This window comes from Arthrobacter sp. V1I7 (genome assembly GCF_030817015.1).
In the GTDB taxonomy this organism is placed as follows: Bacteria; Actinomycetota; Actinomycetes; order Actinomycetales; family Micrococcaceae; genus Arthrobacter.
Genome location: NZ_JAUSYS010000001.1, coordinates 1 through 57,671 on the forward strand (window position 1 = coordinate 1; position 57,671 = coordinate 57,671).

30 protein-coding genes, 1 tRNA gene, 3 rRNA genes and 8 pseudogenes (1 of these 42 running past the window's edge) are annotated in these 57,671 nt (G+C 64.4%); 21 read left to right on the top strand and 21 right to left on the bottom strand.

Annotated features, from left to right (window positions below):
- Nucleotides 1–189 precede the first annotated feature (189 nt).
- From QFZ69_RS00005 to QFZ69_RS00030, 6 genes are all read left to right on the top strand, one after another.
- Nucleotides 190–1,715: ribosomal RNA gene (locus QFZ69_RS00005) — 16S ribosomal RNA — on the top strand.
- A 533-nt stretch (nt 1,716–2,248) separates the two neighbouring features.
- Nucleotides 2,249–5,396, top strand: a 23S ribosomal RNA gene (locus QFZ69_RS00010).
- Between the two features lie 244 nt (nt 5,397–5,640).
- Nucleotides 5,641–5,757: ribosomal RNA gene (rrf, locus tag QFZ69_RS00015) — 5S ribosomal RNA — on the top strand.
- Together the 16S, 23S and 5S rRNA genes form the textbook arrangement of a ribosomal RNA operon.
- Before the next feature lie 367 nt (nt 5,758–6,124).
- Complete coding sequence (locus tag QFZ69_RS00020; RefSeq protein ID WP_306914667.1) at nt 6,125–6,412, top strand: HU family DNA-binding protein; 288 nt, start codon at nt 6,125–6,127, stop codon at nt 6,410–6,412.
- A 160-nt stretch (nt 6,413–6,572) separates the two neighbouring features.
- Nucleotides 6,573–8,738: a cytochrome c oxidase assembly protein gene (locus QFZ69_RS00025; protein WP_306914668.1), complete on the top strand. Its 2,166-nt coding sequence runs from the start codon at nt 6,573–6,575 to the stop codon at nt 8,736–8,738.
- Nucleotides 8,738–10,720 (top strand): NHL domain-containing thioredoxin family protein, encoded by a 1,983-nt coding sequence (locus QFZ69_RS00030; RefSeq protein WP_306914670.1) that lies wholly within the window; start codon nt 8,738–8,740, stop codon nt 10,718–10,720. Before QFZ69_RS00025 ends, QFZ69_RS00030 begins: the two co-directional genes overlap by 1 nt.
- A 140-nt stretch (nt 10,721–10,860) precedes the next feature.
- Here the strand turns inward: QFZ69_RS00030 and QFZ69_RS00035 are convergent, their stop codons facing one another.
- The 3 genes and pseudogenes from QFZ69_RS00035 to QFZ69_RS00045 form a co-directional block, all read right to left on the bottom strand.
- Nucleotides 10,861–11,853, bottom strand: a complete 993-nt coding sequence (locus QFZ69_RS00035) for a hypothetical protein (RefSeq protein ID WP_306914672.1) — start codon at nt 11,851–11,853, stop codon at nt 10,861–10,863.
- Nucleotides 11,854–11,992: 139 nt separating this feature from the next.
- Nucleotides 11,993–13,742 (bottom strand): annotated as a pseudogene (locus tag QFZ69_RS00040) (helicase HerA-like domain-containing protein).
- Between the two features lie 93 nt (nt 13,743–13,835).
- Nucleotides 13,836–14,536: pseudogene (locus QFZ69_RS00045) on the bottom strand (type 1 glutamine amidotransferase domain-containing protein).
- A gap of 465 nt (nt 14,537–15,001) precedes the next feature.
- Here QFZ69_RS00045 and QFZ69_RS00050 point away from each other — a divergent pair.
- The 3 genes from QFZ69_RS00050 to QFZ69_RS00060 all read left to right on the top strand — a co-directional run bounded on the left by QFZ69_RS00050 (nt 15,002) and on the right by QFZ69_RS00060 (nt 20,357).
- Nucleotides 15,002–15,991, top strand: a complete 990-nt coding sequence (locus QFZ69_RS00050) for an LLM class flavin-dependent oxidoreductase (protein ID WP_306914675.1) — start codon at nt 15,002–15,004, stop codon at nt 15,989–15,991.
- Nucleotides 15,992–16,212: 221 nt separating this feature from the next.
- Nucleotides 16,213–17,595 (top strand): hypothetical protein, encoded by a 1,383-nt coding sequence (locus QFZ69_RS00055; protein WP_306914677.1) that lies wholly within the window; start codon nt 16,213–16,215, stop codon nt 17,593–17,595.
- 134 nt (nt 17,596–17,729) lie between these two features.
- Nucleotides 17,730–20,357: a trehalase-like domain-containing protein gene (locus tag QFZ69_RS00060; protein WP_306999830.1), complete on the top strand. Its 2,628-nt coding sequence runs from the start codon at nt 17,730–17,732 to the stop codon at nt 20,355–20,357.
- Between the two features lie 25 nt (nt 20,358–20,382).
- Here the strand turns inward: QFZ69_RS00060 and QFZ69_RS00065 are convergent, their stop codons facing one another.
- The 5 genes from QFZ69_RS00065 to QFZ69_RS00085 all read right to left on the bottom strand — a co-directional run bounded on the left by QFZ69_RS00065 (nt 20,383) and on the right by QFZ69_RS00085 (nt 25,269).
- A complete protein-coding gene (locus tag QFZ69_RS00065; RefSeq protein WP_306914679.1) occupies nt 20,383–21,498 on the bottom strand; it encodes a DUF1524 domain-containing protein in 1,116 nt (371 codons plus the stop codon).
- A 114-nt stretch (nt 21,499–21,612) separates the two neighbouring features.
- A complete protein-coding gene (locus QFZ69_RS00070) occupies nt 21,613–22,743 on the bottom strand; it encodes an FAD-dependent oxidoreductase (protein WP_306914681.1) in 1,131 nt (376 codons plus the stop codon).
- 66 nt (nt 22,744–22,809) lie between these two features.
- Nucleotides 22,810–23,736 carry an AEC family transporter gene (locus tag QFZ69_RS00075; protein ID WP_306914683.1) on the bottom strand — a complete coding sequence of 309 codons (927 nt, stop codon included), beginning with the start codon at nt 23,734–23,736 and terminating at the stop codon, nt 22,810–22,812.
- A 119-nt stretch (nt 23,737–23,855) separates the two neighbouring features.
- Entirely contained in the window at nt 23,856–24,287 is a 432-nt protein-coding gene (gene panD / locus QFZ69_RS00080) for an aspartate 1-decarboxylase (RefSeq protein ID WP_306914684.1), read from the bottom strand.
- Nucleotides 24,288–24,345: 58 nt separating this feature from the next.
- Nucleotides 24,346–25,269, bottom strand: coding sequence for a LysR substrate-binding domain-containing protein (locus QFZ69_RS00085; protein ID WP_306914686.1), 924 nt, complete (start codon nt 25,267–25,269; stop codon nt 24,346–24,348).
- Between the two features lie 140 nt (nt 25,270–25,409).
- Between QFZ69_RS00085 and QFZ69_RS00090 the strand changes: the two genes are divergently transcribed.
- Both QFZ69_RS00090 and QFZ69_RS00095 read left to right on the top strand, forming a co-directional pair.
- Nucleotides 25,410–26,873: an amino acid permease gene (locus tag QFZ69_RS00090; protein ID WP_306914688.1), complete on the top strand. Its 1,464-nt coding sequence runs from the start codon at nt 25,410–25,412 to the stop codon at nt 26,871–26,873.
- A 357-nt stretch (nt 26,874–27,230) separates the two neighbouring features.
- Nucleotides 27,231–30,761: a bifunctional proline dehydrogenase/L-glutamate gamma-semialdehyde dehydrogenase gene (locus QFZ69_RS00095; protein ID WP_306999832.1), complete on the top strand. Its 3,531-nt coding sequence runs from the start codon at nt 27,231–27,233 to the stop codon at nt 30,759–30,761.
- Between the two features lie 102 nt (nt 30,762–30,863).
- Here QFZ69_RS00095 and QFZ69_RS00100 read toward each other — a convergent pair whose 3' ends face one another.
- Nucleotides 30,864–31,220 (bottom strand): hypothetical protein, encoded by a 357-nt coding sequence (locus QFZ69_RS00100; protein WP_306914690.1) that lies wholly within the window; start codon nt 31,218–31,220, stop codon nt 30,864–30,866.
- A gap of 227 nt (nt 31,221–31,447) precedes the next feature.
- Nucleotides 31,448–32,302 carry a LysR substrate-binding domain-containing protein gene (locus tag QFZ69_RS00105; RefSeq protein WP_306914692.1) on the bottom strand — a complete coding sequence of 285 codons (855 nt, stop codon included), beginning with the start codon at nt 32,300–32,302 and terminating at the stop codon, nt 31,448–31,450.
- A gap of 151 nt (nt 32,303–32,453) precedes the next feature.
- Here QFZ69_RS00105 and QFZ69_RS00110 point away from each other — a divergent pair, with 151 nt between their 5' ends.
- Complete coding sequence (locus QFZ69_RS00110; protein ID WP_306914694.1) at nt 32,454–33,908, top strand: MFS transporter; 1,455 nt, start codon at nt 32,454–32,456, stop codon at nt 33,906–33,908.
- 58 nt (nt 33,909–33,966) lie between these two features.
- Here QFZ69_RS00110 and QFZ69_RS00115 read toward each other — a convergent pair.
- Nucleotides 33,967–34,040, bottom strand: a tRNA-Gly gene (locus QFZ69_RS00115).
- Nucleotides 34,041–34,741: 701 nt separating this feature from the next.
- On the opposite strand from QFZ69_RS00115, the pseudogene QFZ69_RS00120 reads away from it, so the two are divergent.
- Nucleotides 34,742–35,920 (top strand): annotated as a pseudogene (locus QFZ69_RS00120) (IS3 family transposase).
- A 112-nt stretch (nt 35,921–36,032) separates the two neighbouring features.
- On the opposite strand, the pseudogene QFZ69_RS00125 reads toward QFZ69_RS00120, so the two are convergent.
- From QFZ69_RS00125 to QFZ69_RS00140, 4 genes and pseudogenes are all read right to left on the bottom strand, one after another.
- A pseudogene (locus QFZ69_RS00125) lies at nt 36,033–37,198 on the bottom strand (IS1380 family transposase); the annotation flags it as partial.
- Between the two features lie 476 nt (nt 37,199–37,674).
- Entirely contained in the window at nt 37,675–38,169 is a 495-nt protein-coding gene (locus QFZ69_RS00130) for a hypothetical protein (RefSeq protein WP_306999834.1), read from the bottom strand.
- A gap of 239 nt (nt 38,170–38,408) precedes the next feature.
- Nucleotides 38,409–38,972 carry a hypothetical protein gene (locus QFZ69_RS00135; protein ID WP_306914698.1) on the bottom strand — a complete coding sequence of 188 codons (564 nt, stop codon included), beginning with the start codon at nt 38,970–38,972 and terminating at the stop codon, nt 38,409–38,411.
- A 252-nt stretch (nt 38,973–39,224) separates the two neighbouring features.
- Nucleotides 39,225–40,298, bottom strand: coding sequence for a hypothetical protein (locus tag QFZ69_RS00140; RefSeq protein ID WP_306999836.1), 1,074 nt, complete (start codon nt 40,296–40,298; stop codon nt 39,225–39,227).
- 1,124 nt (nt 40,299–41,422) lie between these two features.
- Here QFZ69_RS00140 and QFZ69_RS00145 point away from each other — a divergent pair.
- Nucleotides 41,423–42,682, top strand: coding sequence for an IS256 family transposase (locus tag QFZ69_RS00145; protein WP_306919544.1), 1,260 nt, complete (start codon nt 41,423–41,425; stop codon nt 42,680–42,682).
- Between the two features lie 284 nt (nt 42,683–42,966).
- Nucleotides 42,967–44,190 (top strand): IS110 family transposase, encoded by a 1,224-nt coding sequence (locus tag QFZ69_RS00150; RefSeq protein WP_306912914.1) that lies wholly within the window; start codon nt 42,967–42,969, stop codon nt 44,188–44,190.
- Between the two features lie 15 nt (nt 44,191–44,205).
- Here QFZ69_RS00150 and QFZ69_RS00155 read toward each other — a convergent pair whose 3' ends face one another.
- Nucleotides 44,206–44,535, bottom strand: coding sequence for a hypothetical protein (locus QFZ69_RS00155; RefSeq protein ID WP_306999838.1), 330 nt, complete (start codon nt 44,533–44,535; stop codon nt 44,206–44,208).
- Nucleotides 44,536–45,207: 672 nt separating this feature from the next.
- On the opposite strand from QFZ69_RS00155, the pseudogene QFZ69_RS00160 reads away from it, so the two are divergent.
- From QFZ69_RS00160 to QFZ69_RS00170, 3 genes and pseudogenes are all read left to right on the top strand, one after another.
- Nucleotides 45,208–46,601 (top strand): annotated as a pseudogene (locus QFZ69_RS00160) (IS1380 family transposase).
- Nucleotides 46,602–46,727: 126 nt separating this feature from the next.
- Nucleotides 46,728–47,011: pseudogene (locus QFZ69_RS00165) on the top strand (hypothetical protein); the annotation flags it as partial.
- 198 nt (nt 47,012–47,209) lie between these two features.
- Nucleotides 47,210–47,356, top strand: coding sequence for a hypothetical protein (locus QFZ69_RS00170; protein ID WP_306914708.1), 147 nt, complete (start codon nt 47,210–47,212; stop codon nt 47,354–47,356).
- Nucleotides 47,357–47,566: 210 nt separating this feature from the next.
- On the opposite strand, the pseudogene QFZ69_RS00175 reads toward QFZ69_RS00170, so the two are convergent.
- Both QFZ69_RS00175 and QFZ69_RS00180 read right to left on the bottom strand, forming a co-directional pair.
- Nucleotides 47,567–48,558 (bottom strand): annotated as a pseudogene (locus QFZ69_RS00175) (patatin-like phospholipase family protein).
- Between the two features lie 555 nt (nt 48,559–49,113).
- On the bottom strand, nt 49,114–49,416 hold the full coding sequence (locus tag QFZ69_RS00180) for a hypothetical protein (protein WP_306914710.1): 303 nt from the start codon (nt 49,414–49,416) through the stop codon (nt 49,114–49,116).
- Nucleotides 49,417–49,867: 451 nt separating this feature from the next.
- On the opposite strand from QFZ69_RS00180, the pseudogene QFZ69_RS00185 reads away from it, so the two are divergent.
- Together QFZ69_RS00185 and QFZ69_RS00190 are read left to right on the top strand one after the other, a co-directional pair.
- Nucleotides 49,868–50,032: pseudogene (locus tag QFZ69_RS00185) on the top strand (AsnC family transcriptional regulator); the annotation flags it as partial.
- 250 nt (nt 50,033–50,282) lie between these two features.
- Entirely contained in the window at nt 50,283–51,455 is a 1,173-nt protein-coding gene (locus QFZ69_RS00190; protein WP_306914712.1) for a choice-of-anchor L domain-containing protein, read from the top strand.
- A gap of 613 nt (nt 51,456–52,068) precedes the next feature.
- Here the strand turns inward: QFZ69_RS00190 and QFZ69_RS00195 are convergent.
- From QFZ69_RS00195 to QFZ69_RS00205, 3 genes are all read right to left on the bottom strand, one after another.
- Nucleotides 52,069–53,178 carry an IS110 family transposase gene (locus tag QFZ69_RS00195; protein ID WP_306914714.1) on the bottom strand — a complete coding sequence of 370 codons (1,110 nt, stop codon included), beginning with the start codon at nt 53,176–53,178 and terminating at the stop codon, nt 52,069–52,071.
- Between the two features lie 490 nt (nt 53,179–53,668).
- Entirely contained in the window at nt 53,669–55,018 is a 1,350-nt protein-coding gene (locus tag QFZ69_RS00200) for a choice-of-anchor P family protein (RefSeq protein WP_306914716.1), read from the bottom strand.
- A 1,177-nt stretch (nt 55,019–56,195) separates the two neighbouring features.
- Complete coding sequence (locus QFZ69_RS00205; RefSeq protein WP_306914718.1) at nt 56,196–56,450, bottom strand: hypothetical protein; 255 nt, start codon at nt 56,448–56,450, stop codon at nt 56,196–56,198.
- 1,066 nt (nt 56,451–57,516) lie between these two features.
- Between QFZ69_RS00205 and QFZ69_RS00210 the strand changes: the two genes are divergently transcribed.
- On the top strand, nt 57,517–57,671 hold the start of the coding sequence (locus QFZ69_RS00210; protein WP_306914720.1) for a hypothetical protein. It continues 889 nt past the right edge of the window; only the first 155 of its 1,044 coding nucleotides appear in the window; the start codon lies at nt 57,517–57,519; its stop codon lies beyond the right edge, outside the window.

Consider the following 57,671-nt stretch of genomic DNA (forward strand, 5'->3'; position numbering starts at 1 on the left):
TGTGTCTGTTGTTTGAGAACTCAATAGTGTGCCAAGTTTGTTGATACCAATTTATTTATATGGATTGGTTGTTTTGCCGGGCCCGCCACCCCGTGGTGTGGTCTGGTTTTTACAGCTGGTTTCAAATTTTGTGCAGCCGGTTTCTCCCGTTTTCCCGGGGGTGTTGGTTGTGTCTGTTTTTGTTTTACTTCAACGGAGAGTTTGATCCTGGCTCAGGATGAACGCTGGCGGCGTGCTTAACACATGCAAGTCGAACGATGACCCGGTGCTTGCACCGGTGATTAGTGGCGAACGGGTGAGTAACACGTGAGTAACCTGCCCTTAACTCTGGGATAAGCCTGGGAAACTGGGTCTAATACCGGATATGACTCCTCATCGCATGGTGGGGGGTGGAAAGCTTTATTGTGGTTTTGGATGGACTCGCGGCCTATCAGCTTGTTGGTGAGGTAATGGCTCACCAAGGCGACGACGGGTAGCCGGCCTGAGAGGGTGACCGGCCACACTGGGACTGAGACACGGCCCAGACTCCTACGGGAGGCAGCAGTGGGGAATATTGCACAATGGGCGCAAGCCTGATGCAGCGACGCCGCGTGAGGGATGACGGCCTTCGGGTTGTAAACCTCTTTCAGTAGGGAAGAAGCGAAAGTGACGGTACCTGCAGAAGAAGCGCCGGCTAACTACGTGCCAGCAGCCGCGGTAATACGTAGGGCGCAAGCGTTATCCGGAATTATTGGGCGTAAAGAGCTCGTAGGCGGTTTGTCGCGTCTGCCGTGAAAGTCCGGGGCTCAACTCCGGATCTGCGGTGGGTACGGGCAGACTAGAGTGATGTAGGGGAGACTGGAATTCCTGGTGTAGCGGTGAAATGCGCAGATATCAGGAGGAACACCGATGGCGAAGGCAGGTCTCTGGGCATTAACTGACGCTGAGGAGCGAAAGCATGGGGAGCGAACAGGATTAGATACCCTGGTAGTCCATGCCGTAAACGTTGGGCACTAGGTGTGGGGGACATTCCACGTTTTCCGTACCGTAGCTAACGCATTAAGTGCCCCGCCTGGGGAGTACGGCCGCAAGGCTAAAACTCAAAGGAATTGACGGGGGCCCGCACAAGCGGCGGAGCATGCGGATTAATTCGATGCAACGCGAAGAACCTTACCAAGGCTTGACATGAACCGGAAACGCCTGGAAACAGGTGCCCCGCTTGCGGTCGGTTTACAGGTGGTGCATGGTTGTCGTCAGCTCGTGTCGTGAGATGTTGGGTTAAGTCCCGCAACGAGCGCAACCCTCGTTCTATGTTGCCAGCGCGTGATGGCGGGGACTCATAGGAGACTGCCGGGGTCAACTCGGAGGAAGGTGGGGACGACGTCAAATCATCATGCCCCTTATGTCTTGGGCTTCACGCATGCTACAATGGCCGGTACAAAGGGTTGCGATACTGTGAGGTGGAGCTAATCCCAAAAAGCCGGTCTCAGTTCGGATTGGGGTCTGCAACTCGACCCCATGAAGTCGGAGTCGCTAGTAATCGCAGATCAGCAACGCTGCGGTGAATACGTTCCCGGGCCTTGTACACACCGCCCGTCAAGTCACGAAAGTTGGTAACACCCGAAGCCGGTGGCCTAACCCCTTGTGGGAGGGAGCTGTCGAAGGTGGGACTGGCGATTGGGACTAAGTCGTAACAAGGTAGCCGTACCGGAAGGTGCGGCTGGATCACCTCCTTTCTAAGGAGCACCTACAATCACCTTGCCTCATGTATGTGAGTGTGGAGGGTTTGTCAGGAGTACGCCCGTTGCGCAGACGCAAGTTCTGCGGCGGGTGCTCACGGGTGGAATATCAACGAATAGCGGCCGTCATCGTCTCTTCCTGACCCAGTACGGACCGGCTCTTCGGAGCAGGTCCTGGAACGGTCCCGGGAGGAGAGGGAGACGGTTTAGTGTTTGGCACACTGTTGGGTCCTGAGACAACAGGACCATGGCACGGCCGGGTTCCCTTGCGGGGATGTGGTGGTGGTGTGGGACTTGTGTTTCTGGTTTCCTGGCTGCACCGGGCATGCACGTGGGGCTCTTCCGTTTGGGAGGGCTGGTGTGTGGGGGTGTGGTACGGGGTTGTTGTTTGAGAACTACATAGTGGACGCGAGCATCTTTTATAAGAAGCAATTTCCAAGAATATGAACCTGGATCTGTTGTTCCGTGCCTTCGGGGACGGGGTGATGGTTTTCATGGTTCTCTCGTGAATTAGTTTTTTGATCTTTTGTGGTCAAGTTTTTAAGAGCACACGGTGGATGCCTTGGCATTAGGAGCCGAAGAAGGACGTAGGAATCTGCGATAAGCCTGGGGGAGTCGATAACCGGACTGTGATCCCAGGGTGTCCGAATGGGGAAACCCCGCCAGGGGCGCGAGCTGCCTGGTGACCCGCATCTGAACACATAGGGTGCGTGGAGGGAACGCGGGGAAGTGAAACATCTCAGTACCCGCAGGAAGAGAAAACAATAGTGATTCCGTCAGTAGTGGCGAGCGAACGCGGATCAGGCTAAACCGTTCCATGTGTGATAGCCGGCGGGCGTTGCATGGTCGGGGTTGTGGGACTTCCCGCTTCAGTTCTGCCGGACTGAGAAGGTGAGTAGTACAGGCATAGGTGAACGGTCTTGAAAGGCCGGCCAGAGAGGGTGTGAGCCCCGTAACCGAAATGTTGTGTACCGCCTGGTGAAGTATCCCAAGTAGCACGGGGCCCGAGAAATCCCGTGTGAATCTGTCAGGACCACCTGATAAGCCTAAATACTCCCTAATGACCGATAGCGGACCAGTACCGTGAGGGAAAGGTGAAAAGTACCCCGGGAGGGGAGTGAAACAGTACCTGAAACCGTGTGCTTACAATCCGTCGGAGCCTCCGCAGCTTGCTGTGTTGGGGTGACGGCGTGCCTTTTGAAGAATGAGCCTGCGAGTTAGTGTTACGTCGCGAGGTTAACCCGTGTGGGGAAGCCGTAGCGAAAGCGAGTCTGAATAGGGCGTTGCAGTGGCGTGATCTAGACCCGAAGCGAAGTGATCTACCCATGGCCAGGTTGAAGCGACGGTAAGACGTCGTGGAGGACCGAACCCACTTCAGTTGAAAATGGAGGGGATGAGCTGTGGGTAGGGGTGAAAGGCCAATCAAACTTCGTGATAGCTGGTTCTCCCCGAAATGCATTTAGGTGCAGCGTTGCGTGTTTCTTACCGGAGGTAGAGCTACTGGATGGCTAATGGGCCCTACAAGGTTACTGACGTCAGCCAAACTCCGAATGCCGGTAAGTGAGAGCGCAGCAGTGAGACTGTGGGGGATAAGCTTCATAGTCGAGAGGGAAACAGCCCAGACCACCAACTAAGGCCCCTAAGCGTGTGCTAAGTGGGAAAGGATGTGGAGTTGCGAAGACAACCAGGAGGTTGGCTTAGAAGCAGCCATCCTTAAAAGAGTGCGTAATAGCTCACTGGTCAAGTGATTCCGCGCCGACAATGTAGCGGGGCTCAAGTACACCGCCGAAGTTGTGGATTTCAGATGATAGCCAAGCCGCCCCCGTTGTGGGGTTGGTTCAGGCGTCTGGAGTGGTAGGGGAGCGTCGTGTGGGCAGTGAAGTCGCGGTGTAAACCAGCGGTGGAGCCTACACGAGTGAGAATGCAGGCATGAGTAGCGAAAGACGGGTGAGAAACCCGTCCGCCGAATGATCAAGGGTTCCAGGGTCAAGCTAATCTGCCCTGGGTAAGTCGGGACCTAAGGCGAGGCCGACAGGCGTAGTCGATGGACAACGGGTTGATATTCCCGTACCGGCGAAAAACCGCCCATGCTGAACGGGGGATACTAACCGCCCGAAACCTGCCCGACCGCCCTTGTGGTGGAAGGGTTTTGGTGGAGCGCGGGACCTGATCCCGGGAGGCAAGCGTATTAACAGGTGTGACGCAGGAAGGTAGCCGAGCCGGGCGATGGTTGTCCCGGTCTAAGGATGTAGGGCGAACGGTAGGCAAATCCGCCGTTCATGATGCCTGAGACCCGATGGGACCCCCGTATGGGGGGATTCGGTGATCCTATGCTGCCGAGAAAAGCATCGACGCGAGGTTTTAGCCGCCCGTACCCCAAACCGACACAGGTGATCAGGTAGAGAATACTAAGGCGATCGAGAGAATTATGGTTAAGGAACTCGGCAAAATGCCCCCGTAACTTCGGGAGAAGGGGGGCCCCCATCGTGATGGACACTTGCTGTCCGGAGCGTGCAGGGGCCGCAGAGACCAGGGGGAAGCGACTGTTTACTAAAAACACAGGTCCGTGCGAAGTCGCAAGACGATGTATACGGACTGACTCCTGCCCGGTGCTGGAAGGTTAAGAGGACCGGTTAGCCGCAAGGCGAAGCTGAGAATTCAAGCCCCAGTAAACGGCGGTGGTAACTATAACCATCCTAAGGTAGCGAAATTCCTTGTCGGGTAAGTTCCGACCTGCACGAATGGAGTAACGACTTCCCCGCTGTCTCAACCATAAACTCGGCGAAATTGCAGTACGAGTAAAGATGCTCGTTACGCGCAGCAGGACGGAAAGACCCCGAGACCTTTACTATAGTTTGGTATTGGTGTTCGGAGTGGCTTGTGTAGGATAGGTGGGAGACGTTGAAGCCCGGACGCCAGTTCGGGTGGAGTCATCGTTGAAATACCACTCTGGTCACTTTGGACATCTAACTTCGGCCCGTAATCCGGGTCAGGGACAGTGCCTGATGGGTAGTTTAACTGGGGCGGTTGCCTCCTAAAAAGTAACGGAGGCGCCCAAAGGTTCCCTCAGCCTGGTTGGCAATCAGGTGTCGAGTGTAAGTGCACAAGGGAGCTTGACTGTGAGAGAGACATCTCGAGCAGGGACGAAAGTCGGGACTAGTGATCCGGCGGTACATTGTGGAATGGCCGTCGCTCAACGGATAAAAGGTACCTCGGGGATAACAGGCTGATCTTGCCCAAGAGTCCATATCGACGGCATGGTTTGGCACCTCGATGTCGGCTCGTCGCATCCTGGGGCTGGAGTAGGTCCCAAGGGTTGGGCTGTTCGCCCATTAAAGCGGTACGCGAGCTGGGTTTAGAACGTCGTGAGACAGTTCGGTCCCTATCCGCTGCGCGCGCAGGAAATTTGAGAAGGGCTGTCCTTAGTACGAGAGGACCGGGACGGACGAACCTCTGGTGTGTCAGTTGTACTGCCAAGTGCACCGCTGATTAGCTACGTTCGGATGGGATAACCGCTGAAAGCATCTAAGCGGGAAGCTCGCTTCGAGATGAGATTTCCATACACCTTGTGTGTGAGAGGCCCCCAGCCAGACCACTGGGTTGATAGGCCGGATGTGGAAGCGAGGACTAACGACTCGTGAAGCTGACCGGTACTAATAGGCCGATAACTTACACCACACACCCTCTCCGTGAACGGATTCAAAAGACGTTCACACCATGAAGAGGGTACAAAGAAACAAGACTGCTTGCGTCCACTATGTGGTTCCCAACCAACAAACCCGGTCCCCGGGCTTTGTTGCCACGGGAACGAAACCACAACTGAATAACAACACCACAACTGCCCCCAACAGGGCAGAGCACATGTTGTAACACCAAAGTTTTCCCACCCCCGGGCACAGCCAGGCGGGGCGGGAGCAAGGGTTACGGCGGTCATAGCGTGGGGGAAACGCCCGGTCCCATCCCGAACCCGGAAGCTAAGACCCACAGCGCCGATGGTACTGCACCCGGGAGGGTGTGGGAGAGTAGGTCACCGCCGGACACTCATTAGAAACGGTCGAGAGCCTCCAACCACCAGGTTGGAGGCTCTCCCGCATTTAACCCCCACGAAGCCACCGCCAGAAGCCCGCCCCTCCCGCCGGCGAGTCCAGTGCGGAGGTCTGCCGCCGCCGCGATTCCCCATGGGGACATGCATTCGTTGCGGGAACCTGCGGGATCCGGCGGGCCCGTCCGCTCTCGGCGAAATATGCCCCCGAAAGCGACGGATTCCGATGATTTTCCCCGGAAAACGCCGAAAACACGCGGAATTTGTCACCTCGGCGGTGGCAAGACTGGTAAGTTTTCGAACAGTGGCTTGCGCGCACACCGTGTGCAGGCTCCCGAAATCATGAGCGTCCAGGAGGACATAAATGGCTAAGAACCGTAGTGAACTTGTTGCAGAGGTAGCAGGCAAGGCCGGCACCAGCCAGGCCGCCGTCAACTCCGTGCTCGATGCGCTGTTCGAGGTTTTCGAGACCTCTGTCGCCGAGGGCGAAAAGATCACCATCCCGGGCTGGCTCTCCGTTGAGCGCACCGACCGTGCAGCTCGCACCGGCCGCAACCCCCAGACCGGCGAGACCATCCAGATTGCCGCTGGCCACAGCGTCAAGCTGTCCGCCGGCTCCAAGCTGAAGGCTGCAGTCGCCAAGAAGAAGTAGTCTTCTTCAAGCGACTCAAAGGAGCGGCAACCCCCGGGTTGCCGCTCCTTTCGCGTTAATCCGAGCTGCCGGCGTGGACGCAACGGCCCCCCGGCCCCCTCCCGCGGCACGTTCCGGCTCCCGATTCGGCCACCGGCCGGGCGTAGCGGACAATGGAGGTGTGCCTTCCGCAGCAAATCCCCGTGCCACAGCCGCTCCGCCAAACCCTTCCGGGGGAGCGCGCGGCTCGGCTGCCGTTCCGGGCGGCGTCTCCCGGACCTGGCAGCTCATAGGCCTTGTGGCGCTTTTTGCGGGCCTGGCAGCCGCCCTGCTGTTCTCCGGTGCCGCCGCGGCCCGCCAGGTCTCAGACCCCGGCGCTTTGGTCCGCTGGGGCCTGCCGGTCAGCAAGGCCCTCCACAACATCTCCCTCGCCACTGTGATCGGTGGCCTCATTTTCGCCGTCGGGATCCTGCCACGCAGCCTCGGTGGCTCCCGGGCCAAAGACCCGGACGGCCCCGAACATCCCGCCTTTACCCGCGCCCTGACGGTCGCCGCCGGGGCAGGTGCCATCTGGACCCTGTCCGCAATCGCCGTGCTGGTTCTGGCCTACGCGGACGTGGCTGGCCAGAGGCTCTCCGGTGACCCGGAATTCACCCGGTCCCTGGTCTACTTCATGACGGACATCGAAACCGGACGGGCCTGGCTGGCCGTAGTCATCATCGCCGCGGTCGTTACCACCGCGCTGTTCGGCGTCCGCTCCATGGGTGGCCTGGCGGCCACCCTGGTGCTCGCCTTGGTGGGCCTGGTCCCGGCAGCATTGATCGGCCACTCCTCCAGCTCGGATGACCATGAAGGCGCCATAAACTCCCTCGGCCTGCATTTGGTGGGTGTCTCGGCATGGGTGGGCGGCATCATCGTGCTGGTGCTTCTTTCCGGCGTACTCGGAGGCGCGGCTGCCGGGACTGCGGGCAAGGCCGGCGCCAGGGTGGACATCACCGAGCCGACGCTCCGCCGCTTCTCGGCCCTGGCCGGGTTCGCCTTCGTTCTGGTTTTCGCCTCGGGCGTCGTCAATGCCAGCATCCGCGTGACCAGCTGGGCCGACCTCTTCGGCTCCCCCTACGGACAGCTCCTCGTGGCGAAAACCGCCGCGACCCTCGTACTCGGCGGCGTCGGACTGATGCACCGAGGCTGGGTCATCCCGCAGCTGGGCAGTCAGGGCGGTGGCATGTCCGCCCGGCGCGTGCTGTGGCAGCTCGTCGTGGTGGAGCTGATCATCATGGGAACGACGTCGGGAATCGCCGTCGCGCTCGGCCGTTCCGCGCCGCCGGAGCCAACCACCTTTGCCCCGGACGCTTCGCCTGCCTTCATCCTCTCGGGCTACGACCTTCCGCCCGAGCTCACGCCCGAACGCTGGCTGACCGAATGGCGGCTTGACTGGCTGTGGGTCACCGTCGCGGTCTTCGGCCTGGTGTCCTACTTCCTCGGAGTATGGAAGGTGACACGGCGCGGCGACTCCTGGTCTGTGTTCCGGTCCGTGAACTGGGTAATCGGACTGGTGGTACTGACGTACGTTACGTCCGGCCCGCCGTCGGTCTATGGCCGGATCCTGTTCTCGGCCCACATGGTGGATCACATGGCACTGACCATGGTGGCGCCGATCTTCCTGGTCCTCGGCGCACCCGTCACGCTGGCCCTCCGTGCCCTGGCGCCGCGGCGGGACGGCTCCCGCGGGCCGCGCGAATGGCTGCTGATCTTCGTGCACTCGAAGTTCTCCCAGCTCGTGACGCACCCGCTGTTCGCCGCCGCCAACTTCGCCGGCTCGATCGTCCTGTTCTACTACTCGGACGCGTTCGGTTACGCCATGCGGGACCATGTGGGCCACGAGCTCATGAACCTGCACTTCGCCCTGACCGGGTACATCTTCGTGCTGACCATGATCGGCATCGATCCTCTGCCGCGGCGCGCACCTTATCCCATGCGGCTGCTGCTCCTGCTGGCCACGATGGGCTTCCACGCCTTCTTCGGTGTCGCCATTATGGGCGGCACCGGCCTGCTGGCCGCGAACTACTTCGGCAATCTCGGCCGCACCTGGGGTCCCTCGGCACTGCTGGATCAGCAAATGGGCGGGGCCGTGGCCTGGGGCATCGGCGAGGTGCCCACTTTGCTCGTCGCGATCGGCGTCGCGGTCCAGTGGTCCCGTTCCGACGCCCGCGAGTCCAAGCGCACCGACCGGGCAGCCGACAGGAATAACGATGCCGATCTCACTGCTTACAACGATATGTTTGCCAAGCTGGCCGAACGCGATGCCAAGCTGGCCGAACGCAACTCAAAGCTGGAAGGACGCTGATGAGCGAAACCGTACGCACCCACCTCCGGGTCCGGGCTTCCGAGCTGGTGGGCCGTAACTGGCTGAACACCGGCGGCAAATCCCTGGACCTGGAATCCCTCCGCGGCAAAATCGTGCTGCTGGATTTCTGGACGTTTTGCTGCATCAATTGCCTGCACGTCCTGGACGAACTCCGCCCACTCGAGCAGCAGTACTCCGATGTCCTGGTGACGGTCGGCGTGCACTCGCCCAAGTTCGAGCACGAGGCTGACCCGGTGGCACTGGCCGCGGCCGTGGAACGCTACGAAATCCGCCACCCGGTACTGGACGACCCGGAGCTGGACACCTGGAAGGCCTACACCGCGCGCGCCTGGCCCACCCTGGTGGTCATCGACCCGGAGGGCTACATCGTGGCGCACCTCTCCGGTGAAGGCCACGCGGACGGCCTCTCCGTGCTCATTCCCGAACTGATCGCCGAACATGACGCCAAGGGCACGCTGCACCGCGGCGACGGCCCCTACGTTGCTCCTGTTCCGACGTCGGGGACGCTGCGCTTCCCCGGCAAGGCCCTGTACCTCCCCGCCGGACGCGGCGCCCGCGCCGAAGGCTCCGCACCGGATTCCGACTCCGACGCCGGGTCCTGGCTCGTCACGGACACCGGACACCACCGCCTGGTGGAGCTCTCCACCGATTTCGAGACGGTGCTGGGCACCTACGGTTCGGGTGCAAAGGGCCACGCCGACGGCGGCGCCGAGGACTCCCGCTTCAACGAGCCGCAGGGCCTGGTCCTGCTCCCGGAAGACGTCGCCGCGAAGGCCGGCTACGACGTCGTGGTTGCCGACACGGTCAACCACCGGCTCCGGGGCCTGTCGCTTGCCGACGGTAGCGTCAGCACCCTCGCCGGCAACGGCGTGCAGCGCTTGCTCGAGACGGGCCCGGCCCGCGTGAACGAGGAAGGCGCCGCCTACGGTGCCCGGCTCGAGGCGGACCCGCTGCAGGTCTCGCTGAGCTCGCCGTGGGACGTTGTGTGGTCTGCCAAGCTGAACGCCGTCGTCGTCGCGATGGCCGGCGTGCACCAGATCTTCAGCTTCGACCCGCTCTCCGGGGCCGTGTCCATCATCGCCGGCAACGGGCTCGAAGGCCTGCTGGACGGCCCGGCGGCGGAAGCCTGGTTCGCCCAGTCCTCCGGCCTCGCCGAAGACGCCGACGGGAACATCTGGGTGGCGGATTCCGAAACCTCGGCCCTGCGGAAACTCGTCATCGGCGAGGACGGGAGCATCACGGTTGAATCCGCCGTCGGCAAGGGTCTGTTCGACTTCGGCTTCCGCGACGGCGACGCCTCAGAGGCCCGGCTGCAGCACCCCCTCGGGGTCACCGTGCTGCCGGATGGATCGGTGGCGATCGCTGACACCTACAACGGGGCGGTCCGCCGCTACGACCCCGCGTCCGGGACGGTGTCCACGCTGGCACGCGGGCTCTCCGAGCCCTCCGACGTCATCGTGGACCACACGCACGTCGCGGGGGCCGAGCCGCTGCTCGTGGTGGTCGAAGCCAACAAGCACCAGCTGGTGTACGTGCCGATCCCGAAGGAAGCCCAGCAGGTGGATGAGGGTGCCGTCCAGACCCACCGGCCCAAGAGCCCGGTTGCTCCCGGGCTGCTGCAGCTGACGGTCCGGTTCACCGCACCCACCGGCCAGAAGCTGGACGACCGCTGGGGCGATCCCACGCAGCTGAAGATCTCCTCGACCCCGCCGGAGCTGCTGCTGTCCGGCGGCGGGACCTCCGTGGGCCTGCTTCGCACGCTGGAACTTGCCTCCGACGTTCCCGAGGGCGTGCTACACATTACCGCCCGCGCCGCGGCCTGTGACGGCCCGGAAGACGCCGACGGCGAGATCCCCGACCATGCCGCCTGCCACCTGTACCAGCAGGATTGGGGCATCCCGGTGCTGCTGCAGGACGACGGCGACTCCGAGCTGGTGCTGGACCTCCGCGGGATGGACTAACAGCCCCACCTTGCCGGTTGCCGGGGCTGCTGGCCGTGACCCAGGCGTCACGGGCAGCAGCCTTTTGGCTTTCGCCGGAGTCCGGTCCCGCGGAATCCCGCTGCTCACCGCTCGATGCCGTCCCGAAGGGAGCCGCCGGCTCAGGAGCTCAGGAGCGGCGTCAGCTTCACGGTGTCGGCGTCGAAATCCAGGCGGGTGGTGAAGCTGAAGTCGTGGACCACGCTGATCTCGCCGGGGGCCCCGGTGAACAGGTCCACCTGACGGGCCGTGATCCGGGCCTTCCCGTCCAGCGGCGCGACGACCCACCGCCCGCCGAAGGGCTCAATGCTGACGACCGGGTAATCGGTGATGCTCCAGTCGATGGTTCCGTCCACGATGCGGTTGTTGGTTGCGTGGTAGAACGGGCAGTCCGGCTGCAGCTGCTGCTGCTTGTCCGCCTCGTCAGCGCAGCCGTCCAGGAAATCCTTGACCTTGGCGCTCACGGCGTCCTTCAGGGCGTCGGTGGCCTGGGTCAGCAGGTTCAGTGGAGCGGCCGGAACATCCCGGCCGGAGAGCGTGACGCGGGTGGGCGGGGCCGAGAAGTACTGGCCGTTGAGCGTGGCCTCGTACTCCCCGGGATAGAAGACCGCGAAAGAGTTGCGGCCGCCGGGCATGTTCACCGGCACGCCGTTGAGCGTGGCCTCGTTCGAGTTCACGACCGTGACGTCGAGGACCGGGAGAGCCGACGGCACCATGGACCACTGGTGGAAGAACAGCCACTCCGTTCCCGACCTTTCGAGCAGGAATTCCGTGCGCAACTGGGCCCCGTCAATGGTGTAGTCGATCGGCACCATGACCTGGTTCCCGCCGCGGTCCTCCGCTTCGCGGAACTTAACGTCGCTGATCCGTGCTGCGGCGGTCTGCAGCGCTGACCCGTCGAGCATGGCCGCGTTGCTCTGCGGAACCGAGGCACGCAGAAGGCCCAGCGCCTTTTCGCCTTCGCCCTTCTGCAAGGCGTCAAGATACTCGCGGACGGGCTGTTGCGGGCTCGCGATGGTGTCGTTGACCACGGTCACCGCCACGATGGCTCCGGCCACGGCGAGCATCAGGCCCAGCAGCCATCCGGCTGCGATCCTGACTAACGCCTGACTCATTTGCACGTACCTTACGTTACCTGCACGTCACCGGAATGCTCTGGTCGTCTGCGTCCTGTGTGACATGCGCCATTCCGGGGCGCGCACCCAGCAAACGGGCCGAAGCGGCACGGGCCTCCGGGACCTGGCGGAGCCGCGGCTACCGGCGCCGGCGCTTGGTTGCCGTCCCGAAGACCCCGCGGAGCAGCTCGCGGCCCAGTTGCGTCCCGAGCGAGCGGGCCATGCTCTTGAGTCCCCCGCCCAGCGCCCCGGCGAGCTCTCCGGTCATGCCGTCCGCCCCCTGCGATGTCCCCTGCGACGTCTCCTGCGGCGCCTCCCGCCGGGCCTGGCGTTCGGGAGCCGGCGCGCGTCCCGGCGCCGGTGCGGGCCGGCTGCTGGGTCTGCCCAGGATCTCTTCCTCGATCCGCCGGGCCTCGGCGTCGATGTCGGGCTCGCCCGGAGTGCCTGCCGTAGCCCGGCTGCCGGCGCCGGCCGGCGCGTCAGCCAGCTTCTCCCTCGACGCTCCGGCAGCGCCCGCAACCCGGCCGCCCGCACCCGCGTTGCCGGTGATCTTCTCGTAGGCGGAGACGTTGTCCACCGCCGTACCGTATTTGCGGAGCAGGGCCGAGCTGGCCACGGTGCCCGAAATCAGGGCATCGCTGCTCGGGGCCCATCACTGATTCCGGCGCCCGGAGGCGGGTCAAAGCCACCGGAGTCGGGGCGCCCTTCTCGTTCATGACCGTGATGACGGCCTCGCCGATGCCCGCCGAGGTGAGCGTCTCTTCAAGGTCGTAGTCACTCATCGGGAAGGTGGAGACGGTCGCCTTGAGCGCCTTGGCGTCCTCGGGTGTGTAGGCCCGCAGGGCGTGCTGCACGCGGTTGGCCAGCTGCCCCAGCACCTCGGCCGGAACGTCCTTCGGCGTCTGGGTGACGAAGAAGATCCCCACGCCCTTGGAACGGATCAGCCGCACGGCGGTGGTGATGGCGTCCAGGAACGCCTTCGAGGCGTCGTCAAACAGCAGGTGGGCCTCATCCAGGAAGAACACGAGCTTGGGTTTGTCCAGATCGCCGGCCTCGGGGAGTTCCTCGAAGAGATCCGCCAGCAGCCACATCAGGAAGGTGGAAAAGAGCATCGGCTTCGTCTGCAGCGTGGGCAGCTCCAGGCAGCTGACGACGCCGCGGCCGTCCGGGGCCGTGCGCAGCAGCTCAGCGGTGTCGAACTCGGGTTCGCCGAAGAACTTTTCCATGCCCTGCGCCTCGAGCGTGATGAGTTCACGGAGGATGACTCCGGCGGTGGACTTGGATGGCCCGCCGAGTTCCTTGAGTTCTTCCTTGCCCTCGTCCGAAGTGAGGAACTGGATGACGGCGCGCAGGTCCTTCAGGTCGATCAGTTCGAGGTTGTTCTTGTCCGCGAAGTGGAAGACAAGCTGGAGGCTGGATTCCTGCGTGCCGTTGAGCTCCATGACGCGAGAGAGCAGGAGGGGGCCGAAGGACGTGACGGTGGCGCGGACCGGGATCCCGTTGCCGTCGCCGCCGAGGGCCAGGAACTCCACTGGGAACGTCCTGCCGGACCAGGGCTGGCCGATGCTCTCAGTGCGGGCCACGAGCTTTTCGGTGCCGGTGGCGGCGGTGGCCAGCCCGGAGAGGTCGCCCTTGATGTCGGCGAGGAACACGGGCACACCGGCGGTGGAGAGCTGCTCGGCCATCATGTGCAGGGTGACGGTCTTGCCCGTACCTGTCGCGCCGGCCACCAGGCCGTGCCGGTTCATCATCGACAGCGGCAGCCGGACGGGAGCGACCTTATGGAGCTCGCCGTCGATGATCGCCGCCCCCAGCTCGATCGAGGGGCCCTCGAGGGCATAGCCCTTTTGGATGGTGGCGATTTTATCTGCAGTGGATTTGATGGCCATGCCGTCAGCCTAGCCGGATCCGGCTGCCCAGGTCCCGGTGTGGCCGCGCTATTCGCCGGATGCCCTTCCGCCCGGCGAGGGCCGTGAGGGGCGTTATTCGGCGAGGGCCGTGAGGACTGCCTTCGCAACGTCCTCGCTGGACTGCGGGTTCTGCCCGCTGATGAGGTTGCCGTCGCGGACCACGTGGGACGTCCAGGCCTCAGTGTTGTCCACGGTCGCGCCCTTCGCCTTCAGCGCATCCTCGACGAACCACGGCGTGTTGGCGCCGGTGCCGCCGTTGAGTTCCTCCTCGTTGGTGAAGACGGTGAGGCGGCGGCCCGCAAACGCGAACCTTCCGGCGTCGTCAACGGCGCTGAGCAGCCCAGCCGGACCGTGACAGAACGGCGCAATGATTTTGCCGGCCGTGTTTGCCTCGACCAGCAGCCTGCCCAGGTCGGCGTCCCGGTAAAGGTCGGCCATGGGGCCGTGGCCGCCGGGCAGGACGATGGCGCCGTAGCTGGCAGGGTCGGCGTCGGCCAGCGCCAGGGGCGCGGACAGCTCGGTGTCGATGTCCGCGAGGTACTTCCGGAAGCTGTCGGCGCGGTGCTGCCCTCCGGCAGACCCCGCTGCGAGGCTTGCCTCGTCTACCGTAGGCTTCGCGCCGCCGGGGTGGCCAGTTGGATGGTGTGCCCGGCGTCGAGGAGGGTCTGGTGTGAAACCACGAGTTCCTCGGCCCAGTAGCCCGTGGGGTGTTTGCTGCCGTCCCGCATGGTGAGGGAATCGGCGGCGGATACGACCATCAGAATGTCAGCCATGATTGGCTCCTGTTCTGCCGGCGAAGGGCCGGCAACTAGTGAAAGGCGGCAGGGTGTTCTGGCTCATAACGGCGGCAACTCCGTAAGCCTGCTGGGTATTCCATCGGGGGGTGCCGGGTGCGGCGGGTTCCGGGCAGCCGCGCGGCTCCCTGCAGCACCCTTGGGCATGCCCACCTCGCTGTTCAAGAAGCTTGCGTCCCTTGCCGTCACCCTTGGCCTGGTCCTGCTTGGAGCAGGACCGGCAGCCGCGTGGCAATGACGCAATTCGTCTCCGGCGGCCTTGACTACAACTTTCCGTGCCGCTGAGCAGCTGAGGCGCCGGCGGCGTCGACCGAGGGCCATCGGGCCGGCGCGGAAATAACCGGTCCAGAAATAACCCGGGTCCCGGCGTCGTTGTTGCAATTGTGCGTGTGCCGGAAACCGGCGGCGCCTGACAACACTCCGCTACGAAGGGCCGGCTTTTCCGTGACTGTTCCGCTTTCCATCCTTGACCTGGCAACCATCGGCAAGGGCCAGACGGCGGCGGAGAGCCTCGCGGGCAGCGTGGCCATGGCGCAGCTCGCCGAGAAGCTGGGCTACCGGCGGGTGTGGTACGCCGAGCATCACAACATGTCGTCCATCGCTTCGTCCGCCACCAGCGTGCTGATTGCCCACATCGCGGCCCACACCGAGACCATCCGCCTCGGCGCCGGAGGCATCATGCTGCCCAACCACTCCCCGCTGACCATCGCCGAGCAGTTCGGCACCCTGGAGACCCTGCACCCGGGGCGGATTGACCTGGGGCTTGGGCGGGCGCCGGGCAGCGACCAGAACACCCTCCGGGCCCTGCGCCGGGATCCGATGTCCTCCGACAGCTTCCCGCAGGACGTGCTGGAACTCCAGGGCTACCTCAACGGCCCCACCCGCATCCCGGGTGTCGAGGCAACTCCCGGTAAGGGCACCAAGGTGCCGCTCTACATCCTGGGATCCTCGCTCTTCGGCGCCAGGCTGGCCGCCCAGCTGGGCCTGCCGTACGCCTTCGCCTCCCACTTCGCCCCCAAGGCCCTGCAGGACGCGGTCGCCATCTACCGCCGTGAGTTCAAACCCTCAGCGCAGCTCGAGGCCCCGTATGTGATTGCCGGCGTTAACGTCGTCGCGGCGGAATCGGCCGCGGAGGCACAGGCAATGCTCCGCGATACCCTGCGGGCCCGCGTCTCGCTGTTCTTCGGCAACGGCCGCGTGTTCAGCGACGCTGAGGCGGACATGATCCTGGATTCGCCGCAGGGCCAGCACGTGTCGCAGATGATGACGTATTCAGCCGTCGGAACGCCCGACGCCGTGCTCGAGTACCTCGACGAGTTCACCGCCCATTCCGGCGCCGACGAACTGATGGTTGCCCACCAGAGCACGGAAACCGAAGGCCGGCTGCGCTCCGTTGAGCTGCTGGCCGAGACCGCAGGCCTTGTGAGGGCCTAATCGCCGCCTCCGCGGCGAAAACGGAGGGCCCGAAACGCCCTGCACCGGAACGCCGGTGCCGGCGGAAAAGTCGTTGACTTCAGAAGGGCGTCACCCTACCGTTAAGCCCTCTAGGCTGTCGGCTCCGCCGGGTGCCTGGTGGTTATCTGCCGCCGCCGCTACACCCCGCACGTCGTTACACCCTGCATTCCGGGATAGTTTAGAAAAACCCAGGGGCAAACTTGAAGATCAAGGCCACCGCTGCAGCAACTGTGATGACCCTGCTGGTCATGGCTGGCCTGATCCAAGGCGCCTCGTCCCCGGCCTCGGACTCCGACTCGGAATCGGCCGCCCGACAGTCAACGGCGTCCGGCGGCCCGTCTCCGGCGTCGGGTCCCGGAACGACGTATTACGTCAGTGACGCCGGTGACGACAACAATGTCGGGACCTCGGTTGATGCCCCCTGGAAGTCGCTCTCGAAGATCAACGACACAGTTTTGAAACCGGGGGATTCCGTCAGCCTGCGCCGGGGTGACACCTGGAACGGCGGAATTGTTGTCGACGAAAGCGGAACGGCTCCAGCGGCCATCACCTTGAACAGTTATGGAAGCGGAAGTCCGCCAACAATCGTGGTGGGGCAGACAGGAAGCTGCGTCCGGATTAATGGCGACTTTGTCACGGTGGACGGGGTGCGCGCCGAGGGCTGTGGCTACTCGGGTTTCAGCATCTACGGTGACCACGGCGTCGTCAAGAATGCCGAGGCGGTCAACAACGCGGCGGGCATCCAGGTAGGCAAGGGCTCCGATTTCGGCAAATATACGAACAACACCCTGACCGGCAACAACATCATGAACGTCAACACTCCTGGCGTAAGCTGCGGAACCCCCGGCGCCGTCTACTGCAATGACGATTCCGGGGCATTCGGGGTGCTCATCAACGGCAACGACAACGAATTTTCCGGCAACACGATCACCGGCTCCACCGCGACCTCCCACGATTTCAGTCACGACGGTGCAGCCTTTGAAATCTTTAACGGCGGCCGCAACAAGATCCACCACAACGTGTCCGTGGATAACAATGTGTTTTCCGAGATCGGCCGGTCCAACGGAACGGCTGACGGCAACACCTTCAGCTACAACCTCATTCGTGCCAGCTGCGGCGTCGAGTGTTCCGAGGCAACCGGCCTGATCGTCCGCGGCCCGACGTCTTCCTTTGGTCCGACCAACGACACCGTCTTTGAACACAACACCGTCTGGCTGGACGGCGCTGAATCCAAGGCCGTGGTCTGCCACGCATCCTGCCCCTCCTCCACGGTGATCAGGGCGAACATCCTGGTGGGAGTGAGTAACTCCCTGTGGATGGACGGCTCCGGCTGGACCGAGAGACAGAACGTCCTCAACGGCCCCACCAACATCTCCCCGAGCGCCAGCTCGAGCACCGCTGCGGCGCAGTTCGTGGACGCGCCCGCTGACCTGCACTTATCGGCGGACAGCCCCGCAATCGACCGTGCCGGCCCAAGCGCCGCCGGCCTGGACCTCTCCGGGCAATCACCGCAAAACGGTGACTGTGCCGGAACCAGCGCGGCTGATTCGGGCGCCTACGAGTACTCCGCCCCGAGCTGCTAGCCCACGCCGCAGACGTTACATTGCTGCAACCGACGGGACATCACGTGGAAATGGCGCGGGCGGACACTGGAGGCATGTCCTATTGAAGGACGATCTTCATGTTGGCATTGGGGACTATCCGAAGGACTCCGCGCATGCCCACCCCGCTCAATCAGTCCCTCGCTGACTCTGCCCTTCTGACGAAATCCTTGCCGTTGGGCCTGCTTCGCGCCTTCGTGCAGACCAATGCCTCCGACGACGGGCTGACACCGCAACTGCTTGCGGAGCTCAAGCTCCTGGCCCGCACACCGGGGCTCCTCGTGGCCTGCAACTACGGCGGGACACTGTGCACGGCGGAAGGCATTTCCACCGAGACGCTTCCGCTGGGCAGCGCGGCGATTGCGCTGCGGGCGCTGGCCGCCCTCCCGAACACCCACGCCGCCGTCATCTCGGGGCGTTCCCTGCGGGATCTTGCCGCCGTCTCACGACTCCCTGCGGAGGTGCACCTTGTCGGTTCGCACGGGGCTGAGTTCGACATGGGCTACGCCCACGGGGTGTCCCTTGCCACCGAATCGGTGCTGCAGCAGACCAGCCAGGCGCTTGCCGAAACCGTGGGCGCCTACCGCGGCATCACCATCGAGCGGAAGCCGGTCGCCGTGTCCGTGCACACCCGCCCGGCCGAACCGGACGTCGTCGCACTGGCCACCAGACAGGCAGAAGTGATCGCCCGGGCGCACGGGCTGTCCTTCATTGTGGACGGCTCAGTCCTGGATCTGTCCGTGGTGGAACCGTCCAAGGCCTCCGCCCTGGAGCACCTGCGCTCCATGCTCGGTGTCAGCGCCGCGCTCTATGCGGGCGACGCCGCCAGCGACGAACTTGCCATCGCCACCCTCCGCGGTCCGGACATGGGCCTGCGCGTGGGCGAGGGCCCGACGGCGGCGGCGCACCGGCTGCGGGACCCGGAGTCGTTCGCCCGGATCCTGGCCATCCTGTTTGAACTGCGGCGGGCCTGGCTGTTCGGGGAGGACGCCGTCGGCCTGGAACGGCATTCGATGATCGGCAACGGCTCGTCGACGGCCCTCATCACCCCGGACGCCAAGATCTGCTGGATGAGTCACCCGCTGCCCGATTCGGGGTCGCTCTTCGCCCATCTCCTCGGCGGGGACGCGGCCGGGCATTTCTCGGTGGAACCGGTGAAGGCCTCGCAGGTCCTCGGGCAGCGCTATGTGGACAGCACCATGATCGTGGAAACCCGCTGGGCCGACGTCATGGTCACGGACTACCTGGAGCATGCCCCAGAGGGCATTACGAGCCTGGTGCGGGTGGTCTCCGGGACCGGCGCGGCGCGGATTGTCTTCGCGCCCCGGCCGGATTACGCGAACGCCCCCTTCAGCATGGAGGCCCGCGGCGCGGAACTGCACGTGGTGGGCACCTCCGATCCGATCATCCTGCTGGCGCCGGGCGTCGGTTTCAGCATCACGTCCGACGGGCGCCATGCGACGGCCACGGCCGACGTCGAACTCCGGGACGGCCCCGTCGTGCTCAACCTGCGCTGCGGAGACACCGAACCCCAGCGCGCGGCGCCGCCGGACGAACAATCGCGCCGCGCCGCCGTCGCAGATCACTCGCGGCGCTGGGTGCGGGAGCTGCAGCTGCCCGGCGTGAAGCCCTCGCTGGTGCGGCGCTCCGCGCTGGTGCTCCGCGCCCTGGTCCACGACGCCACCGGCGCCGTGCTGGCCGCGCCCACCACCTCGCTGCCGGAGGGGATCGGGGGCACCCGGAACTGGGACTACCGGTACTGCTGGCTGCGGGACGGGTCCATGACGGTCAACGCGCTTGTGGACCTCGGCTCGACGTCGGAGGCGGAAGGATTCCTCGACTGGCTGGGGCGGATCCTGGCTCACGCGCCAGGGCCGGAATGGCTGCATCCGCTGTACTCGGTAACCGGTGCGCCGCTTTCCACCGAGGCCATCATTGAGAGCCTGCCAGGGTACGCGGGCTCCCGTCCGGTCCGGATCGGGAACGCCGCGGACCATCAGGTGCAGCTGGATGTGTTCGGTCCGATCGCGGAGCTGATCGACGCCCTGGGCAAGCGGAACGGTGCCCTGCCGGACGCGTACTGGGAGCTCATGGTCCAGATGGCCTCGGCCGTGCTGGCCCGCTGGCGTGAGGCGGACCACGGGATCTGGGAGGCACGCCGCGCGCCACGGCACCACGTCTATACCAAGGTCATGTGCTGGGTGACGCTGGACCGGGCGCTGCGTGCGGCTGCCCGGCACGGCCGGACGCCGCTCCCGGTCTGGGAGCCGGAGGCGGCCGCCATCCGGGAGGAAGTCCTGCGCGAGGGCTGGGACGAGACCGCGGAGTCCTACACGGTGGCCTACGACAGCCCCGATCTGGATGCGGCCGTGCTGCACATCGGGCTCTCCGGGCTGCTCGATGTCAACGACCAGCGCTTCCTGGACACGGTCACCGCCGTGGAACGGGAGCTGAGGGTCGGTCCCACGGTTTTTCGGTACCGGTACGACGACGGCCTTCCGGGACTGGAAGGCGGGTTCCACATCTGCACCACCTGGCTGATAGAAGCCTATGTGGCGGTGGGGCGGATTGACGAGGCATGGGATCTCTTCGACCAGCTCGTGAACCTGTTCGGGCCGACCGGACTGCTGCCGGAGGAATACGATCCGGGCACCGAAACGCACCTGGGCAACCATCCCCAGGCTTACTCACACCTGGGCTTCATCCGCTGTGCGCAGTTGTTGGACGGGCTGCCGAAGGGCTAGGCCGGGGGACCTCCGGAAGAGGCCGCTACTCGCAGGCGACGCCGTCGCCGTCGCGGTCCAGCTTGCTGCTGTAGCCGGGCTGGCCCGCCCGGACTGGGGCAGCGCCCGCGGCGCGGACCGCGGCGCAATTCGCGAAGGAGACGGCGGATGGAGCAGCGGGCGCGGGAGGAACAGCGGGTGCCGGCGCGACAGGCACCGGCGGCGGGACAGCGGCCGGTGCCCGTTCCAGCGGCGCGGCGGCCGGCGGCGTGTCGTCGGCCGGGGGAGGTGGGGCCTGCTGATCTGTAGGGGCCAGCGCGCCGGGGCAGTCGCCAAGGACCCGGGCCATCGCATCGTGCTCAGGCTGGGTTACCCACAGGGAGTAGCTGGACTTCACCGAGATCTGGCGGGCCACGTATTCGCAGCGGAAAGCTCTGTTGGGCGGCAGCCAGGTGGCGGCGTCCCCGTCGCTTTTCTGTTGGTTGGCGGGGCCGTCGACCGCCAGGAGGTTCAGGGGATCGTTGGCGAAGGCCACGCGCTGGGCCAGGCTGAGCTGCTGGGCGCCCTTCTGCCAGGCGTCACTGAGGGCCACGACGTGGTCGATCTGCACGGCGGTGCTGGTGCTGTTGCCGCGGAGGAAGTTGATCAGGGCCGCCGTGTAGGGGTCGTTCAGAAGGCCGGACAGCACCACGCAATCCCGCGTATCGGGTTTGATGGCGAGGGCGGAGAGATCACGGCGAAGCATGTCATTACGGGTGTCACAACCGTTCCGGTCGACGTCGGCCCAGGCCTCGCCGAACTGATCCCGCGAGTACCCCGTCTTGGGGGCACGGCCCTTGACGGGCAGCGTTGCGAGCACGTCAAGGGCCTTGCTCGCATAGGCCGGCTGAGGGTGCGGGGCGTTGGTGCCGGCGACGTCGGCGCCCGCGGTGGAGTCCGGGTCCAGCGGGGCGTCACCGGAGGCCGCCGTCGTCGGCGTGCCCACGGCAGCCGCGGAATCGCCGGCGGCGGAGCTCCCGCCGGCGGCGGACGGCGTGGCACCCGGGCCGGCGCACGCAGTCGCGGAAACAAGCAGCACGCCGGCCAGACCGCGAACGATCCAGTCGACGGCGCCGAATCCACGGCGCGCAGGTTGTGGCCGGCGGCACGGAACGCTGTTCAATTTTCTCCCCAGTTCAAGCGTGTGCGGGCCGGACTCAACCCGCGTTCCAGCCTACCCGCGGGGACCGGAACAGGCGGCGCGACCACGCCGATCGCCTTCCGACGCGCGGGCCGATCAGCTCACTCGCGGCCTGGATGCCGAGAAGATGGCCGGCGCGCGGCCCTCGCCGGTCGCGAGGTCGGCAAGGATGCGCCCCACCACGGGCGTGAACTTGAACCCGTGGCCGGAGAAGCCGGCGCCGATCACGAGGGGGCCGATGCGGTCCAGCACGAAATTCTCATCCACCGTGGTCGTGTACGTGCAGCTGATGTCGGTGAGGGAGTCCGGGTCGACGCCCGGCAGCCAGCGGCGGGCGTAGTCCTGCAGGGCCGCCCGCTGCTGAAGCTCCGGCGCGAAGGACCTCCGGTCCGGGTCCACCACCGGCCCGACCCCGTGCCAGCCCGCCTTGATCCCCTCGCCGGGGGTCGGCATGCCGTAGACCGGCGAGTACCAACCTGCGAATTCCTCGCCGTGGCCGGGGGAATGGTTGAATCCGGGCCAGACGGCCCCGTCGTCCGCGACGGCGAAGTGCACAGGCTGTTCCTGGGTCACGGTCAGCCGGGGTAGTCCCGGTACGCCGGCGAGCAGCTTCGAGGTCCACCCTCCGGCGGTGACGATGGCCCGCCGGGCGGCAAGTGCTTCGGTGCGGCCGTCCACTTCGACCGTTAGCCGGACGCCGTCGTCGAGGATTTCCAGCTCCACGACCCTTGACCGGTGGCGTATGACGGCCCCGTTTCCGGCGGCGAGCCGCTGCAGGACCGGCAGGGCGACGTCGGGGTTCAGCTGCCCGCCGTCGGGCATGTGCAGCACCTGCCGGTCGAACCGGATGCCCCGCCAGCGCTCGACCGCTTCCGCCGCGGCCAGGAATTCAGCCCGTAGCCCGGCCGCAAGCAAGGCGGCCCGCACGTCGCCGAGCCGGGGATCGGTGCCATGGTTCACAACACCGGTGCGGGCGAGGAGCCGCTCCCCGCCGTCGGTTTCAAGCTCGTTCCAGAGCGCCACGCTCTCCGCCAGCATGGCTACATAGCGGGGTTCGGAGTACGCCGGATTGAGGTTCCGCGTGGCGCCGTGGGATGCGCCGTTGCGGTGCCCGGGCCCGAACTGTTCCAGCAGGGTCACGTCGCGGCCGCGCCGGGCCAGCGCCCACGCGGCGGCGGAGCCCATGGCCCCGCCTCCGATGACAACGGTGTCCAGGGTTGTTCTCAATGGTCCTCCAGAGGGTGCAGGGTGCGGGGTCGGGATGGAGCTGGCGGCCGTGCCGGCCGGCCGGTGTCACGCCAGGAGCAGGGCCACCCCGATCATGGCCGGCACGGCCACGACAGTCGTGATCAGCACGGTGTCCTTCGCGACCGTGATACCGGTCCGGTAGCGGCTGGCGGCGACAAAGACGTTCTGTGCCGTGGGCAGGGCGGATGTGACAACGGCGGCGAAGAGCGCCTGGCTGTCCAGGCCGAGTGCGAAGCGGGCAAACAAGTACGCCAGCAGGGGATGGACGATGAGTTTGAAACCACTGGCCAGGAGGGCGTCGAGGCGCCGACCTCCCGCGGCCTGCAGCGGCCGGGAGCCGTTGAGGCTCATGCCGAAGGCAAGCAGCATGGCCGGAATGGCGGCCCCGCCGATCAGATGGATCGGTTCCATCACCAGCGCCGGCACCTGCCACCCGGTCCCCGCCACGAGCAGGCCCAGGCCGGAACCCACGATCATGGGATTGCGCAGGATCATCAGCACGAATCCGAGCGCGGTGGTCCGGTGTGCGCTGGTGGTGGCGTCCAGGGCGATAAGGAAGATCGGGGTCAAGAACGCCAGCTGGAAAATCAGCAGCGGCGCCACGTAGCTGGCACTGCCGAGCACGTACACCGCGATGGGAATGCCCAGATTGGCGGAATTGGCCAGGGACGCGCTCATCGACGAAATCAGCGACTCCGGCAGGGGCCGCTTGAGCAGGAACCGCACGATCCCGAAGTAGATTCCCGCCGTCGCGACGGCACCCACCGCCGCCACCAGCAGCGGCGCGGCGAAGACGTCCTGGAGTTTTGCCTTACTGAGCGTTTCGAACAACAGTGCGGGGCTGGCGACGAAGAAGGTCAGCGCACTGAGCACGGAGCGGGCGTTCTCGCCGAGGATCCCGCGCCGGCCCACGAACATGCCCACCAGGATGATGCACCAGACCACGAAGAAGCCGGCAAGCACCCCTAGCACGCGGTGGTCCGGCGCGTCGGAGCCTGGGGATGGGTGGTGGTCACCTTCCCAGAGTAATCAGCTTTATTTACCCGGGGCGCCTGTTACGGCGAAAGCCAGTCGGTCTGCCCGGGGCGACATCAGTTCAGGTTGGCGTTGTTCAGCGCGTACGGCGGCCGCATCAGCCCCGGCGTGTGGCCGTCCTCCGCAGGATCGTTGCCGATCTGCACAATTTTGTTGTCTTTATCCACATGGACGACGCGCGGGGTATAGGCCTTGGCCTCTTCCGTGGTCATCTCGGCGTAGGTGATGAGGATGACGACGTCGTTCTCGTGCATGAGGTGCGCGGCCGCACCGTTGATTCCGATCACGCCGGAACCGCGCTCGCCGGCGATCGTGTAGGTCTCCAACCGCGCGCCGTTGGTGACGTCGACAATTGCCACGAGCTCGCCGGGGAGGATGTCGGCCGCCTCCAGCAGATCCAGGTCCACGGTGACGGAACCGACGTAGTGGAGGTCGGCATGCGTGACCGTGGCGCGGTGGATCTTGGACTTGAATATTGTGCGATTCATAACGGAACCAGTCTAGCGCCGGCGGGTTCTTCGCGCTGTGAGCCAAAACACCGGCAGCTCAGCCCGGCGCCGACACGGTTGCGGGGGAGATGGAGGCGGCAGTCTCGGCCAGGATTTCCCGCGTTGCCAGAATGGCGGGCCGTTTGGCACTCGAGCGACGCACCGAGGTGAAGACCGTCCGGTGCGGATCGCCGGGCAGGCGGATCAGCTGGGCCGTGGTTCCCCGCCCTGTCCAGACCAGATCAGGCATCAGGGCTACCGCATTGCCTGATTCGATCAGCCGGATCTGTGCCTGCAGGTCCGCCGTTTCGAAGCGGACGTCGGGTTCGAAGCCCGCGCTGCGGCACGCCTGTTCGGCCCAGTGGCGCGACGCCGCTCCCCGCGGCTCCATGACCCACGCCAGTCCGGCGGTGTCGCCGAGGGAGGTGATGGCCGGCCGGTCGGGCGACGGCGGCGGAACGGCGAGCCTGATCGCATCGCCCGTCAGCCGGATGCGGTCCAGTTCCTCGTACCGGGGCGCCGCGTGGCCGGGATACTGCTCGGCTATGACCAAGTCGAAGTCCCGCGCCCAGGTCTCATGGAGGGCGGTTTCTGGTTCGCGCTGCGTCATCTCGATCCGGACCTCCGGGTAGCTGGATGACATCCGGGTCAGTGCGTCGGGCATGAGGGCCAGGGCCGCCGACTGGAAGACGGCGATCCGCACGGTGCCGGTCACTGTGGTGAGGGACGCAGCCAGGTCCGCCTCAGCCTGCTCCAATGTCTCCAGCAATTGGGCCGTGTGCGCCACCAGCACTTCGGCCTGCGGAGTGAGCTGGACGCGGCGGCCGGTCTTCCGCAGAAGCTCAACCCCCGCCTCCTTTTCCAGCAGCGCCAGTTGCTGCGAGACCGACGACGGGCTGTACTGGAGCGCCCCGGCGACCTCTGCCAGCGTGCCGCGGATTTTCAGCTCGCGCAACAGGCGCAAACGTCGGACGTCGAGCATCGTGGTCCTTTGTGAATTCTAATGGTTATTGATTAGGAGAATTCACTTTATCTAATGCAATTGGGCTTGCATACTGTTGTCTTGAGTAACCCCCATCACAGGGTGGATTGATGGGCAACAGAGCTGAGCAGGAGACCCTGATGAGTGCACCAGATTTGACCAAGTCAGTCATGCGGAAGAAACCAATTGATGACATCGAGGTGGAAAACAAACACAGCGGACTGTTCAAGAGCCTTGGCCTCTGGCAGCTGACGGCGATCGGCGTCGGCGGCATTATCGGGGTCGGCATCTTCTCCCTCGCAGGCCTCGTGGCCCACGGCAGCGAAACGGAACCCGGCGTCGGTCCCGCGGTGCTGTTTTCCTTTCTGATTGCAGGACTGGCGTCCGCGGCGGCCGCTTTGTCCTATGCGGAATTTGCCGGCATGATCCCGCGTGCGGGGTCGGCCTACACCTACGGATACGTGGCCCTCGGCGAAGTCATTGGCTGGTTCATCGGCTGGGACCTGCTGCTGGAATACATTGCCATCGTTGCCGTGGTGGCGATCGGCATATCCGGCTACTTCGGCGCGTTCCTCTCCGGCATCGGGATCGACATGCCCCTCTGGATGGCCTCGACGGCGGACGAGGGCCGGGGCGGCATCGTCAACATTCCGGCCATTGTCGTCTGCCTGATCGTGACCTGGATCCTCTCCCGGGGCACCAAGACCTTCGGCCGCTTCGAGCTGGTGGCCGTGGCCATCAAGGTCGTCCTGATCCTGTTCATCATCGGCCTCGGGATTTTCTACATCAACGCCGACAACTACAACCCGTTCATGCCCAGCGGAATCGGCCCGGTCTTCGCGGGCGCCGCCACGGTGTTTTTCGCGGTGTTCGGCTATGACGCCATGAGCACGGCAGCCGAGGAAGCGACCGACGGCAAAAAGCACATGCCCAAGGCCATCCTCCTCTCCCTGGTCATCGCCATGCTCCTGTACGTGGCCGCCACCCTGGTGCTCACCGGCATGCAGAACTACCGGGACATCGACCCCACGGCCGGGTTCGCCTCCGCCTTCACCGGCGTGGGCCTGCCCGTCATCGCCACGATCATCTCCGTGTTCGCGGTGCTCTCCATCCTCACCGTGATGCTGACCTTCCTCCTCGGCGTAACCCGCGTCTGGTTCTCTATGAGCCGCGACGGCCTGCTCCCGGGTTGGTTCTCCAAGACGGACCGTCACGGTACGCCGCAGCGGGTCACCTGGATCGCCGGCATCGCCTCCGCGCTGCTGGCCGGCGTGTTCCCGATCAAGGCCGTGGCCGACCTGACCAACATCGGCATCCTGGCCGCATTCGTGGTCGTCTGTTTGGCGGTGATCGTCTTCCGATACAAGAAGCCCGATGCCCCGCGCACCTTCCGCCTGCCCTTGATGCCGCTGGTGCCTGCCTTCGGCGTCCTGTCCTCGGCGTTCCTGATGTTCCAGCTGCACTGGGAGACCTGGGCCCGCTTCGGCGTCTGGCTCGCGATCGGTCTGGCAATCTACTTCGGGTACGGCCGCAGGCACTCCCTGATGAACCCGGACAGCCCGCGGCACGAAGAGGCCGTGGAGATGCACCGCCCCGTCGGCTAGCTGGCGCGACGCTCCCTCACGTTCCGCGCCATTCGACCCGACGCTCCCTCACGTTCCGCGCCATTCGACGCGACGCTCCCTCTGCTTCAGGGCTTTGCTGACGAACCCTCCCTCACATCAGGTGAGGGAGGGTTCGTCGTTGTGGGGCAGGAGGTGAGGGAGGGTTCGTCGTTGTGGGGCAGGAGGTGAGGGAGGATCCGCAGTTTTGGGGCTGAAAGTGAGGGAGGATCGGAGGGGGATTAACCTTCGACTTTTCTAACCTGTATTGCTCAGAAAACATCGCTTTATCTTATGAAAATCCGGTCGCATACTGATTCTAAGAACGGTCCATATTTCGAGAAAGAACGAGAAGCCGCCATGACGAACATCTCAACGGAGTCCCGCGCGAACACCGGCAACACCGCCGGGCACGCCGCCGTTTCGGCAGGCTCCACGGTGCCGGAGGCCGCCGCCCTCGCGGAGGACACCATCGCGCTGGTCCGCCACTGGCTCACCGAAGCCGCCCAGGTCCCCGTTGATGCGTCGGCCGAGCAGCTCGCGGGGGTCCTGAAGGACCCCAATGGCCTCGACTTCACCGTCGGGTTCGTCGACGGCGTCGTCCGCCCCGAAGACCTGCAGGTCGCCGCCCGCAACCTGGCTGCCCTGGCCCCCAAGGTCCCGGCCTTCCTGCCCTGGTACATGCGCAGCGCCGTCCGCCTCGGCGGCACCATGGCCCCGGTCCTGCCGCAGGTGGTCATCCCGATCGCACGCCGTGTGCTCCGCGAGATGGTCGGCCACCTGATCGTCGACGCCACGGACGCCAGGCTGGGCCCTGCGATCGCCAAGATCCGCAAGGACGGCATCAAGCTGAACGTCAACCTCCTCGGCGAGGCGGTCCTCGGCGAACACGAGGCCTCCCGCCGGCTCGAGGGCACGCACACGCTGCTGTCCCGCCCCGACGTCGACTATGTCTCCATCAAGGTCTCCTCCACGGTCGCCCCGCACTCCGCCTGGGCCTTCGACGAGGCAGTCGAGCACGTCGTCGAGAAGCTCACCCCGCTCTTCACCCGCGCCGCCTCCTACGCGGCCCTCGGGCAGAGGACCAAGTTCATCAACCTGGACATGGAGGAATACAAGGATCTGGACATGACCATCGCGGTCTTCACCAGGATCCTGGACAAGCCGGAATTCAAGAACCTCGAGGCCGGTATCGTGCTGCAGGCCTACCTTCCGGACGCCCTCGCCGCCATGATCCACCTGCAGGACTGGGCCGCCGCCCGCCGCGCCCACGGCGGCGCCGCGATCAAGGTCCGCGTCGTCAAGGGCGCCAACCTGCCGATGGAGCAGGTCGAAGCCTCCCTGCATGACTGGCCGCTCGCCACCTGGGGCACCAAGCAGGATTCGGACACCAACTACAAGCGCGTTCTCAACTACTCGCTGCACCCGGACCGGATCGGCAACATCCGGATCGGCGTCGCCGGCCACAACCTCTTCGACATCGCCTTCGCCTGGCTGCTGGCCAAGCAGCGCGGCGTGGAATCCGGCATCGAGTTCGAGATGCTGCTCGGTATGGCCCAGGGCCAGGCCGAAGCCGTCAAGAAGGACGTCGGCTCGCTGCTGCTCTACACCCCGGTGGTCCACCCGGCCGAGTTCGACGTCGCGATCGCCTACCTGATCCGCCGGCTCGAGGAGGGCGCCAGCCAGGACAACTTCATGTCCGCGGTCTTCGAACTCGGGGGGAACTCCCCAGAAAGCAGAGCCCTGTTCGAGCGCGAGACGCAGCGCTTCCTCGCCTCCCTCGCCAAGCTCGACGACGCGGTGCCGGCGCCCAACCGCCGGCAGGACCGCAGCCTCCCGGCCGCGCCGATGCCGCACGACTCCTTCGAGAACACCCCGGACACCGACCCCTCGCTGCCGGCCAACCGCAGCTGGGGCCGTGCCATCCTGGAACGCGTCCCGGGCTCCACGCTGGGCAACGCCGCCGTCGAGGCAGCCACCATCAACGACGAGGAAACCCTCAACTCGGTGATCGAAACCGCTGTGGAAAAGGGCAAGGCCTGGGGCTCCCTCTCCGGCGCCGAGCGCGCCGAGATCCTGCACCGCGCCGGCGATGTGCTCGAATCCCGCCGCGCGGAGCTGCTCGAGGTCATGGCCAGCGAGACCGGCAAGACCATCGACCAGGGCGATCCCGAAGTCAGCGAAGCGGTTGACTTCGCGCACTACTACGCCGAGTCCGCCCGCAGGCTCGACGATGTCGACGGCGCAACATTTGTTCCCGCGAAGCTCACGGTCGTGACCCCGCCGTGGAACTTCCCGGTGGCCATCCCGGCCGGCTCCACCCTCGCGGCGCTTGCCGCCGGGTCCGCCGTCGTGATCAAGCCGGCCAAGCAGGCCCGCCGGAGCGGCGCCGTGATGATCGAGGCTCTCTGGGAGGCCGGCGTGCCCCGCGAGGTGCTCACCATGGTCCAGCTGGGCGAGCGTGAGCTTGGCCGGCAGCTGATTTCGCACCCCGCGGTGGACCGCGTCATCCTCACCGGCGGCTACGAGACGGCCGAGCTGTTCCGGTCCTTCCGCCAGGATCTTCCCCTCCTGGCCGAGACCAGCGGCAAGAACGCCATCATCGTCACTCCCAGCGCCGACCTGGACCTCGCGGCCAAGGACGTTGCGTACTCCGCGTTCGGCCATGCCGGCCAGAAGTGCTCCGCCGCCTCGCTCGTGATCCTGGTCGGCTCCGTGGCCAAATCCAAGCGTTTCCATAACCAGCTGATCGACGCCGTCACCTCGCTGAAGGTCGGCTACCCCGAAGATCCGGCCAGCCAGATGGGCCCGATCATCGAACCCGCGAACGGCAAGCTCCTCAACGCGCTCACCACGCTTGGTGAAGGCGAAAGCTGGGCCGTCGAACCGAAGAAGCTGGATGAAACCGGCAGGCTCTGGAGCCCCGGCGTCCGCTTTGGCGTGCGGCGCGGATCCTACTTCCACCTCACCGAATTCTTCGGCCCGGTGCTCGGCGTTATGACCGCGGAGACCCTGGAAGATGCGATCGCCTTCCAGAACCAGATCGACTATGGGCTCACCTCCGGCCTTCACTCGCTCAACGCGGAGGAGCTGGGTATGTGGCTGGACAACGTCCAGGCCGGCAACCTGTACGTCAACCGCGGCATCACCGGTGCCATCGTGCAGCGCCAGCCCTTCGGCGGCTGGAAGAAATCAGCAGTCGGCGCTGGCACCAAGGCCGGCGGGCCGAACTACCTCGTCGGCCTCGGTGACTGGACCAGCAAAGCCAGCTCCGCCGTCGCTGTCCCGGCGCACTCCGGCGTCCGCCGGATCGAGAACGCCTCCAAGGGCTTCCTGCCCGCCGACGAGCTGCAGCTACTGCAGCGCGCGCTTGCCTCTGACGCCGTGGCCTGGGCCGAGGAGTTCGGCACCTCCAAGGACGTCTCCGGGCTGACCGCCGAACGCAACATCTTCCGGTACCGGGCGCTGCCCGTGACGGTGCGCCTCTCCGAAGGGGAACCGCTCGTTCACCTGGTCAGGACTGTGGCTGCCGGCGTGCAGGCGGGCTCCACGCTGACGGTGTCCACCGCCGTCGAACTTCCCGTCCCGCTGCGCACTGTCCTGTCCGGTCTCGGCATCGCCGTCACCGTGGAGAACGACGCCGGGTGGCTGGGCTCCGCGGCCAAGCTCGCCGACGCGGCCAGGCTCTCCACCTCACGGATCCGGCTCATCGGCGGGGACCCCAAGGCCCTGGCCGAGGCGACCGGCGGGCGCCCGGACCTGTCGGTCTACTTCCACCCGGTCACCGAGGCCGGCCGCGTTGAGTTGCTGCCGTTCCTGCACGAACAGGCCATCAGCATCACGGCGCACCGCTTTGGCACCCCGAACCACATCTCGGACAGCCTGCTCTAGAGACGCCTGCCGGCAGAACGAAATGAGCCGGACGGCCACCCTCCAATGGTGGCCGTCCGGCTCAGGTCTTTAGACGGCTGGTTGACCGGACTTTGCCCGGCTTCAGCCGAAGTACCAGCCGGGCGGGACCCAGGAAGCCGGTACCGCGTGGGCGGAGAAGTCGTCGCAGCCGGAGCAGAAGTAGGTGACCTCACCGAGCCGGCTGACGGATCCGTCCCGATGGTGCGTGGCCGGCACAAAGGTCTCCAGGTAGATGAATTCGTCGGTACCGCAACGTTCGCAGTTGGGGCTACTGGCGTAGTCGGCATCCGCCAGGGAGACTGCGTGCGCGTCGCGGCGGCCTCGGCGCGGATGCTGGGCGGCGGCGCCACGGTGAATTGCCGGCGTCAGCGGACGCATCGGCTTCAACCCGACATCGGAAGCTGCGGTGGCATGGGGGCGGTTTATGGCTGGCGTCATTGTCGGCCTATCCCGAACGCTTCCGGTCTGGTTGCCGGACGGCAACACCGCGGGGGAGCGTTCGTTGTCGAGTCGGTGTCATAGGCCTTTTTTCTTGACCTTCAACGTTCTCAGGATAGGTCACGCGCTGCAGGTGATCAATGGCCCGCGTAAGTACACCCTCCAAGTAGCGGCAGCGCAGGTACCCCGAAGTCCAGCGTGGAGGGCGCCTGGCGGGCCGGCACGGGTCAGGCCGAACGCTTGAGCGTCCTCCCCGCAATGGCCTGGGTGAGGGCGTCAATTACCTCGGCATTGGCCAGTGGGTTGCGGATGAGCGTGAAGTCGACGTCGCCAACGGGCGGCAGGTCGAAGCGGCGGGTGATGATCTTCAGGTCGTCAGGGACCAGCGAGGACGGCATCACGGCGACGCCGATGCCCGCCCGGACGGCAGCGAGCACTCCGCTGATCTGGCGCGTGGTGCAGGTGATGCGCCAGGTCCGCCCGGTGGATTCGAGCGCGTCGATGGCAAGCTTCCGGCTGAGGCTGGGCGACGGGTAGGCGATCAGGGGCACAGGGTCGGCGGGGTCAAGGGCGGTCTGTTCCAGGCCCACCCAGGCGAAGGAATCCTGCTGCACCACGGTGCCGTCTTTGGCCCCGGCCACCCATTTGACGAAGACGAGGTCCAGTTGGCCTGCGTTGAGCCGCTTGTAGAGCTGGTCGCTTTGTCCCACCGTCAGTTCCAGGTTGATCTGCGGGTAGATCTGGCGGAACTCCCTGAGGATCCTCGGCAGCCCGGTGATCGCCAGATCATCCGCCGTGCCGAAGCGCAGCCGACCGCGCATGGCCGATCCGGAGAAGTAGCGCGCGGCGGCGTCGTGGGCGGAGAGGATGCTGCGGGCGAAGCCGGCCATCGCGTCGCCGTTGTCGGTCAGGCTCACATCGCGGGTGTCCCGCGCCACCAGGACCCGCTTCGCCGTGGCCTCGAGCTTGCGGACGTGCTGGCTCACGGTCGGCTGGGCCAGGCCCAGCCGTTCGGCAGCCTTGGTGAAGCTCAAGGTTTCGGCCACGGCCAGGAAAGAACGGAGCTGGGCAGGGTCAAACATGCAGCCTCCCGGGGCGCCGGCCGTCGCAGGCCATTGCGGTCTGTAATGCGAGTTATGCGGTCAATAACCTTCCGCAATCGATGCGGTCCAGCCTAGCGTTAACGCATCCCGCATCCCGCATCCCGCACCCCGCCTCCCAAAGGACTTTTCCGTGGCACCCCCTCCGCCCTTACCGGCCAGCCTGACTGACTTGCCCGACGCGACCACCCAGCCGATCGCCGTCGTCCAGGAGCGCCTGCCCTGGCGCCACACCTTCATTTCCCTGAAGGTCCGGAACTTCCGGATCTTCGCGATCGGTCACTTCATCGCGGTGGTAGCGCTGTGGATGCAGCGGATCGCCCAGGACTGGCTGGTGCTCCAGCTCTCCGGGTCCGTCACGGCCGTCGGGATCACCGTGGCGCTGCAGTTCCTGCCTTCGCTGTTCCTCGGACCGTGGGCCGGCATGATGGCCGACCGCTTCGCGAAACGCAGGATCCTGATGCTGTGCCAGTCGGTGGCCGCACTGCTCGCGGCAGTCCTTGCGGTCCTGGCCCTGACCCAGCGGATCGAAGTCTGGCACGTCTACGGGATTGCGCTGGCCCTCGGGTTCGTCACGGTGTTGGACCAGCCCGCGCGCCAGGTCTTCGTCAACGAGCTCGTCGGTCCGCGGTACTTGCGGAACGCCATCAGCGTGAACTCCACGACCTTCCAGCTGGGAGGGTTGATCGGCCCCGCGCTCGCCGGGGTGCTGCTCACTGCGGTGGGCGCCGGCTGGGCCTTCGCCGCGAACGCCGCAGCCTGCTGCTCCACCGTCGCCATGCTCCTGATCCTGCGGAAGGATGAACTGCAGATCAGCGCCCCCGTCCCCAAGCGGAAGGGCATGCTCCGGGAGGGGTTGCACTACGCACTGGGCAAGCCGACCATTTACTGGCCCTGGCTCACGGCCGGATTCATCGCGGTGTTCGCGATGAGCCTGCCAGTGCTGCTGGCCGCCTTCGCGGACCAGGTCTACGACGTCGGCGCCGGCGGCTACGGTTTGCTGAACGCGTTGGTGGCACTGGGTGCGTTGGCCGGGGCCGTCACCTCCGCCCGTCGGCGTGAGCTACGGCTTCGCTCGGTGATGCTGGGGGCAGGCATGTACGGACTCATGCTCTGCCTGTCCGCGCTGGCGCCGTCCCTGCTGTGGTTCGGTGCGGCCATGGTCCTCGCAGGTTTTTGGTGCCTGATGTTCCTGACCGCGGCCAACCAGCTGGTCCAGATCAGCGCGAACATGGCTATTCGCGGGCGGGTCATGAGCCTGTACATTATGGTGCTGATCGGTGGCCAGGCGATCGGCGGCCCGCTGATCGGCTGGCTGGCCGAGCATGTCGACCCGCACGCCGCCATCCTGGTATCCGGCGGCGTGCCGGCACTCGCGGCCGCGACGATCGCCGCCGTGCTGGCGCGGCGCGACCAGTTGATGCTCAAGGTTGATCTTAAGGACCGCCGCCGCCTGGTGAAGATCGTCCACAGGCAGGACGGTCATGGGCGGTACCCGGGTGACCGGCGGGCGGCCGCCACGCCCGGATCCCGGACACTCGCTCCTGTAGCGGAACCGAAGGTTCCTGACTTCGAAAGATACAGATAGCGACCTGACCGTCTTCGGCTCGGTGGCCCTGCCGGAAAGCGGCGGCGGTGCTGGAAAATGGAGCGGCTGACGGGAATCGAACCCGCGTATCAAGCTTGGGAAGCTAGCGCTCTACCATTGAGCTACAGCCGCGTGGGGACCGGCCAGAATCCAGCCATGGTCCCGAACAACGAGATTCACATTACCTCAGTCTTCGACTATCTCGGAACCACGATGCCGGCGGGCTCCGCGCGGCCCGGACATCGGCATTCATCGCAGTCGGACGGGCGAGTTCTAGCGATCGTTGCAACACCCCCACGTAATCGGGAGTTGCAACACCCATGGGGTCACCGTCAGGAAATAGTTCTTCCAAAAAGAAAAAAATTCGCCGTCAGCGGAGAAATCGGCGCCCCTTGCCGGTGCGGGCGGCCAGCGTCATCAGCAGTCCTATTCCCGTGCTCAAGGCAGGATTTCTTTTCCGCCGTTGCGCGCCTGGGGACGGTCGCGGCGGCGGCCAGGGAGCTCGACATCAATAGGAGCACCTGCCAGAAGTGGGCGAACGCTGCCGGGATCAGGAGTCAACGCCAGTACACCCAGGCCGACAAGGACCGGTTCTATGCCGTCCTAGATCGGACCGGAAATATCGTGGCCGCTGCCAGGGAACTGGGGCTGAACATCAGCACCGCGAACACCTGGGCCGGCCGGGTCAATCCAGCGGCCGGGAAGCCACGGACCACCGGAACCGTGAAAGCCGGGCCGGCACAACGCCACCCCTCCGCGGTGGTTTGAGCTGCCGCGGAGATCTCGGACAGTGGGCCCCTTAAAATGAGGGTCTACCGAAAGTAGAGATCAGCATGACCGCATCACGCAAGCGATTTACCCAGGAGTTCAAGGACGAGCTGTGCCGCGAGGTGATCAGCACGTCCAAGCCGATCAAGGACGTGGCCCCCGCATACGGTGTCGGCCCCGAGACGCTCCGCAACTGGCTGGTCAAGTACCGCGAGGCCAACGGCGGCACGGAAGCGGATCTGACGGTGTCGGAACGGGCCCGGCTGAAGGAGCTTTAGCGTGAAGTTCAAGAACTGCGGGCGGAGACTGCCTTCTTGAAAAGCCAGCGCTTACTTCGCGCGGGAGCAGCGGTAGTGAGCAAGTATGAATTCATCGATTCCCAAAAGGCTGAGCCCGCCAATCTGAATTCGGTGGTGAGAATGTGCCGCTGGCTGGCCGTCTTGACGTCCGGTTTCTATCACTGGGCCACACGTGCGCAGTCGGCCACGCCGGCCCGCCGCCAGGCCCTGACAGCGCGGATCCGGCACTACTTCGAGGAGTCCGAGGGCACCTACGGGTACCGGCGCATCCGCGCCGATCTCGCCGCGGAACAGACCGAGTGCTCTCCCGAGTTGGTGCGGCAGATCATGCGCTACCAGGGCCTGGTGCCTGTCAACCACGCCCGATCCGCATCACCACCGAGGCTGACGCTGAGGCAGCCGCGGGCATGCCCGACCTCGTCAAGCGGGACTTCACCGCCGACCGCCCCGGGGTGAAGTTCGTCGGCACATCACCTACATCCATACCTGGCAAGGGTTCGTCTACCTCGCCACCGTCATCGACAGCTACTCGAAGAATGTCGTGGGCTGGTCCATCGCCGATCACATGCGCACCGAGCTCGTGGCCGATGCGCTCAAGAACGCCGCCGCTACGACCCGGATCGAGCCTCTCGCGATCTGGCACTCCGATCGGGGAAGCGTCTACACCTCGACAGATTTCAGGGCCCTGGTGACCGGGCTGGGCATGCGCTCGTCGATGGGGCGCACCGGCGTGTGTTGGGACAACAGCATGGCCGAATCGTTCTTCTCAGCGCCGAAAAACGAGCGTGTGTATCGGACCGTTTACGCGACTAAATCACAGGCTCGGAGCGACGTCATTCGCTACATCGAGGGTTTTTACAACAGCCGCGCCGTCACTCCGCGCTCGGTTACCGGCGGCCTAACGAAGTCCACTATGGTTATCAACAGCCAGCCTTGGCAGCGTAGAAGAATCCACTAATTCTGCTGTCCGAAATCCCCGCGGCAGCTCAGGGGTGTTGATGCCGGCTGAGGCGCCGGTCTGATGTTGGGGAAGGTTCCGGGCATGCAGGAAGCCCCCGTTCGCGGCGAAGTCGAAGAAAGGCAGCTTGCCCAGGCCGGTGTTTTTCAGGGTCTTGATCCGGTTCTCGCACCTGCCGCGTGCCGGTGTCTGGCGTCAAGGAACGGGCCGTGCCAGCTGGGTGAGTTGGTCAGGAACGCGGTGATGCGGTGTCCGTCGATGTCCAGCAGCGTCGGTTGCGCGCCGGGGTGCAGGGGCTCGGCGCGCAGGTAAAGGTTCGTTCCCGGCGGGTAGTCGGTGAGCGGGATGATGTCGGTGGCGTTGATGACCCAGGCATCGGTCCGGTCGTTGCCGGCCTGGTCCAGGGCCGGCTGCCAGTTCTTCTTGTCGTTGATCCAGTCGACCATGTGGGCTTTGGCCGCGGGGACGGGGTAGGAGACGGAGAACTGGGCGTTCCGGCTGTGCAGGTACCAGAGGAACTTCCTTGAGGCTCCGGCGCTGTCGGTGCGGACCAGGACGTTCTCTCCGGCCAGCGCCCCGGTCTCGTCGAAGAATCCTTCGGGCAGGCCGGACACGGCGGTCTCGAAGACGCGGATGTGGTCATCGGCGCTGTTCGCGCCGGCGTTGCCGGGCCGCAGCAGGCAGGCGAGGATTTCCCCGGTGCCGTTACCGGCACCGTAATCGCAGGACGCGATGAAGGGGGCGAAGCCGTAGCCACCTTTGTAGGTGCCGGCGACGTTTTCCTTCTCCGAGTGTGAGGCCACGAGGGTGGCGTCCAGGTCCAGGATGAGCGGATCCGCCGCTGTCGCGGACAATGCCGGGTTCCGGTTCCCGGCCGCTTCCCGGGCCGTGGAGCGCAGTTGCCGGGTGAGGGTTTCGATGCCATAGCCGAACAGCTCGGGGTTCGTCACGGTCCGTTCGAAAAACCGGGACACCGTCGCGTTCGAGGGCAGCTGGCCGAAGACCCCCGGTGAGACCCGCAGGATGTCCAGATCGGACACGTGTTCACCTCCGGCGGCCAGCATCGCCGCCAGAGAACCGACCAGCCGGCCGGGCCGGTGCGTCGCGCCTGCGGGAACGAACTGGCCCAACCGGTCCTCGCACAGTGCCCCGAAACCCAGGGCATCCATGAAACCGGTCAGGACCTTCACCCCGGCGTGGGAGACCAGCGACTGGCCGGTGAAAGTGACCGGAACGGACGGAAAAACACGGGTAGACTTTTGCATCGAAAGGGTGCTCCTTCACTCGGCAAATAACGGTCTCGACAACCACTATTTTCCCAGTTCAGAGCACCCTTTCCCTGCTTAAACACACCCTCTCAGCGACCCGCCATGAAACCCCCGGGCTAAGCGATCACCGCCGAAGTGTTCTTCCACTGGTCACATGGGCAGTCCGACGGCCCCGACAACCTCCCGGCCACGGCCGCCGAACCCCCGACCCAGGATTGCAAACCGTACCCCGGCTGGTGTGACTTTTCGTTGGGAATGGCGGTTATTTCACAGTTGGGAATGGCGGTTCTGCCGGACGTCGCCTGATCTCCGTAGTCCTTGTGGTCACGGGTCTGTAGACGTTGGGGTCAGCGGTCGGGGTGCGGCAACAGCCGGGGATTGAACGCGGAGGAAGGAACGCCGGCATCCGTTATGCGCGGAGCCGGCCTGGTCGTTCCGCCCTGGTTCTTTTCAAGAGGCCCGGGTTCGGACGGTTAGGGCGTGCTGGTCAGTTGCCGTGCTCTGTTGAGGGCCTGCTGGCATGCCTGTGCGAGATGCTCGCGTTGGCCGGTGCTGCGATAGAGGTCCCGGGCCCATTCGAACTCCGCGGCAGCTTCCCTGTACCGGGCTTCATCGAAGAGCCGCCCGCCGATCTGACGGCGGACCAGGGCTTCCCTGGCCGGCGTGCGGGCCAGGCGCAGGGCCTCTTCGTGCAGCCGGGTGGCCTCGTGCCAGGAGTACTGCCGCTGGTAGGCCTGGGCAAGCACGAGCAGTGGCCGGAACCGGTCCGATGCCCCTGCCAGCAGGTCCAGCCCCTCCGTAATCGCTTCCTGGGGCCGGTCCAACAGGCACAGAATCCAGACCCGTTCCAGCGCAGGGCACTGTGTCAGGCGGTCCTCCATGACGGCGCGGTCCAGGACAACATCCCGCAGCGTAGCAGGGTCCGTCCGCCAGATGTCCCCTGGTGGCTTCACTTGACCGGACGTCACAGGCCTTCCCCTTTCCCCGGGCTGACGGAATTGCCGGGACCAGCGATGCCAGCGGTCCCTTTCCAGTATTGTGCCGTAAACCGTTCCGGCCCGCAGATATAGGTCTGCAGCGGAGCCGGCGTCTTTGGCGCCGGGGAAGAGCGAGACTGCGTGCTAGGTCCGCGAATCGCAGGGCTGATGTCAGTAGTCACCGTCGAATGCGGACCAGGAACGATGCGGGGCGGAGAAGGAGCCGGGCGTCAGGCCGGGTCGTCGGGGGCGGGCCGGGTGCGCCGGCTCCGGCGCATCAGAACCCAGGCCAGCGCAGCGGCAAGCAAGACCAGGGCGGCGAGGATTTGCCACCACGGGGCTGCCGGTTCCTGCGCCGGTTTCGCCACCGACTCGGTGGGGGGCCCGTCGTCCGGGAAAGTAATTCGGGTCTGGGCTTGTCGTTCCAGGAGTCCGCTCTTCAGGGTGACCCGGGCGTTCCATGGGCCGTTCGGTATTTCGCGGGGCACCGAAAAGTCCGCGGTGCGGACCTCGCCGGGGGCAAGTGTCGTTTGCTGTTGCAGACCGAACGGACCGGCGGAAAGTCCGCCCGGGCCTGCTGTCAGGCTGAGTTCGCCGGTGAGGTCAAGAGCTCGTCCCCCTGAGTTGGTGACTACGGCCTTTAGTTGGGGGTTGCCCTCAGTGTCCCGGGCAACGGTGACTGACGTGATGGTGAAATCGGCGGCTTTGCCGCCGCCGGGACCCACAGACAGATAGATGCGGACACCGACCCTGTTGACGGCGATGACTCCGCCGGCACCTGCAGTACCGCGCATCTCGGCCCAGAAAACGCCATCATGTTCGCATCAGCAAGGCCGGCGATTCCGCGGGTTCCTGAGGCCGGCCACCCGAGCCTGTCAGAACCTTCTTGGTCTCCCGGCCGTTCCTCGCTGCATGCGATAGCCGAGGTCGTAGCGGGGATGGGACGAGGGGATGGCGTTTCCGGCTCGTCTTCGCTGGGGGCGCGGTAGTCATCCCATCGGAGTGTGCGCTGAGCGCCGCCACGGCGACACGCTCCCTCCCGGGTATCAGCAGTTGGGTGAGTCATACTCGTAGGCCCCCGAATCGGCGGCAGCCGTTCCGGCGCAGTCGCCGTTCTGGGGCACTGCCCGTCCGTCCAGATCGAAAGTGGAAAAGCCGGTTCCGGCGCGGTCGATCGCCGGGCTGGTGCCGGTCAGGTGGAGATCGACGGGCGCGTTCACAAAGCGTGCCGGAGCGCTGGTGGACGTGCTGTTAAGCGGCACATTGATCGGACCGTTGAGGACATTCTGCCGTTCGGTCCACCCGGAGCCGTTAATCCACAGTGAGTTCTTCACGCCGACGAGGATGTTGGCCCGGATCACCGTCGATGAAGGGCACGTCGCGTGGCACACAACCGCCTGCGACTGCGGACCGTTCAGATACACCGTATTGAACTCAAAAATAGTGCCCTTGGTGGGTCCGAACGAAGTCCCTGTTCCCCGGGCTATCAGGCCCGTAGTCTCGGAGCAGTTCGCACCGCAGGTTGCCCGAACAAGGTTGTAGCGGAAGATGTTGTTGTCCGCTGTTCCTGTGGACCTTCCGAGCTCGGCGAAGTTGTTGTTTTCCCGGGCCACATTGTGATGAATGTAGTTGCGGTTGCCGTTGTAGATTTCGACTGCGCTGCCGTCGCGGTTGTAATCGTAGGAAAGCGCGTTGGATCCGCTCACCGTATTTCTGGAGACCTCGTTGTCGTTGCCATTGATCAGCACGCCGAAAGCGCCGGAGTCGTCACTGCACTTCACGGCCTGGGGCGTTCCGCAGTTCGTTCCTTGCGTTTTCACGTTCATGATGTTGTTGTTCGTCAGCGTGTTGCCGGTGTATTTACCGAAGTCAGACCCGCTTCCGGCCTTAATTCCAACTGCATTGTTGGAGGCGCTGGAGTTCCGGACTATGTTGCGGTCACCCGTGACGCTGATGCCTGCATAGCCGCAGGCGACACCGCGTAGCCCGTCAACAATCGTGTAGTTGCCGTTGATCCTGATGCAGTTCCCGGACTTGCCGCCGGTTACAGTCGGAGGGTTGCCGGTTCCGTAGCCGTTCAAGGTGATGGGAGCGGTGGAGGTCCCGCTCTGGGCGGTCACAATACCCCCGAACCACGTGTCGCCCCTGCGGAACCTGACGGTGTCCCCCGGTGCGAGGACGACGGAATTAACTTTTGTAAGCGTTTTCCACGGCGTCGAGCTTGACCTTCCCGAGTTGCTGTCGTTCCCTGCGGCACTGACGTAGTAAGCGGTACCGGCAGCCGAGGCCGGAGTCGGAGTTCCTACCAGCAACCCGCCGGCGGAGGAGGGCGGTCATGAATACGGCTGCGGCGACAGACTTAATCTTCATGTGCGTCCCTGCGATTCAAGAGTGGACGAGCTGATCAGCTAAATCCCCTAAATGCATGAAAGCAGCCAGAACCGATCTGCCTTGGAGCAGGACCTCCAAGGGGGTGGAACTAGGAGCCTATTGATTCAACTGACCACGCGCGTTCTTGCATCTACGTTGAGCGCGTCCCAATATCTGGCAGCTAAGCCCGATACCCGACGCCCCTTTTTCTTCGGTAACAACTGGTATGCCGCGACCGGCACCACCACCAGACCAAGGTCGGCTACTGCACTGCAAGCACCAGAAATGTTTGCTACTCAGGCACCCTAGACGTGAGACCTTGGATAAACCTAGGGCAACCCGGCGGCGTCCTTCCGGGGCCCATCCACGGGGTATCGATCGCGGCAAAGCCGTTCATGGAGCATGGACGTTCCTCCTCTCTGTAGCGGAAGCATGCCACCGGCGCGGCGCGGCGCGGCCTCGGACCTCAGTCCGTGGAGGCGCGGAGGCCCGCTCCTGTCGGCGTGTAACCGCATACCGCGACGCATCCCGGCCCGAAGTCATTCCAAGGGCTCGCTCGAAAGCGCCTCCCCCCACAAACGCCCCGAGCGTCTGCCACGGGCAGAATGAGGAAAGCACCCATTAACCACCCTCAAAAGACCCCATTTGCACATCGTTTGAGGGACCCTGACTGATGGTTGGAAGGCTAATCCGCGGCTATTTACTGGGCAGGGTAGGCCCACTCCCAGCCGCTGGCGACGCCGGAGGGGCGCCAAATGAGTGTTCCCGCGCCCGGTGGCACGTCGAACGGGACTGTAATTTAAACGGTGTAACTCCAGAGAATTAGGAGGTTGCCGTGACTGATGTGATTAGTGATGTGACTGCTGCGACGAGCATGGTTGCGCCGGCTCCGGCGGACGCGCTGGATGAGCAGTTGGTGCAGCAGCTGAGTGAGCGGGCGCGTGCGGAAGGCCTGCGGCTGACCGGTGAGGGCGGGCTGCTGTCCCGGCTGACGAAGATGGTCGTGGAATCGGCGCTGGAGGGCGAGATGGAGGACCATCTGGGCTACGCCCGGCACGATCCGGCTGGCAGGGACGGCGGGAACTCGCGGAACGGCACCCGGTCCAAGGAGCTGTTGACCGAGGCCGGTCCGGTGCAGATCGCGGTGCCGCGGGATCGGGACGGCTCGTTCACCCCGGAGCTGGTCAGGAAGCGGCAGCGCCGCCTGTCCGGGCTCGATGACCTGGTCATCTCGCTGTCCGCCAAGGGACTCACGTACGGGGAGATCTGCGCCCACCTGGCCGAGGTCTACGGCGCGGAGGTCTCCAAGCAGACGATCTCCACCATCACGGAGAAGGTCTTGGAGGGTTTGTCGGCCTGGCAGAGCCGACCGCTGGATCCGGTCTATCCGGTGATCTTCATCGACGCGGTGATCGTGAAGATCCGCGACGGGCAGGTCACGAACCGGCCGATCTACGTGGCGCTGGCGGTGACCTGCGAGGGCACCCGTGACATTCTTGGGCTCTGGGCGGGCGAGCACGGTGACGGGGAGGGGGCGAAGTACTGGCTGCGGGTCCTGTCCGAGATCAAGAACCGCGGCACCCAGGACTGCCTGATTGTGGTCTGTGACGGGCTCAAGGGCCTGCCCGAGGCCATCGCCACCGTCTGGCCGCAGACGATCACCCAGACCTGCATTGTTCACCTTTTGCGCAACTCGTTCCGCTACGCGTCGAAGAAGGACTGGTCCGCGATCGCGAAGGACCTCAAGCCCGTCTACACGGCGGCGTCGGAATCCGATGCCCTGGACCGGTTCGTGGAGTTCAGCGAGAAGTGGGAGAAGCGCTACCCGGCGATCATCCGGCTGTGGACCAACGCCTGGGCCGAGTTCGTGCCCTTCCTGCAGTTCGACCGCGAGATCCGCACGATCATCTGCACGACCAACGCCATAGAGAGCATCAACGCGCGCATCCGGCGAGCCGTGAATGCCCGCGGACACTTCCCCACGGAGCAGGCCGCGCTCAAATGCGTCTATCTGGCGGTCATGAGTCTGGACCCCACCGGGACGGGCCGACAACGCTGGTCCAACCGCTGGAAGGCTGCGCTCAATGCCTTCGAAGTCACCTTCGACGGACGCCTGTCCGCCGGCAAGAAATAAAATCAAAACCAGTTACACCGAAAACTTGACGCTGATACTGGAAGGGTCCGGGAATGCAGTGACCCGATACTTGACTGGCGGCCCCCTTCGGGGGACCTGTCCTTGACCTGATTTGTCCTGCGTTCCCGGGACCAGCCGTGGGCTCTGCCGGTTCATGACCTCATAGGAGCATGACCGATCCCATGACCAGTTGGCCCTGCCATGGTGCGCGTCCCTTCAGCGTCCTGTCTGCGGCCGACAGGGCCAACGGTGACAACCCGAACCGTTGCTTGGAAGGACACCATATGCCACACGCGAGAGCGGATGTCGACGCGGCCGGACGCGTCGCCGGGGTCGACACCCACACCGACACTCACACCCTTGCCATTCTCACCGAGAACGGCGCGGTGGTCTCCACCGCGACGTTCACGGCGGACAGCCGTGGCTATGCCGCGCTCATCGATGCCGTAGCCTCAGCCGGCCCCGTCCGGGGGATCGGTGTCGAGGGCACCAACTCCTACGGCGCCGGCCTGACCCGGGCCCTTCAGTCCGCCGGACACACCGTGCTGGAAGTCCTGCGCCCTACCCGGCAGGTGCGCCGGATGAATGGGAAATCAGATCCTGTCGACGCAGTCGAAGCTGCCCGTACGGTGCTTTCCGGCCGTGGCATCTCCATCCCGAAAGACACCAACACCGCCGCTGAATCCATCCGATTCCTGCTCGGCGCGCGGAAACGGTTCGTCTCCTCCATGACCTCGATCTCCAACGCCATTAAAGGGCTGCTGATCACCGCTCCAGAACCGGTCCGCGCCAGATACCGGGACCTGGACACGGACGCGCTGCTGCGCCGTCTGGCCAGTAGTCGTCCTGGATCCGATCTGGCCGGCCCTGAAGACGCCGCCGGGCTGGCCCTGAAGACGATGGCTTGCGCCCACCAGGAGCTCTCAGACCGCGTCGCCGGCATCGAGACGCAATTGCATGAACTCGTCCAGGCGCACCACCCAGCATTGCTGGATGTCTACGGCGTCGGGACCCTGGTCGCCGCGCAACTCGTCGTGACCGCGGGCGGCAACCCAGAGCGGATCCGCAACGAAGCGTCGTTCGCCGCGCTCTGCGGCGCCGCGCCAATCCCGGCGTCCTCCGGGCGCACCACCCGCCACCGGCTCAACCGTGGCGGCGACAGACAGGGTAACGCCGCCCTCCACCGCATCGCACTCGTCCGAATGCGCCACGACCCCAAAACCCGCGCCTACGTCGAGCGCCGCACACAGGATGGCAAGAGCAAGAAGGAAATCATCCGCTGCCTCAAAAGGGCCATCGTCCGAGAGATCTACCGCATCCTTACCAGCCCAGCAGTAAGGACGGTCCAAGCCGACCTCCGCGCCATTCGCACGAAAAAGAACATCACCCTCAGTCAAGTGGCCGTAGCCTTAAGCACGTGGCCCGCCCGGATCTCCGATATCGAGCGCAAAGCCCGGCCGCTGCCCGAACTCGCCGATCGCTACAGAAACTGGCTCGCCACCGCTTGACACACGATAGGAGCATCAGACCCCGTCGAACGCCATCTTTCCGACGATCTTTTCGCCAGGACCGATCTGCGACGGGACCCGCTCCGCGGGCGTGATGCAGTTAATGTTGTCGATTCGGCCGTTCACTGTCGTGCCACCGCTAGTGATTGCCTTCCAATCGACGATCGTGGTGAACGGTTGGTACGGGTCCTGGGCCAGTTCCGGAGTGGTCGTGATCTCCATGTCCATCACAACGGACTGGCCCTGTTGGGCGTCGAACATGTACGACTGGCACGCCGCATTGGGGGTGATGCCCTTGACGGTGATAGTAACGGTTTCGACGCCCTTGTACTTCAGCTGGAGCACGTCGCCCACATGTGCGACGAGATTACCTCGGACACTCTTGGGTGGGCCCGTAGGTGTGGGCTTAGGATTCGGCGTGGCGGTTTTGCTTGGCGTCTGACTTGGGCTTGGAGACGCTGACGTCGACGGCGCCGCTTCACTGGAGCCCCCACACGCTGCAAGCCCAAATACCGACGCGCTGACCATCGCAGCGCACACAATTCTTCTCATACAAGCATTCCCTAATTATTCGAGCGCGAAAGCCCGCGCAGGCCGGGGGACAGGAAGGGCGGACAACAAATGTCGACCTTCATGGACTGGCTCTCGAGAGTCCCCTCAGCATCCGAGCCCAGTGAACGCTCACGCTGGGTTGCCTAGGATTCGCGTCCGCCAGTACCCAAAATGAAGGTCCGCCACGACCGGTCCAGTCTGGAACAATATTGGTACAGCCCTTCTGGAAGATCCTTTGGATCGGGCTTGTTCCTGTCATCTCCGGCCGGGTCCGCATTTTCGCCGGCCGCCGGAACCGGTGCTGTCGAAAGGGCCAGCCGAATGAGTCATAGGACCGGCGCTTAGCCTCGATCCACCGGTCGGGTTGAGGTTGGAGCGGCGGTTTAAACGGAGAATGCCTGTCGGATCGGCAAAAATGGGGTTTGTCTAGAACTCCGTTTGGCCAATCCGAGAGGCATCTCGTAGGTGCAACTTTTCCATAGATCCACGCGCGTGTCAGCCGCGTTCGATGATTCCAATCTCGTGTCGGCCGCAGGGCTGGTCCCGGCGATGGCGCTGGCGATGAAAACCTGCCTGGGCGAACTCGCTGATCAGTGGCTGACGCTGCCCGGATACTTCGGCGCAAATGCGGGGTTGAAGGTCACTGCGATGGTCGCGGGCATGGTCGCCGGGGCCGATTCCATCGATGACATGGCCTTGCTGCGGCACGGCGGGATGAAGAAACTCTCGCCGGCGCATATGCCCCGTCGACTCTGGGATCGTTCCTGAGGGCGTTCACTTTCGGCCATGTCCGCCAGCTCGACGCCCTCGCGGCCCGGTGGCTGGTGAACGTCGCCGCCGTGGCCCCGATCGCCTCCGGTATCGATGATTACGCTTTGGTCGATATCGACGACACCATCAAGGAAGTCCACGGCTACCGGAAACAGGGTTCCGGATACGGTTACTCAGGGGTCCGGGGATTGAACGCGCTGATCGGGATCCTCTCGACCGCGACCGCGGCGCCGGTCATCATCGGCGCGAGGCTGCGCAAGGGAAGCTCCGGGTCCCCGCGCGGGGCGGGGAAGTTCATCGGTGACATCCTTGCCACCGTGAAACGGCTGCGTGGCAAGGACGCCACCGGGCTGGTGCTGCTGCGTGCCGACAGCGCGTTCTACGGCCACTCAGTTGTCGCCGCTGCCCACCGCGCAGGCGCAAAAGTGTCCATTACCGCCAGGATGGACCCGGCCGTCAAACGCTCCATCGCCACCATCAACGAGCAGGCCTGGACCACAATCCAATACACCGACGCAGTCCGCGATGAAACCACCGGAGCCTGGATTTCCTCGGCGGAAGTCGCCGAAACCGCCTTCACTGCCTTCGTGGGCCGAAAGAAAGCCGAACGCATCCACGGGCGCCTGGTCGTGCGCCGGATCCCGGAACTGAACGCCAAAGCCAGCGCGGGGCAACAGACCCTGTTCGACACCCACCGCTTCCACGCCTTCTTCACCACCAGCGCCCTGGACACCGTCACCGCAGACAAAACCCACCGCCAACACGCCATAATCGAGCAGGTCAACGCAGACCTCAAAGACAGTGCCCTGGCGCACCTGCCCTCGGGAAAATTCACCGCCAACGCAGCCTGGCTGGTCCTGGCGGCCATCGCCTTCAACCTCTCACGCGCCATCGGCACCCTCGCCAGCACCGACCTGGGCAAGGCACGCAGCGGAACCATCCGCCGAAAAATCATCACCGTCCCCGCCAGGATCGCGACCTCGGCACGGAGAATCATCCTGCACCTGCCCGCCAACTGGCCCTGGGAAACCAGCTGGTCAAATCTCTTCGAAGCGGCCTGCGGGCCACCACGGACCGCCACCATCTGACCACCCAGCCGACTCGGCGCAACCAGGACCAAGGAACACCACCGGCAGCAAGGCCGGCAACCCCGTCATGCCCATCGACCGAACCGGACCCAGATCAGAACGACCCTGCCCCATCAAACACAACCGGTGGATCGAGGCTTAGGGGGTGCGCCCGTTCGCGACCTCGAAGCAACAATCGCCTTTTTCACCGACCTCGGGCTCCTGGTCGTCGGCCGTGACACGGTCAGCGGCGAGTGGACCGACACTGCCGTCGGAACTGCCGTCGGACTTGATGCAACCACGCCAATATTGCGATGCTCCAGACCCCAGACGGTCATGGTCGACTTAAGCTCTTCGAATACATCCACCCCAAAGCGATCGAGTCGAACCCAACTCGTCCCAACGACATCGGCATGCACCGCGTGGCCTTCTAGGTCGACAACATAGACAAAGCCCTTGAGGTAGCTGCCAACGGTTCCCGGCCCCCCGGGCGCGTCGGCGGCCTCCCCCGCTGGCGCTCCTCCGGCCGCCGATCAACGCTGACGCGGGCGCAGCACCCACGAGAGGGGCAAGGACTCCGCCGGGCTACAGTGAGAAGGCAACGGACCCCACTCACGCCAGGGAGCAGCATGAGCCACGACTTCATCCTCACGGACGAGGACGCCGCACCCGCTGGTGCAACCCACGCCCAGGACGTGCTTGAGCTGTCCATGCTGACCATGCAGCAGGGGCCCTCCATTGTTGACATTTCCTGGGAAAAATCCCCGCTGAACTAACGATCAGGCAGCGACGACGCTGCCCCACGGGTTTCCTTTTGCTGAGGGAAAACTGAGGCCGGCCCCTGACATGCCGGCCTCACCTCGTTTAGTGCTCCCAAAGGGCCCAGGTCAGGGCGCACGAAGGTAGCGTGAGGCATATCGCGCCCATCGGCCTCCGAGGCATTAGCAGGTCTCGTCACGCCTACCGGGTCGACTGGTTCGAGTGCGTCAGCACCAGAATTCGGTGAGCTGCGCGGCAAGGGCTCTGCCTTGGTTGTAACCAGCCCGGGCAGCGGGAGGACGCAGCGACAGATCCATCGCATTGGCGCCGAACATGTGCTCGGAGTTGCTATCCGGGAAGATCGTTTCGACTCTGCTGCCGTGTGCGCGTAGCTCGTCGACCTGTGCTGCAAGATGCCTGCCCCACTGCAACGGCGTCCGTTTTCTGCCGCCGAATGGCGACAGCACCAGCACTCGCCCGTATCCGGCTGCCAGATCAGCATTCTCGTTGCGTCGGTAGCCGCCGTCGATATATCGGTTGTCCCCGATCCTGTATGCGAAGCCACTGGCACAGCTGGCGGCGACAGCGTCCACCAGGTCGACTCCGCTATGGCGGTCGAACACGACCGGTTCACCGGTATGGGCATCGACCGCCGTGATGAGCACCGTTCGTTGCGGCCAGCGCTGACTGGGCAGCCGCGCGGCGACGGTAGCGCGCCACTGTGTTTGCCCGGAACCGTCCGACGCCGCATCCATGTCGAGGCCACCGCGCCCATTCTGCGGCGCATGTCAGCCGCATCCTCAGCGGCGGCGATGATCTTGCTCGTTCTCTCCATCTGATCCGCCGCCGGCCTGATCGGAACGTGTCCACCGTCAGATCCGACCGGACCGGTCCGTTGCTGGGGCGCCGCGGCCAGGATAGCGGCAAGCAGTTCGGTTGGGGTCGCGCCAACCACCTGGGCCGCGGCCGTCGATCCGGCCGACGTCCCGATGACCAAATCAGCGTCGGTCACATCCAGCCCGGCATCGAACAGGCCGGCGATGACGCCGATCAGCCACGCGTTGCCTGTCGATCCGCCGCCACCGAGGACCAAGGCTCGCTCGCCCGCGGCGCGCACCCGCTTTGTGGCGTCGACCTGCGGCTGATCCTGGTCAGACCTCGGCCGGTCGGAGGCCGTCGTCGAGGTGAAGCGCAGAGCTAAAGAAGGTGTCGTGTTCATGGGAGTCGCCTTTCGCGAATTGCCTGGCGGGCGCTCCCTGCGGCGACTACTTCAGTCGCGCGATCCCGGACTCCAGGGAGCACCCATTGCGGATACTGCATACATGGGTCTCACCTCCTGCCGATGGATCACGATTACCGGAAAGCTATCACGCCGGCGACGCGGTGCGCCACCGGCATCAAGCCGAGGGCCGGCCGTCGAACGCTACACCCTCCTGTGATGGGCACCCAAAGGACCTCGCTCCGCTCGGGCTGCACAAGCGATTCCTATGTCATTTTTGACTGCTGTCCTGAGGATCATACATACCCGCTCCGCCGGGCACAGCTACGCGAAGCTCCGCCAGCAGGCAAAAACATGGCGGGGGAGAAGGGACCCCGGTAAAGGTGCCGCCCCGCCCACGTGAAAGGAACAACCCATGAGCAACAGCAAAGCCCGCAGACCCGACCCGGGAATGACGACTTCCAAACGCCTCGGCCCCTAACCATAGGCTCAGGAATCCGTTGACAACATCATTGAGAATCCTTATGGGGAACCCTCACCGCTCAACCCGTGGCGCTAGATGCCGGTGAGCTGCTCTCGGCAACGGCCGTCAGGGAGCCGGCCTTCGGCTGAGACCCAGGCGATGACCTCTTCCATGCGGGCAAGGTCCTTGGGGGAGGGGTAAGGAACGGGTATGGCGCCGGCGGCCGCCAGGTGTTCGGCCTCGAGTCCCGGATCCTGGCGGCGGGCGATCACCAGGTGGTACCCGACGACGGCGGGATGAACGCGCACGAGCTCAGCAATGCGTTGCCGGCTCAGTCCGAGCCGGTACATCAGCACCCATTCCGCGTCAGGAGCGCGCCGCAACCGCCTGTCCACAATGGACCCCATCCTGCCACGGCCCACCCACAAGACGGGCGGGCACCCCGGGGACCAAGACACAGCTCTCGGGCGTCCGCTGACGCGGCCGGCTGTTGGGTCCAGTGCTGTCCGTCGCAGCCGGCCATCCCTGGCCCTGCTGTGTCTACGACGATGCTCCTATAGGTGTCAAAATCAACAAAGTGAACGTCTACTCGGGTTGTCCGGGACACACCTAAATTTTCTTTTGCCGAGGAAACACCGCGAGGGGAGGGCCACGTGCCGGCAAGCCGTTCGCGGAGCTCGAGGGCGGCCGTGTTCGGGTAGCGGTTCATCCTTCCGGTTTCCGGTACGGTGCCGTCAGGATCTGCTCACGGTCATCAGGCTCGACCATGAAAGTGACCTGAAGCGTTGCAAGATACGTTGGAGCCATTGGGATTTCTGCTCAACTTCTACTGTTTGAGATGAAGAAATGATCACCCCGAATCCCCGTATCCCCGACTCGTTGGACGCCAGGATCATCCTCGCCCTCGACGAGGACCCGGAAGCCAGCGCCTTGGCACTTTCCCGGACGCTCAGCCTCGCACGGAACGCGGTGCATGCGCGCCTGACGAAGCTGGAGCGCGGCGGGGCCCTGGTCAACGAACTGGCCGTCGCCCGGATGCCCGTGCGGAACGTGTGGCTGGTGACTTCCAGCTACTGGAAAGAGTTCGGCAGCGAGTAGCCCGGACTGAAAGACGGGTACCGTCTGCGAAAAAAGCGGGTACAGGGAAGCCCCTCACCACGCTGGTAGGCCTCTTGTCCCCGGGCATATGCTCTCGACCACGTCTCGCCGCGCAAAACAGAAATCACACCGCTCACTCCACGCTCAAAACCAGGAGGCCCCCATGAAAACCCTCACCACCCACCCCTGTGTCCGTATCGGTGTCGTTGCCGTTGCCGTCGCCGCCTTGGTCAGCGCGCCGGCAGCCGCCATGGCCGTCAGTTCCGTCACCGACCTCACCGTCCAGACCTCGACCGGTCTGGCCCAGTCGCTCGTGGGCGCCGGTGTCACCATCAGCAACGTCGTCTACACCGGCGGCACCAACGCCTCGGGCACCTTCGCCGGCGGTGCCACGACAGTCGGCTTCGACTCCGGCGTCATCCTCACCAGCGGAGCGGCCGCCAACGCCCTTGGGCCGAACAACAACTCGGGGACCACCACCGCCAACGGCCTGGCCGGGGATCCCGACCTCACAGCCCTGTCCGGTGTATCCACCTTGGATGCCAGCGTCCTCGAATTCGACTTCACGCCCAATGCGGACACTGTGTTCTTCCAGTACGCTTTCGCCTCCGAGGAATACCTCGAATACGTGGGCTCCTCGTTCAATGACTCCTTTGCTTTCTTCGTCAACGGAGTCAATTGCGCGGTGGTCGACGACGGCCTGGGCGGCACCCAGCCCATCACCATCAACAACATCAACCCTGGGAGCAATGCCGGACTCTTCGTGGACAACACCGACGCTCACCTGAACGTCCAGTACGACGGGCTCACCACCGTCCTGACCTGCATGGCTCCGGTCAACAACGGCGTACCCAACCACATCAAGCTGGCTATTGCCGACGGCAGCGACTCCGTCCTGGACAGCGCAGTCTTCCTCAAGGCGGGATCCTTCTCCACCACCCCGCCGCAGGGCCAGGGCAAGATAACCGGCGGCGGACGCCTGAGCGAATCCAACGGCCACGTCACCTTCGGAACCACTGTCACTTTGGATGACCAAGGTCTTCGGGGAAACCTGCAGGTCAACGACCACAGGACCGGCGACAAGTTCCACGGCTATTCCGTCGACGCCCTGAACGTGGTGGACAAGACCGCAAGCTGGTCCGGTGACGGACGCTGGAACGGCCAGGATGGCTACAACTACACGGCCACGGTGACAGATAACCGCAACGGCAATTCGGCCAAGAAGGGCTCCCCCGACACGGTCAAGATAGTCATCAAGGATTCGGGCGGCGCAACCGTTTGGGAAAACACCGTGCAGCTCCTTGAACAGGGAAACCTGACGGTCCACCAGCCATAGGCAGTCCGGATTTGTCCGGACGGAGCCAGCAAGTCCAGACAGGAAAAAAGCCCAGCGGGTCCAATGAACTGCTCCCGGAAGTGGACTAAGAAATTCAGTTCCGACTGGATTAACCCCTAAGAACCAAAAAGCCCCCGGAATCAAGCAAGGATCCCGGGGGCTTTTTTCTGTAGCGGCGGGGAGGCTCGCTCTCCCGACCTCAGATTATGAGTCGTCAGCTGATTCGGCCAGAGTATAGGGATGCTTCGCCAACCAGTATCCATTTTGTAGCCAACCCTTTTCCGATAGCCATTGCCATGGCTGCGCAACCGGCCCGTTTAGCAGTGCATCCACAGCCCTGGCGGAGGACTGTGCATCGTGGACGGAGAGTGGCGCATAACGTCAGGCGTGGTGACAGCAGAGCTTTGCCGCATCACCTCGAGCGTCCCGGGCCCCGTGGCTGAGCGAATGGATGAAGGCTCCGCAGGCCGCGAAGGCGACGGTGGCGGCAGCGAATTCATTGGATTAGTCCGAGAGACTCGCTCCTCGGTTAGATATGGCAGCTCGTTCATGCTCTGCCTCAATGCCGTGAGCCGGGGCCCGCAGTGCTCGTCGCGTCCTTAGGTGGCAAAGCCTAACCCTCTGCGGCCGTGATCGTCAGACCGAGTGTGGTGCGCTTTTGGCGCAGATCGGTGTTGGCTGGGGCTGCCTGGGGGTTGGTGATCTGGCGGTAGATTTCCCGGGCCGCGTAGCGTTTGAGGCAGCGCATGATTTCCCGTTTGCTCTTGCCCTCCGCGGTGCGTTTGGCCACGTAGTCTTTGGTCCGTTGGCACGATGCCATGCGTACCAGGACGACCTGATACAGGGCGTGGTTGGCGTTGCGGTCGCCGCCTCTGCTGAGCCGGTGACGGGTTGTTTTGCCGGACGATGCGGGTATGGGTGCGACCCCGACGAGGGCAGCGAACTGGGCCTCGTTTCCAAGGCGGTCCGGGTTGTCTCCGACGGTGACCAGGAGCTGGCTGGCTACTTCCGTTCCGACACCTGGAAGGTCACAGAGCATCGGTGCATAGGTGTCGAGGATTTCCTGGAGCGCGGCGTCCGCGGTGGCGATTTCTGCTGTGAGTGAGTGGCATCGGGTGGCCAGGGCTTTCAGTGTCAGCAGGCACACGTACTCGGGGTCAGCCATATGGCCTGAAGGTCGGATGCGCTGCAGGGCCGTGATCATCGCGGAGGTTCCGAGCCCTCTGTATTTTGCCCGGAGTTTGTCCGGGGCTGAAACGAGGAGGCCCTTGATCTGGTTGATGGCTGCGGTGCGGGCCTTTAGGGCCGATGTGCGTCCGGCGCGCAGGATTCGCAGGCATTCAACGGGACCGTCTTTGGCTTTCGGGACCGATGTGGTCCGGCCTTCGAGTACTGATTGGGCGGCCTGGTAGGCGTCCAGCGGATCGGACTTGCCCTCCAGCCGGCGCGCTGCCCGGTTCGGCCGGTTCACCTCCAGCACGGTCAGGCCTTCACTGCGCAGGATCCGGGAGATCTCGGCTCCATAGGATCCTGTTCCTTCGACCCCTACGGCGGTGATTGTGCCGTGGCTGGTGATGAACTCCACGATCTTCCGGTATCCGGATCCCACGGCCAGGAATTCCCGGTCCGCGAGGGGCTTGCCGTGCTCGTTGATGACGGCCACGTGGTGTGTGTCGGCGTGAGTGTCGATACCGGCGATGATTTTGGTTGTTTCGGTTGTCAAGATGGAAGTTGCCCCCAGTCGGATTGATGGCTGATGAGTGGGGCGCGGGCCAGGTGGGCAGACAGAACGGTAATGGGACTGGTCGTATCAGGCTCCTATGAAGTCATGTCCGCCTGGCTCGACACCCTTTGACGGACCTTGAGTCGGCGGACAGATCGTCGGAAAGGCAGTGCCGCCCTGCCCGAGGCCATGTCGAGGGTGCCCGGAATCCGCCCAGACAACACGCCAGCCGCTCAGCCGCCATCAACACCCCCGACCGACGACCGATGCAAAATCCGGGTTAGGGAATATGCTGCTTGTGGTACTTACGTACATAGCTACTGATGAATCAGCTGAAGCCATCAGAGGCAGAGTGGGTTTCCCGGGCCGAAGGATGGCGATCGCCGGATCAGAAGCCCGACGGTGGTGGAGACCGGGCGGGTGACGTACCGGAAAGGCGGAGGGGCGCCGCCGCGGATGGCGGCGACACCCCTGACCGGATGTCGAGCGTCTACGGCAGGATGCCCGAGCTCGAATAGCCGATTTGAATCTTGGATCCTGTGGGCAGAGCGCCGAGCGCCTGATTCAAAACAATTTCGATCATGGTGACGGCAATTGTCGTGGATGACTTGGTCACTTTGTGCAAGGTGACGCGGCCCAGGCCCGGCACCTGGATCACGGTGTTGGGTGGAACAGAGGCGGTGATCGCCGGCAGCCCGGCGATCCTGAGATTGGTAAACGACGAGGTGTCCGTCAACGTGACCTTGCCGCCTGCTGGAGCTTTGCTGGCGCTGGTCTCTGCCTTGATAGCGTCAGCCCGAACTACGCCGTTTAGCATGTTGAGTCCTGAAAGGGTGTTGGTCACGGTGCTCTTGGGCGCGGGTGCCAGAACGCCGGTAGTTGTCGTCGAGGTGGCTCCGGCGGACGCAAGTCCCGGAATGCTGACCCCGGCCGCGTTTGATGTTGTGGTTCCGCCGCCGCACTTGACGTGGGCAAGCGCCGTCGGACCTGATCCTATGAGACCGGACGACAATACGGCCCTTGTACCAAATCCGGCACCCGTCAGATAACCTGTCTGTGGGGGCGTCAGGCTGACGGTGCTGACACCGAGACGGATGTCCGTTCCGGCCTTGAGGCCCGGGAGTCCGGCCTTGAGGATCTGTACACGCAGCGCGGTCGTGGATACCTGATAGATGTCGCCGACCATTCGTTTCTCCTGGCCGTTGAGCGTGATTTTGCCAAGTGAACCCAGGAGCGGCAGCTTGAGGTCAATAACCGTGTTAGCGGCGGGACTAGCATTCCGTGGGACACCCAGGACTTTGAGACCGGCAATAGTCGTCTGATTCGTGCCGGTAAAAGCACCTGCGGTGTTCTTTTCGGCGGAGCTCTCGGAGGCAATACTCCCGGCCGTGATGAGTCCGCCCAATAGGTCCGCGCCGGTAAGAGTTGACCGTCCCTCGATACGCTTACCTGTTGTGGTCAGCAGCGTCTTGACACTTGTTGTTGCGGAGCCGATGGTCCCGACTGCGGGGACATTGACTCCGACCCCCATGTTGGTGGCGGTCTTTCCGGTGCTGGCGGTGCAGCTAACTGATGAATTCGCCGTCGGACCCGATGTGAGCGACTTGTCAGAATTGAAAATGTAGGAGCCATAGGCGGTGCCCGAGAAACCGGTGTTGACCTGTGCGGGCGTGATGCTCGGGTCTGCCGCCTGGGCCGGGACGAGTGGCCCCGCAACCACAAGCGTCAGGGCGCCCACTAACGCGGCTAATGTTCGTCTCATGTAGGTCTCCCGACGTTGTATGCACTGGTGGTGCCCGCACCGTACGTCCGGCACCTTATGGAAACCTTGGATCGACATGGCCCTCCCGTTTGGGCATGGTTGGTCTGTTGGGTTCGGTGGGGGCGGTGGCCGCCGGCAGGGATCTGAGCCTCTTTGGGGAAGTTGCGGAAGCAGGCCACGACGTAGGTACTTTGTCTCGTTACGCAACGTTCGCGCACCAATATCTCTCCCACGGTGAGGGTTTCCGCGGGATTTACCAAGCTCCGGGCTGTTCGGCGGGCTTGCTGTTATGTTCGGTCTGTTAGGGGACAGCGGTGGCCTACGGCCGCATCGGTTTCGCCCACGAATACCGGCCCCTCAGCCCCGACGAACTCACCACTGACTCTCCCGACGCATCCCTGCCGGGCCCGACGAAACCGAGGGCGGTCTCGCCCACGCCACCGCCGGCGCGACCATCGTCCGAATCACTGGCGGAAGCTTCCGCCTGGTCGACAGCCTCCTGACCCAGATCGAACGCATCTATGCGCTAAACAACCTTGACACCCTCACGCCTGGGTCGTCGACGCCGCGAGAGAAGCCGTCATCATCGGCCACTAAGCGCTGCGAATTCGCTGCCATTTTGCCCTGGATTCACAGGTGCAGCCAATTCCTTTGGACGGGCCGGCTGGTTTGTAGCTTTTAGTTTCCTCATTGCTTTACTCTCCGTGATTGGTTCGATTTGTTCATTGATGCCAACGAGTACTCCGGCGCCATTCAAGCCGGCTGCCTGGCCACTGACCCTTGCAGGACGGTAAGTCCGGACACCTCATTCACCGGCCTGCAGCGCTTTCGGAGTTCTCTGGTTCAACTCCGGAGTCACGGCGTGTTCCCGGAGCGGCTGTGGAGCCGAAGCACAGTTCGGAGTAATCGTTATGGCAAACGGTGTTGACCTGCGCAGCGCGTGCAATTTCCTGGTGCGCAGCCCGTTGATGGCACCGGATCGGCCCTTTCCGCAGCGCGAGGCTTTGACGACATCGTGTTCGTGCCGGGATGGCGCGCCCGCCCGGAGATTCTTTTGGATGCCCATACCGCCGTCCCGTTCAGCGCTACGCTGATGGGAGCATGTCCGTGGCGGAACTCAGCGCACTCCCGGTGGGATGACTACCCGCGCCTGCAGCGAATGGGGCAGGTTGGCAACGGACATTTCAATCAGACTCCTGCGGCTCAGTTGGGCGGTGGCTTTGGTGGCTGGGCTGGGCCGGGTGCGGACTGGGTGCTAGTCCGGCCGGCGCAGCTGCCGATAGTCGTAGAAGAAGATGCGATCCGCTGTCTGCAATCCCACGAAAGTACCGTTCTTGACGACTACATGGCCTTCCCTGCGGCCGTTGAAGTGATCGTCGCCGACGACAACTTCACCGATACCGTAGGGAACAGTCACCATGCGTGCACGGACAATGATGTAGCGGACGAGCGAAGACAGCCGCCGAGGTCGTGTTCTGGCAGCTGGAATACCGGAAATTTTGTTCCCCATAAGGATCACTCCTTCGCAGTGCGATCATCGCTGACTCACTTGCGGTGCGCGTCCAGTTTCGCCTGCGGACAATTTCTCCTTCTGAGTCGCACCCAAGCCAACGGTAAAACCCACCAGCATCCGCAACACGAGTAATAGTTACCTCAATTCCCTCCCGGGTTCCCAAGGCAACACTCGATAAGTACTGGTCTGAATCTGCCGGGCTACTTGGATGGACTGAAACAACTACGATGGCTCGGCATCCCGACCTGTTAACGAAAACCCAAAACAGGGCCGGGAACGCCGACTGAAAACAGGACCACGGGGCAGTCCTTTGTTTTAGCGTGCATTAGTAGTGGACATTGGTTGAATTCAGTTGTTGAATTCAGTACATCTGCTAGCTTGGTTGGGTGGTTGATGCCGGTTGAGGTTTACCGGGCTTTGCATAAGAAAAGAGGGGGATCCGGTCATGTTTACAGCTGCTCGTGTGTCATCCGTGGTTGCAGTTTCAGCTGCCCTTATATGTTCCGCCGCCTTACCGGCCACCGCCGCAGACACCACGACCACTGTCAGTGTGACCGCGGGGTCTCTGGCTATTTCCGCTCCGGCAAACGCAAACCTTGGCTCTGCCGCGCCCGGTGGGACAGCTACTGCTAACCTGGCGGGTATCCAGGTCACGGATACCCGGGCAGGGACGGCAGGGTGGGTTGCCCAGGTTGCCTCGACTGCTTTCATCGGTGGTATCGCAAATAACAACATTGCTGCTTCTGCAGCGAGCTACACCCCGGCCGCGGCAACACCAACCGGTGTAGCTGTTGTCACGCCGGCGCCGGCGCCGGTTGCTTTGTCCGCTACCCCGCAGACGGTCCAGACGGCCACGGTTGTCGTGGGAAACAACGGTGCCACGTGGGGCGCGGGGTTGAGTCTGGCGGTTCCCGGCAATGCCCTCGCTGACACGTATACCGCGACACTGACCCACTCGGTCCTTTAGAAACGCCGGTGTAGCATCCGTTCCAGATGGTGATTCCGGCAGCGGGGCCTTGGTCCCCGCCCTGCTCCACGCTCCGACGTTGTTGAGGTCTTCAGCATGGATTTCCTGACCAGGTTGATCTGCGTTCTGTTGTTGGCAGTCGTCCCGGCGGCTCCGGCCTCGGCATCGGCCCCTTCCGGATCCCGTCCGGCCACGGCAATTACCACTCCCGCCCCCGAGCCGTCGGGTTTTGGCCTCCGGCTGCTGGATAT

Excerpts from the sequence above, each read along its gene's own strand:
- QFZ69_RS00020 (WP_306914667.1), top strand. The coding sequence starts at position 6,125 with ATGGCTAAGAACCGTAGTGAACTTGTTGCAGAGGTAGCAGGCAAGGCC.
- QFZ69_RS00030 (WP_306914670.1), top strand. The coding sequence starts at position 8,738 with ATGAGCGAAACCGTACGCACCCACCTCCGGGTCCGGGCTTCCGAGCTG.
- QFZ69_RS00035 (WP_306914672.1), bottom strand. The coding sequence starts at position 11,853 with ATGAGTCAGGCGTTAGTCAGGATCGCAGCCGGATGGCTGCTGGGCCTG.
- QFZ69_RS00060 (WP_306999830.1), top strand. The coding sequence starts at position 17,730 with ATGCCCACCCCGCTCAATCAGTCCCTCGCTGACTCTGCCCTTCTGACG.
- panD (WP_306914684.1), bottom strand. The coding sequence starts at position 24,287 with ATGAATCGCACAATATTCAAGTCCAAGATCCACCGCGCCACGGTCACG.
- QFZ69_RS00085 (WP_306914686.1), bottom strand. The coding sequence starts at position 25,269 with ATGCTCGACGTCCGACGTTTGCGCCTGTTGCGCGAGCTGAAAATCCGC.
- QFZ69_RS00090 (WP_306914688.1), top strand. The coding sequence starts at position 25,410 with ATGAGTGCACCAGATTTGACCAAGTCAGTCATGCGGAAGAAACCAATT.
- QFZ69_RS00095 (WP_306999832.1), top strand. The coding sequence starts at position 27,231 with ATGACGAACATCTCAACGGAGTCCCGCGCGAACACCGGCAACACCGCC.
- QFZ69_RS00100 (WP_306914690.1), bottom strand. The coding sequence starts at position 31,220 with ATGACGCCAGCCATAAACCGCCCCCATGCCACCGCAGCTTCCGATGTC.
- QFZ69_RS00105 (WP_306914692.1), bottom strand. The coding sequence starts at position 32,302 with ATGTTTGACCCTGCCCAGCTCCGTTCTTTCCTGGCCGTGGCCGAAACC.
- QFZ69_RS00135 (WP_306914698.1), bottom strand. The coding sequence starts at position 38,972 with ATGCGCGGTACTGCAGGTGCCGGCGGAGTCATCGCCGTCAACAGGGTC.
- QFZ69_RS00145 (WP_306919544.1), top strand. The coding sequence starts at position 41,423 with ATGGTTGCGCCGGCTCCGGCGGACGCGCTGGATGAGCAGTTGGTGCAG.
- QFZ69_RS00150 (WP_306912914.1), top strand. The coding sequence starts at position 42,967 with ATGCCACACGCGAGAGCGGATGTCGACGCGGCCGGACGCGTCGCCGGG.
- QFZ69_RS00170 (WP_306914708.1), top strand. The coding sequence starts at position 47,210 with ATGAGCCACGACTTCATCCTCACGGACGAGGACGCCGCACCCGCTGGT.
- QFZ69_RS00190 (WP_306914712.1), top strand. The coding sequence starts at position 50,283 with ATGAAAACCCTCACCACCCACCCCTGTGTCCGTATCGGTGTCGTTGCC.
- QFZ69_RS00200 (WP_306914716.1), bottom strand. The coding sequence starts at position 55,018 with ATGTCGATCCAAGGTTTCCATAAGGTGCCGGACGTACGGTGCGGGCAC.
- QFZ69_RS00205 (WP_306914718.1), bottom strand. The coding sequence starts at position 56,450 with ATGGGGAACAAAATTTCCGGTATTCCAGCTGCCAGAACACGACCTCGG.